At 65.9% G+C, this 41,243-nt stretch carries 37 protein-coding genes; 18 read left to right on the plus strand and 19 right to left on the minus strand.

What is annotated here, in order from left to right; all coding sequences use genetic code 11:
* Positions 1–82: 82 nt before the first annotated feature.
* On the minus strand, positions 83–877 hold the full coding sequence (locus CH339_RS18135) for an SDR family NAD(P)-dependent oxidoreductase (protein ID WP_111435794.1): 795 nt from the start codon (positions 875–877) through the stop codon (positions 83–85).
* A 272-nt stretch (positions 878–1,149) separates the two neighbouring features.
* Between CH339_RS18135 and CH339_RS18140 the strand changes: the two genes are divergently transcribed.
* From CH339_RS18140 to CH339_RS18155, 5 genes are all read left to right on the plus strand, one after another.
* On the plus strand, positions 1,150–2,523 hold the full coding sequence (locus tag CH339_RS18140) for a capsule polysaccharide biogenesis protein (RefSeq protein WP_111435795.1): 1,374 nt from the start codon (positions 1,150–1,152) through the stop codon (positions 2,521–2,523).
* A 5-nt stretch (positions 2,524–2,528) separates the two neighbouring features.
* Positions 2,529–3,818 carry a capsule polysaccharide biogenesis protein gene (locus CH339_RS18145; RefSeq protein WP_111435796.1) on the plus strand — a complete coding sequence of 430 codons (1,290 nt, stop codon included), beginning with the start codon at positions 2,529–2,531 and terminating at the stop codon, positions 3,816–3,818.
* Between the two features lie 57 nt (positions 3,819–3,875).
* On the plus strand, positions 3,876–5,540 hold the full coding sequence (locus CH339_RS18150) for a capsular polysaccharide export protein, LipB/KpsS family (RefSeq protein ID WP_111435797.1): 1,665 nt from the start codon (positions 3,876–3,878) through the stop codon (positions 5,538–5,540).
* Positions 5,537–5,737 (plus strand): hypothetical protein, encoded by a 201-nt coding sequence (locus CH339_RS24420; protein ID WP_146610234.1) that lies wholly within the window; start codon positions 5,537–5,539, stop codon positions 5,735–5,737. The genes CH339_RS18150 and CH339_RS24420 overlap by 4 nt, the downstream gene beginning before the upstream one ends.
* A 186-nt stretch (positions 5,738–5,923) precedes the next feature.
* Complete coding sequence (locus CH339_RS18155) at positions 5,924–6,469, plus strand: hypothetical protein (RefSeq protein WP_146610235.1); 546 nt, start codon at positions 5,924–5,926, stop codon at positions 6,467–6,469.
* A gap of 136 nt (positions 6,470–6,605) precedes the next feature.
* Here the strand turns inward: CH339_RS18155 and CH339_RS18160 are convergent, their stop codons facing one another.
* Positions 6,606–7,220 (minus strand): cupin domain-containing protein, encoded by a 615-nt coding sequence (locus CH339_RS18160; protein ID WP_111435799.1) that lies wholly within the window; start codon positions 7,218–7,220, stop codon positions 6,606–6,608.
* A 317-nt stretch (positions 7,221–7,537) separates the two neighbouring features.
* Between CH339_RS18160 and CH339_RS18165 the strand changes: the two genes are divergently transcribed.
* The 3 genes from CH339_RS18165 to sseA are packed head-to-tail and all read left to right on the plus strand — an operon-like array spanning position 7,538 to position 10,256.
* Positions 7,538–8,599, plus strand: coding sequence for a cysteine synthase A (locus CH339_RS18165; protein WP_111435800.1), 1,062 nt, complete (start codon positions 7,538–7,540; stop codon positions 8,597–8,599).
* Positions 8,600–8,601: 2 nt separating this feature from the next.
* Entirely contained in the window at positions 8,602–9,330 is a 729-nt protein-coding gene (locus CH339_RS18170; protein WP_111435801.1) for an alanyl-tRNA editing protein, read from the plus strand.
* Positions 9,331–9,371: 41 nt separating this feature from the next.
* Positions 9,372–10,256, plus strand: a complete 885-nt coding sequence (gene sseA, locus CH339_RS18175) for a 3-mercaptopyruvate sulfurtransferase (RefSeq protein WP_306461184.1) — start codon at positions 9,372–9,374, stop codon at positions 10,254–10,256.
* Positions 10,257–10,300: 44 nt separating this feature from the next.
* Here sseA and CH339_RS18180 read toward each other — a convergent pair whose 3' ends face one another.
* From CH339_RS18180 to CH339_RS18200, 5 genes are all read right to left on the minus strand, one after another.
* The gene (locus tag CH339_RS18180) at positions 10,301–10,741 is read right to left on the minus strand and encodes a hypothetical protein (protein WP_111435803.1); all 441 of its coding nucleotides are present in this window, start codon (positions 10,739–10,741) and stop codon (positions 10,301–10,303) included.
* A 147-nt stretch (positions 10,742–10,888) separates the two neighbouring features.
* Positions 10,889–11,683: an amino acid ABC transporter ATP-binding protein gene (locus CH339_RS18185; protein WP_111435804.1), complete on the minus strand. Its 795-nt coding sequence runs from the start codon at positions 11,681–11,683 to the stop codon at positions 10,889–10,891.
* Positions 11,684–11,876: 193 nt separating this feature from the next.
* Positions 11,877–13,223, minus strand: a complete 1,347-nt coding sequence (locus tag CH339_RS18190; RefSeq protein WP_111435827.1) for an amino acid ABC transporter permease — start codon at positions 13,221–13,223, stop codon at positions 11,877–11,879.
* Positions 13,224–13,232: 9 nt separating this feature from the next.
* Entirely contained in the window at positions 13,233–14,447 is a 1,215-nt protein-coding gene (locus CH339_RS18195; RefSeq protein ID WP_111435805.1) for an amino acid ABC transporter permease, read from the minus strand.
* Between the two features lie 173 nt (positions 14,448–14,620).
* Positions 14,621–15,637, minus strand: coding sequence for an amino acid ABC transporter substrate-binding protein (locus CH339_RS18200; protein ID WP_111435828.1), 1,017 nt, complete (start codon positions 15,635–15,637; stop codon positions 14,621–14,623).
* Between the two features lie 271 nt (positions 15,638–15,908).
* Here CH339_RS18200 and metC point away from each other — a divergent pair, with 271 nt between their 5' ends.
* Positions 15,909–17,090: a cystathionine beta-lyase gene (gene metC, locus CH339_RS18205; RefSeq protein ID WP_111435806.1), complete on the plus strand. Its 1,182-nt coding sequence runs from the start codon at positions 15,909–15,911 to the stop codon at positions 17,088–17,090.
* Between the two features lie 214 nt (positions 17,091–17,304).
* Here metC and CH339_RS18210 read toward each other — a convergent pair whose 3' ends face one another.
* The 7 genes from CH339_RS18210 to CH339_RS18240 all read right to left on the minus strand — a co-directional run bounded on the left by CH339_RS18210 (position 17,305) and on the right by CH339_RS18240 (position 25,468).
* On the minus strand, positions 17,305–17,826 hold the full coding sequence (locus tag CH339_RS18210) for a hypothetical protein (protein WP_111435807.1): 522 nt from the start codon (positions 17,824–17,826) through the stop codon (positions 17,305–17,307).
* 145 nt (positions 17,827–17,971) lie between these two features.
* Positions 17,972–18,445, minus strand: a complete 474-nt coding sequence (locus CH339_RS18215; protein WP_111435808.1) for an ArsR/SmtB family transcription factor — start codon at positions 18,443–18,445, stop codon at positions 17,972–17,974.
* 240 nt (positions 18,446–18,685) lie between these two features.
* Positions 18,686–19,531, minus strand: coding sequence for a 3-keto-5-aminohexanoate cleavage protein (locus CH339_RS18220; RefSeq protein WP_111435809.1), 846 nt, complete (start codon positions 19,529–19,531; stop codon positions 18,686–18,688).
* The gene (locus tag CH339_RS18225) at positions 19,528–20,871 is read right to left on the minus strand and encodes an aspartate aminotransferase family protein (RefSeq protein ID WP_111435810.1); all 1,344 of its coding nucleotides are present in this window, start codon (positions 20,869–20,871) and stop codon (positions 19,528–19,530) included. The genes CH339_RS18220 and CH339_RS18225 overlap by 4 nt, the downstream gene beginning before the upstream one ends.
* Before the next feature lie 51 nt (positions 20,872–20,922).
* On the minus strand, positions 20,923–21,354 hold the full coding sequence (locus CH339_RS18230) for a universal stress protein (protein WP_111435811.1): 432 nt from the start codon (positions 21,352–21,354) through the stop codon (positions 20,923–20,925).
* A 276-nt stretch (positions 21,355–21,630) separates the two neighbouring features.
* Positions 21,631–24,267: a TRAP transporter permease gene (locus CH339_RS18235; RefSeq protein ID WP_111435812.1), complete on the minus strand. Its 2,637-nt coding sequence runs from the start codon at positions 24,265–24,267 to the stop codon at positions 21,631–21,633.
* A 220-nt stretch (positions 24,268–24,487) separates the two neighbouring features.
* Positions 24,488–25,468 (minus strand): TAXI family TRAP transporter solute-binding subunit, encoded by a 981-nt coding sequence (locus CH339_RS18240; protein ID WP_420825894.1) that lies wholly within the window; start codon positions 25,466–25,468, stop codon positions 24,488–24,490.
* A 380-nt stretch (positions 25,469–25,848) separates the two neighbouring features.
* Between CH339_RS18240 and CH339_RS18245 the strand changes: the two genes are divergently transcribed.
* Together CH339_RS18245 and CH339_RS18250 are read left to right on the plus strand one after the other, a co-directional pair.
* Positions 25,849–26,916, plus strand: coding sequence for an AbrB family transcriptional regulator (locus CH339_RS18245; protein ID WP_111435814.1), 1,068 nt, complete (start codon positions 25,849–25,851; stop codon positions 26,914–26,916).
* 19 nt (positions 26,917–26,935) lie between these two features.
* Positions 26,936–27,763 (plus strand): class I SAM-dependent DNA methyltransferase, encoded by an 828-nt coding sequence (locus CH339_RS18250; protein ID WP_111435815.1) that lies wholly within the window; start codon positions 26,936–26,938, stop codon positions 27,761–27,763.
* Positions 27,764–27,780: 17 nt separating this feature from the next.
* On the opposite strand, the gene CH339_RS18255 is transcribed toward CH339_RS18250, so the two are convergent.
* The 3 genes from CH339_RS18255 to CH339_RS18265 all read right to left on the minus strand — a co-directional run bounded on the left by CH339_RS18255 (position 27,781) and on the right by CH339_RS18265 (position 30,032).
* Positions 27,781–28,029 carry a cysteine-rich CWC family protein gene (locus CH339_RS18255; RefSeq protein ID WP_111435816.1) on the minus strand — a complete coding sequence of 83 codons (249 nt, stop codon included), beginning with the start codon at positions 28,027–28,029 and terminating at the stop codon, positions 27,781–27,783.
* Between the two features lie 30 nt (positions 28,030–28,059).
* Positions 28,060–28,761 carry a metal-dependent hydrolase gene (locus CH339_RS18260; RefSeq protein WP_111435817.1) on the minus strand — a complete coding sequence of 234 codons (702 nt, stop codon included), beginning with the start codon at positions 28,759–28,761 and terminating at the stop codon, positions 28,060–28,062.
* A gap of 110 nt (positions 28,762–28,871) precedes the next feature.
* A complete protein-coding gene (locus CH339_RS18265; RefSeq protein WP_170138574.1) occupies positions 28,872–30,032 on the minus strand; it encodes a serine hydrolase domain-containing protein in 1,161 nt (386 codons plus the stop codon).
* Positions 30,033–30,195: 163 nt separating this feature from the next.
* Here CH339_RS18265 and ruvX point away from each other — a divergent pair, with 163 nt between their 5' ends.
* Both ruvX and CH339_RS18275 read left to right on the plus strand, forming a co-directional pair.
* A complete protein-coding gene (ruvX, locus tag CH339_RS18270) occupies positions 30,196–30,687 on the plus strand; it encodes a Holliday junction resolvase RuvX (RefSeq protein WP_111435829.1) in 492 nt (163 codons plus the stop codon).
* Complete coding sequence (locus CH339_RS18275) at positions 30,684–31,619, plus strand: AEC family transporter (protein ID WP_111435819.1); 936 nt, start codon at positions 30,684–30,686, stop codon at positions 31,617–31,619. Before ruvX ends, CH339_RS18275 begins: the two co-directional genes overlap by 4 nt.
* A 10-nt stretch (positions 31,620–31,629) precedes the next feature.
* Here CH339_RS18275 and CH339_RS18280 read toward each other — a convergent pair whose 3' ends face one another.
* Positions 31,630–33,273 carry an acyl-CoA dehydrogenase family protein gene (locus CH339_RS18280; protein ID WP_111435820.1) on the minus strand — a complete coding sequence of 548 codons (1,644 nt, stop codon included), beginning with the start codon at positions 33,271–33,273 and terminating at the stop codon, positions 31,630–31,632.
* 349 nt (positions 33,274–33,622) lie between these two features.
* On the opposite strand from CH339_RS18280, the gene CH339_RS18285 reads away from it, so the two are divergent.
* The 4 genes from CH339_RS18285 to dprA are packed head-to-tail and all read left to right on the plus strand — an operon-like array spanning position 33,623 to position 37,706.
* Positions 33,623–34,579 carry an aspartate carbamoyltransferase catalytic subunit gene (locus tag CH339_RS18285; protein WP_111435821.1) on the plus strand — a complete coding sequence of 319 codons (957 nt, stop codon included), beginning with the start codon at positions 33,623–33,625 and terminating at the stop codon, positions 34,577–34,579.
* 14 nt (positions 34,580–34,593) lie between these two features.
* Positions 34,594–35,901, plus strand: coding sequence for a dihydroorotase (locus CH339_RS18290; RefSeq protein WP_111435822.1), 1,308 nt, complete (start codon positions 34,594–34,596; stop codon positions 35,899–35,901).
* A gap of 20 nt (positions 35,902–35,921) precedes the next feature.
* Positions 35,922–36,536 carry a glycerol-3-phosphate 1-O-acyltransferase PlsY gene (gene plsY / locus CH339_RS18295; RefSeq protein ID WP_111435823.1) on the plus strand — a complete coding sequence of 205 codons (615 nt, stop codon included), beginning with the start codon at positions 35,922–35,924 and terminating at the stop codon, positions 36,534–36,536.
* An 18-nt stretch (positions 36,537–36,554) separates the two neighbouring features.
* Complete coding sequence (gene dprA, locus CH339_RS18300; RefSeq protein ID WP_111435824.1) at positions 36,555–37,706, plus strand: DNA-processing protein DprA; 1,152 nt, start codon at positions 36,555–36,557, stop codon at positions 37,704–37,706.
* A gap of 104 nt (positions 37,707–37,810) precedes the next feature.
* Here dprA and CH339_RS18305 read toward each other — a convergent pair whose 3' ends face one another.
* Entirely contained in the window at positions 37,811–38,005 is a 195-nt protein-coding gene (locus tag CH339_RS18305; protein WP_111435825.1) for a hypothetical protein, read from the minus strand.
* A gap of 341 nt (positions 38,006–38,346) precedes the next feature.
* Here CH339_RS18305 and topA point away from each other — a divergent pair, with 341 nt between their 5' ends.
* Positions 38,347–40,992: a type I DNA topoisomerase gene (topA, locus tag CH339_RS18310; RefSeq protein WP_111435826.1), complete on the plus strand. Its 2,646-nt coding sequence runs from the start codon at positions 38,347–38,349 to the stop codon at positions 40,990–40,992.
* The last annotated feature ends 251 nt before the right edge of the window (positions 40,993–41,243 follow it).

Raw genomic sequence — 41,243 nt, forward strand, 5'->3', positions numbered from 1 at the left:
CATCTGCGACCTCTTCGACCCCGAAGAATGCTTCAACTTCCTCAAAGCGTCAGGATATGTCGCAGATTAAACGCAAAGCGCTCTAGTCCTTTCTTCCGTCCGGCTCGATCTCGGCCGAAAATCCGCCCATGAAAAGGTCGCCGATCTTCCTCGGCAGCATCCTGTTGAGGGTGATGCCGACGACCAGCGGCAGCGGGAAGGCGACCATCGCGCGCCGCGCCCGCACGCCCCTCTGAATAATCGTCGCCGCCTTTTCCGCAGAGATTTCAAAGGGTTTCGCCCCCTGGTGCCGCGCCGACATCGCCGAGGTGACGAAGCCCGGGCAGATGATCGTCACATGGATGCCGAACGGCTTCAGCCAGCCGCGCAAGGAATCCCCATAGGCAACGACGGCCGCCTTGCTGGCGCTGTAGGACGGCATGTCCGGCAGCGCCATGATCCCGGCGAGCGACGAGACCAGCGCGATCTGGCCGCGCCCGCGCGTCCGCATCGGCTCGACGATGCCCGAGACCGTGTTGACGACGCCCTTGTAGTTGATCTCCGCCTGGCGCTCCGCATCGGCATCGCTCTCCCGGCTCCGGCCCGGCCCGAGCCCGCCCGTCACCCCGGCATTGGCGATGGCCAGATCGACCGGATGCCGCGCGTCGAGGCCGGCGAGCCAGTCGTGCAGGGCCGCGCGGTCGCGGATGTCGACCTTGGCAGCAACGACGGTCGCGCCCTTCTCCCGGCACTCGCCCGAAATCGCCTCAAGCTTTGCCCCGTCGCGGCCGGTCAGGCCGAGCACGATCCCCGGGCCGGCATAGGCCCGCGCCAGCGCCATTCCGATGCCACCGGTGGCACCGGTGATCAGGATCGATTTCGGGTCGGGTCGAGGCATGCTTTTCGTGTCCTTTCAAGGATATAATAGCCACTAGGGCCGGGCCATCGAGTAGCAGCGGAATCCGGCGCTGTCGAGGCACCCGGACTCCCGCCGGCATTTGCAAGTGAGTTGAATTTGCGCGACTTTTTGCGGGTAAGGAAACTGAATGGCGGCAGCCGGGTGCCATTTCTTGACACCCCCCGGCGCGGATGCTACCCGAGCCTCAATTCTCCCTTCGCCGTGTCCATTGCTCCGGAAAACCGGCGAGCGTTCCGGTTTGGTAATTGGGTATGACAGCGAAACGCCGCCGCGTCTTTCTTTTCCTTCAGGGTCCCCCGTCCAGCTTCGCCAAGCTCTTGAGCGACGAGCTCGACCGCCGCGGCCAGCGCACGATCCGGGTGAACCTGTGCGCGGGCGACCGCATCAACTGGCGCAAGAAGGGGGCCGTCAACTTCCGCGGCAAGTTCGAGGAATGGGCTGATTTCGTCGAGGAGCTGATGCTCCGCGAGGAGGTCACCGACGTCGTCTACTACGCCGACCGCCTGCCCTATCACAAGGTCGCGGCCGCCGTCGCCAGGAAGCACGGCATCGTCCCGACGACCTATGAATTCGGCTATCTGAGGCCCGACTGGATCACCCTGGAACGCGGCGGCATGTCCGCCTATTCCCATTTCCCGAACGATCCGGACACAATCCGCGAACTGGCGGCGAAGGTGCCGGAGCTCGACGGCGAGACCAAGTATCCCTACAAGTTCCGCCACGAGGCCAGCCACGAGGTCGTCTTCAACCTCTCGCAGGTGTTCTTTCCGTTCCTGTATCCGAACTACGATGCGGACAAGTATTATCACCCCCTGGTCGACTATCTGAGCTATATTCCCGGCCTGATGTCGAGCTATGTGAACCACCGGCTCGCCAAGCTGGTGACCCAGAAGGTGAAGCGCCAGAAATTCCCGTTCTTCTTGCTTCCGATGCAGATGCAGAGCGACTACCAGGTGCGCGCCAACTCGCCGTTCACGCACCTTTCCGAAGTCATCGACCTGACGATCCGCTCCTTCGCCGCCCACGCGCCGAAGAACGCGCGGCTGATCTTCAAGGTCCATCCGCTCGACAACGGCCTTGAGGGCTGGGCCCGCATCGTCCGGCGCATCTCCCGCGACGCCGGCGTCTGGAAGCGCGTCTACCTGATCAATGGCGGCAAGCTCAACGTCATGCTGAACCGGGTGCGCGGCACCATCCTCATCAACTCCACGGTCGGTCTGCACGCCATGCGCGCCAACTGCCCGATCAAGGTGCTGGGCGCCGCCGTCTTCGACATCCCCGGCCTCACCTTCCAGGGATCGCTCGACGAGTTCTGGACCAAGTCCGAGCCGCCCGATCCGGAATTGCGCGATGCCTTCGTGCGCGCCGTCGGCGCCACCATCCAGGTCAAAGGCAATTTCTACACGAAGGAAGGCCGTGCCGTCGCCATTCCGGAAATGGCGAGGCGGCTGATCGAAGGCACGGTCAACGAGCCGGACGCCTTCATCGATCCGCCGCCGCGCCTCGAAGCGGCAAAGGTCGCCGGCGTGCCGGTCGTCGACGACGAGACGATGCTCGCCTCCTTCAAGCCCAAGCAACGGCGCAACCAGCCCAGCGAGCCGGCCCAAGCGGGCCCGGCGGGATAGGCGCCATGCCGATCGCGGCGCGGCATCGCACGTTCCTCATCCTGCAAGGCCCGCTGTCGCCGCTCTATGCGCGCCTCGCCGATGCCCTTGAGGGCGCCGGCAGCACCGTCCACCGCATCAATCTCTGCTTCGGCGATTGGCTGCACTGGCGCCGCCCCGGCGCCGTCGCCTACCGCGGCCGGGTCCGCGACTGGCCGGACTTCGTCGACCGCTTCATGGCCGACAACGGCATTACCGACCTCATCCTGCACGGCGACCGGCGCATCTACCACCGGCTGGCCGCCGATTGCGCGCGCCGCCGCAGCATCAGGGTGATCGCCACGGAACTCGGCTATCTCCGGCCCGACTGGATGACCATCGAGCGCGACGCCACGTCGACGGGCTCCCACTTCCCGGACGATCCGGATGCGATCCGCGCGATTGCCGAGAAGGTGCCGGAGCCGGACCTGACGCCGATCTACCGCGGCAGCTTCTTCAAGGTCGCGTTCCCGGACGTCGTCTACAATCTCTCCAACGTCCTGTTCACGCCGCTATGGCCCCACTACCGGCGCCACACGATCTACCATCCGGTGCCGGAATACCTTGCCTGGATCGCGCGGCTGACGGGCGAGAAGCGCCGCAACCGCGAGGCGGGCGACGTCGTGGAGCGCCTGAAGCGGAGCGCCATCCCGTTCTTCGTCTTTCCCATGCAGCTTGAGGGCGACTTCCAGATCCGCGACCACTCGCCCTTTGACGGCATGGCCGATGCGCTGCGGCCGGTGATCGCCTCCTTCGCGGCCAATGCTTCGGAAGAGGCCCATCTCCTGATCAAAGGCCACCCGCTCGACAACGGGCTGGAAAACTGGCCGAAAACCATCGGCGCCATCGTCTCGGCCTACGACCTCGACGATCGCATCCACTATCTCGACGGCGGCCGGCTCGACGAGATGCTGCCCTTCGCCACCGGCATGGTCACCGTCAACAGCACCGCCGGCATCGAGGCCCTGATGCATGGCTGCCCGACGAAAACCCTGACGCCGGCGATCTACGACATCGAGGGCCTGACCGACCGGCGCGAACTCTACGATTTCTGGTCGGCGCCGGAGCCGCCCGACGAGGAGCTGCTTGCCGCCTTCATCCGCGCGCTGACCGGAACGGTGCAGGTGCGCGGCTCGATCTACAATGACGACGGCCTCAAGGCGGCGGTGGAAAACATGGCCGAGCGGATCCTGTCGCGCCGCCTCAACATGCCCGACGCCTATGTGGATCCGCCTCCCCGGCTTGACCGCGCCCGCGCCCTCGGGGCACCTCTATGACCGCCCCGATCGTCGCCCCGGCGCGATCCCTCGTCAGTTCGCAAGGCTGATCCGCCGATGTCCCGCCCGAAAATCCTCCTTTCGCCGGCAATAGGCCGCTGGCGCCACGAGCTCGAAGCGCTCCTCGGCGTCTCCGGAGTGCCGATGTGGATGCCGGCGCGCCTGGCGAGCATCGACCGCGTCATCTGCAGCGCCGCGCCCGGCGACATCAGGCGGGCGGCGCGCATGGCCGAAAGGGCGAAGGTGCCGCTCACCGTCCTCGGGCGCGGCCCGGTCGGCCCGCTTGAGCCGACCCGTTCCGCCGATGCCTGCCCGCTCTCCTTCTGGCGCCTCGATCTTGGCGCAGGCGCCCCGCTGCCGGACCATCCGCGCCGCGCCGCCATCGAGGCAGCGCTCGGCAATGCCGACGCGGCACGCGGAGAAAAACTGCTCGCACTTTGGCAGGACGGCGGTTTTTCGGGCGACGCCCCCGATGGCCTGCCGGAGGCGATCCGCACCGATCTCGATCCCGTGCCGAGCGAGACCGTCTTCGCCGATGCCGTCCTTGCCGGCAGCCTCCTTTATCGCGATCCCTACGACGGTGGCGCCCTCGATCCCGAAGAGGCGCTCGACCTCTATGCCTTCCTTCGCCAGCGCATCCGGGAAAACGACCGCCGCGCCTTTTGCGTCGGTGTCAAATGGTGGAACCACAAGGGCGTCGCCGCGCTGCTCGCAGGACCGACCGGGCCGGCCGTCTTCACCGACGATTTCGACGCGGCCCTTGCCCGGGCAAAGGATGAGAGCGGCCGGCTGATCGCCTGGTCGGCAAGCGCGACGCCGGAACGGGAGGCTGCCTGTGCCGCTGCCGGCGTTCCGTTCTCGCGTATGGAGGACGGGTTCCTGCGCTCCGTCGGCCTCGGGGCGGCGCTTGCCCGCGGCGCATCGGCCGCCTTCGATGCGACCGGCATCTATTTCGATGCCACGCGCCCGAGCGATCTGGAGACCCTGCTTGAGACCCGCGAGCTGACGGACGCCGAAATTGCCCGCGGCCGGCACCTGAAGGAGGCGGTCGTTGCCGCGCGGCTCACCAAATACAATGTCGGGCGGCGGGCGGCGGAAAACGTCTTCCCGAAGGATCACCCCGGCATTCTCGTCCCCGGCCAGGTCGCCGACGACGCCGGTATCCTGAAGACGCTGTCGACGACCGTCGACTGCAGCGGCGCCAGCAACGTCAACGAGTCCCTGCTGAAGGCCGCGCGCGCCCGCAACCCGGACGCCTTCATCGTCTACAAGCCCCATCCGGACGTGGAAGCCGATCTGCGCAAGGGCAAGGTGCCGGAGGACGTGGCACGGCGCTACGCCGATGCGATCGTGCGCGACGTCGACATCCTCGACCTCATCGACGGCTGCGACCGCATCGAGACCGTCTCGTCCCTTGCCGGCTTCGAGGCGCTGATGCGCGGCAAGGCCGTGACGGTTCACGGCATGCCCTTCTACGCCGGCTGGGGCCTCACCGAGGACCTCGCCTCCACGCCGCGGCGCACCCGAAAACGCAGCATCGACGAACTCGTCTTTTGCGCCATGATCGCCTATTGCCGCTACATCGACCCGGAAACCATGCTGCATTGCCGGCCGGAGCGGCTGATCGGCAACCTGTCGCGCCTGCGCGCCGACCGGCGGCACCATCTGCGTTACGCCGCCATCAAGTTCGTGTCCTGGTTCGGCCGCAAGATCGGGCTTTGAGGGACGCCCCGGCGCGCGCGGCCATCGATTTTGCGAACCCGAGACGCGCCAAAACGCACCCAAATCGCACCCTCGGCGATCACACATCCGTGAAAATAATATTTTTCGGTGATTTTTTGCGCCTGCGGATGCTGCGCCGCGAATGCCAGGCCGGTTTTGAGCAAGATATGGAAAAACCCGCAGTTTTCGGCGCCTGACAAGGCGTTCGCGCGACGGCAATTCGCAAGCGCGAAGAGCCGATCACGCAAAACGTTACCGGTCCCGGGCCCCCACATTCTTTAAACGCAAATTCGCCGACACCATCTGTTGTCATGGAACAGAATTGAACCGAGCGTCGTTTACCTGACAGTCAATCGGTCAATTCAATGCCAAGGAGGCATACCATGACTCGTCTGTCGAAGATCGCTGTAGTTGGGATTGCACTGGGCATCGCCGCGACGACTGTCCCCGCATCCGCTGAAACCTTCAAGACGGACAAGTTCACTGTTTCCATTGCCGATGAAGCCGTGACCGGCGACGACGCCCGCTACCAGGGCCTGTGGGTCGGCGACGTCACCCGGGACGGCAAGACCGAAACCTGGCTGCAGCTTTCCGACCGCTATGGCGAGGTCGTCTACGAGGCCGCCATCCACGCCAATGAGAGCCATGTCTTGCCGGGCGGCTATGCGATCGTCGTTCGCGGCAACACCCCGGCCCTGACGGCCAGCAACAAGACCTATACGGATCGCGTTGCCCCCGATGCCACCCAGGTGGCAACCACCCGCATCGTTCGTGAGCCGAACAACGTCGAGAAAGCCGCTGCTACGACCAAGCGCGACATCCGCGCGGCCCACGAGACGGCCATTCGCGGCGCCAAGGTGGCAAACGCCGAGGACACCATCCGCCGCATGAAGGAAGCCTTCGGCACCATGCGCGTTGCTGGCCTCTGATCCGAATCCAAGGCGCCCGACCGAGGCGAAATCACCAGAAGACCTCCACCCCCCGCGTTACAGACGACGCCCGGCAGTCCCCGCTGCCGGGCGTTTTCTTATCGTCGTACGGGAAGGCGGACGGATTGCGCCGGAATCAGATCTCGTCGATGAATTTCAGCGTCCCGACGGTGACGGCGAAGCACAGGCACTCGCCGTCGAAATCCACCTGCTGGCGGTGGACGATCCCGGCACCGGCGATCGACAGGTCGCCGCGAAGATACTGCCGCTGTTCGTCCGTCAGCCCGCCGTCCAGGATCAGGGCGGTCTCGATCCCCTCGTGGTCGTGGGCCGGAATGACGAGCCCGGGCGCCAGCCGGACGATGCGTGCCGCAATCCCGTCATAGGTCCCGATCTCGTGGGAAAGGATGCCCGGCATCATCTCGATCCATTCGATCTGGTCGAGATCGCGGCCGACGAAGCGCCTCAGCGCACCGGGAACGGGCCCGTCCGGTCGCAAGGCGGGAGCCGGCGGAGCGTCGTCCCGGGGAACGGCGAACACGTTTTCCAGCATTGCATCCCGGGCGCTCACCGTGACCGGCGGAAGATCGTCGAGAAGATGGCCCGAGGCGGCCTCCAGGCCGTGCGTGAACGTCCGCGCGTCCGGTGACAATTCCAGGTAGCTGCGTGCCAATACGTCGAGCGGCAGCGCAAGCGAGCCCGCCACATGGGCCGAGAGCAGATCGTCGATGGCGTCAGCGTATTCGGACATGAATCGAGGCTTGTCGCCCGGCTCCCCGTCTGGCCTGCGTTTCTAGAGAACACATATTCCAAGTCTGGCTACGCAAAATACTGCAAATTGGATCAGCGAATAGCCCCCAAAATAGCAAGTCGTTGCCAAGTCGGGCGGTATACACTGGAAAATCCCGGGGGAAATCGACGCAGGCGCCGGATATCCGGCGCCGCGCCCTTATCGCCCGCCCCGCCTGGCCACCGCGCTTGCCCGCCGCCGGCAATTGCCTCTAAATTCGGACCCGTCCAGGGAGCCCCCGCCACGGCAGACCGCCCGGCGGCAACCGAACGAGCAGCATGGCCATCGAAACGCCCGACATCGCCCCGTCCGTCATCGACAGCATCGGCAACACGCCGCTGATCCGCCTCAACCGCGCCTCCGAGGAGACCGGCTGCGAGATTCTCGGCAAGGCCGAATTCCTCAATCCCGGTCAGTCGGTGAAGGACCGCGCGGCACTCTCCATCGTGCGCGATGCCATCGCCAAGGGCCTTTTGAAACCCGGCGGCGTAATCGTGGAAGGCACGGCCGGCAACACCGGCATCGGCCTGACGCTGGTCGCCAACGCCCTGGGCTTTCGCTCCGTCATCGTCATTCCCGAGACCCAGACGGCGGAGAAGAAGGACACGCTGAGGATGTACGGCGCCGAGCTGATCGAGGTGCCTGCCGTCCCCTACAGGAACCCCAACAACTACGTGAAGATTTCCGGCCGCATCGCCGAAAAGCTGGCGGCGTCCGATCCGAATAGCGCGATCTGGGCCAACCAGTTCGACAATGTCGCCAACCGGCAGGCCCATATCGATACCACCGGGCCGGAAATCTGGCGGCAGACGGCAGGCCGCGTCGACGGCTTCATCTGCGCCGTCGGCACCGGCGGCACGCTTGCCGGCGTCTCCATGGCGCTGAAGGAGCGCAACAACGATATCACCATCGGCGTCGCCGACCCGATGGGCTCTGCCATCTATTCCTTCTTCAAGACCGGCGAGTTCCGGGCCGAGGGCTCCTCGATCACCGAGGGCATCGGCCAGGGCCGCGAGACGGAAAACCTGAAGGGCGCACCGGTCGACACCGCGTTCCGGATCGACGACACCGAGGCGCTGACCGTCGTCTACGACCTCCTCAGGAACGAGGGGCTCTGCCTCGGCGGATCGTCCGGCGTCAACGTCGCCGGCGCCATCCGGCTGGCGCGCGAACTCGGCCCCGGCCATACCATCGTGACGGTGCTGTGCGACTACGGCACCCGCTATGCCTCCAAGATGTTCAACCCGGATTTCCTGCGCTCCAAGGACCTGCCGGTGCCGGACTGGCTGGAGCGCGCGCCGAGCGTCGACGTCCCGTTCGAAAAGGTCGAGGAGGCCTGACAATGGCGTATGAGACCGAACCGCTGTTTCGCGAGGACGCGTACCTTGCGACCTGCGAGGCGACGGTCGTGGCCGTCAACGACCGCGGCGGCATCATCCTCGACCGCACCATCTTCTATCCCACCGGCGGCGGCCAGCCCGGCGACAGCGGCCGGCTGGAGCGGCAGGACGGATCGACGATCGCGATTGCCACCACCGTCTATGGCGACGACAAGAGCGAGATCGTCCACGTCCCCGCCGAAGCGGATACCCTGCCCGATCCGGGCGAGAAGGTCGTCTGCCACATCGACTGGGAGCGGCGCTACCGGCACATGCGCATCCATTCCGCGCTGCACCTGCTCTCTGCCGTGCTGCCCTATCCCGTCACCGGCGGCTCGATCGGCGCCGATGACGGCCGGCTCGATTTCGACATTCCGGAAGCCGGCCTCGACAAGGACGAGATCACGGCCGAACTCAACCGTCTCGTTGCGCTCGACGAGCCGCTCGCCACCGAATGGATCACCGACGAGGAGCTGGACGCCAATCCGGGCCTCGTCAAGACGATGGCCGTCAAGCCGCCCACCGGTTCCGGCCGCGTGCGCCTGGTGCGCATCGGCGAGGCGACCGACCTGCAGCCCTGCGGCGGTACCCATGTCGCCTCGAGCGGCGAGATCGGCGACGTGGTCGTCGCCAAGATCGAAAAGAAGGGCAAACAGAACCGCCGCGTGCGCATCCGCTTTGCCGACGCCTGACGCCGAAGAGAGAAAATCACCTTAAAGGGAAGGAAGACCTCGTGAGCGCCTCCATGATCGACGCCCGGTCCCGCTGGATCGTATCGACCGACTGGCTCGCCGGGCACCTTGACGCCCCCGACGTCGTTATCGTCGACGCCTCCTGGTACCTGCCGACCAGCGGCCGCGACGCCGCCGCCGAATACCGCGTCGAGCATATCCCTGGCGCCGTCTTTTTCGACATCGACGCCATCGCCGACACGACCTCGTCCCTGCCCCACATGCTGCCGCGGCCGGAGGCGTTTTCCTCCACCATGCGAAAGATGGGCATCGGCGACGGCCAGAGGATCGTCGTCTACGACGCCGTCGGCATGTTCTCCGCGGCACGGGTGTGGTGGACGTTCCGGCTGATGGGCGTCGAGGACGTCGTCGTCCTCGACGGCGGCCTTGCCGCCTGGCGCGCCGAGGAGCGTCCGCTGACCGACGACATCCCCGACCGCCCCGAGCGCCACTTCACGGCTCGCTTCGACCACGGCGCCGTGCGTGACTTCGCCGAGGTGCGGCACGCCCTTGCCGGAAATACCGCACAGGTCGTCGACCTGCGGCCGCAAGCGCGCTTCAACGGCACGGAACCCGAGCCCCGCGAGGGCCTGCCCTCCGGCCACATGCCCGGCGGCATCTCCCTGCCGATGGCCGAACTGCTGGTCGCCGACGGCAGCCGCATGAAGGAAGCCGACGGCATCCGCGCGGCGCTGACCGGCGCCGGCATCGATCTGCACCGGCCGATCGTTTCGTCCTGCGGATCCGGCGTCAACGGCGCCGTCCTCAACCTTGCGCTGGAAGTGATCGGCCATCCCCACCACGCGCTCTTTGACGGCTCGTGGACCGAATGGGCGAGCGCCGGCGGCGAGATCGAAGACAAGGGGCCAGTGCGCGGTGCCGCCTAGGCGGCTAGCGTCATCCCTACGAGCAAAAAAAGCGGGGAGGCGGGTCAGTCCGTCAGGACGCCTTCGATCTTGCTCGGCGGGGCACCGTTAAGGATCAGCCAGATGCGCCAGATGCGCTGCACGTAGTTGCGCACAACGGGCGGTCCCAGATCGTCGACATCGTCGGCCGGCGCATGCTCGGAGCGGCGCTGCAGCACGACCTCGAAATTGCCGCGAGCGACAGCCGGTCCGTCCGGCGACTCGATTTCCGCCTCCAGAAGCCACGCATAGGGGTCGGCGACCCGCTTGGTGATCTTCGTGGTGGCCGGGTTCGACAGCACGAGCCTGAGGCTTCCGCCGACATCGATCTCGGCCCGTTCGATGACTTCCGGATAGGTGCCGATGAGATCGGTCACGGCGGCGGCATCCGCAACGCCGGTGTCGATGTCGATATCGGCGCCGAAACGGGCGCCCGAGGTGACTTGAAGATCGAGCGTGCGGCCCACGCTCGAGACGTTTCCTGACAGGTGAAAGCTTTGTGGCATTTGGGGGGTTTGAACGCCGGGCATGCCCGACGCCGCATTCCGTCCTTTCCTGTTTGGCGCTTGAGCCGGCGGCAGGGCGGACCCGCGCCGCCCTGCCAGGCCGCGGCGCTAGTGGAGAATCTGGCTGAGGAACAGCTTGGTGCGGTCGTGTTGCGGGTTGTCGAAGAACAGTTCCGGCTCGTTCTGCTCGATGATCTGGCCGTAGTCCATGAAGATGACGCGGTTGGCCACCTGCCGGGCAAAGCCCATCTCGTGGGTGACGCACAGCATCGTCATGCCCTCTTCGGCGAGGCCCACCATCACGTCGAGCACTTCCTTGATCATTTCCGGATCGAGCGCCGAGGTCGGCTCGTCGAACAGCATGATGCGCGGGTTCATGCAAAGGGAGCGTGCGATCGCCACGCGCTGCTGCTGGCCGCCGGAGAGCTGGCCCGGATATTTCAGCGCCTGCTCGGGGATCTTGACGCGCTCCAGATAGTGCATCGCGATATCCTCGGCTTCCTTCTTGGGCATCTTGCGCACCCAGATCGGCGCCAGCGTGCAGTTCTCCAGGATCGTCAGATGCGGGAACAGGTTGAAGTGCTGGAACACCATGCCGACCTCGCGGCGGATCTCGTCGATGCGCTTGAGGTCGTCGGTGAGCTCGATGCCGTCGACGACGATGTTGCCGCGCTGGTGTTCCTCCAGCCGGTTGATGCAGCGGATCATCGTCGACTTGCCGGAACCGGACGGACCGCAGATGACGATGCGCTCGCCGCGTTTGACGGTCAGGTCGATGTCCTTGAGCACGTGGAAGTCGCCGTACCACTTGTTGACGCCGACCATCTCGATGGCGATCTCGTCGGATATCTTGAGCCGGGGGGGCTCGGAAACGGCGGCGGCGGCGCCGGTGGATTCGCTCATGGCATGCTCCTTAGTCTTTCAAATGCGTCAGCGCGCAAAAGGTTCATTTCACCTTGGCCGTTTTCCGTTTTGCCGGCGCATGTCACGGTCGATCTGATCCGCGCAACCAGCCTGTTTGTTATTTTTCTTGGCTTTCGGGCCCGCGACATCGCACATCCGTGGTCGGCACGGGCCCTGATCGCAGAACAACCCTCTAGCGTTTGTGTCCGGTATCGAGGCGGCGCTCCATGTAGATGGAGTATCGGCTCATGCTGAAGCAGAAGACCCAGAAGATCAGTGCGGCGACGAGATAGCCCGTGTGGCTCTGCGTCGGCGACGCCCAGTTCGGGTCGGTGTAGGAGCTCTGGATGATGCCGAGGAGGTCGAACAGGCCGATGATCAGCACCAGGGTCGTGTCCTTGAACAGGCCGATGAAGGTGTTGACGATGCCCGGAATGACCAGCGTCAGCGCCTGCGGCAGGATGATCTTCGACATCATCTGCCAGTACCTGAGGCCGAGCGCCATGGCGCCCTCATATTGCCCCTTTCCGATCGCCTGCAGGCCGCCTCGCACCACCTCCGCCATGTAGGCGGACGCGAACAGCGCCACACCGATCAGTGCCCTGAGCAGCTTGTCGAAGGTGATCCCCTCCGGCAGGAACAGCGGCAGCATCACGCTCGACATGAACAGGACCGTGATCAGCGGCACGCCGCGCCAGAACTCGATGAAGATCACCGAGATCAACCGTACGATCGGCAGATTGGAGCGCCGCCCGAGGGCGAGCGCGATGCCGATCGGCAGCGATGCGGCAATGCCGGTGACCGCGATGACGAGTGTGACGAGCAGGCCGCCCCACAGCGGCGTCTCCACCTCGACCAGCCCGAAATCGATGCTTGCCACGAAGAACAGGGCCGCCAGCACGCCGAACCCGGCAAGGATGCTGAGCGCGGTGCCCTTGGCGTTGCCGCCGGCCTCGCGCGTCAAAAGGTAGATGCCGCCGGTAACCGCGGCAGCAACCAGGAGAAATTCGATCCAGAACCGCAGTTCGCCCTCCGGCATCGGCAGGAAGAAGCCGGCATAGGTGAAATCGCCGCCGGTGAGCAGGATCAGCGCGGCGACCGGGAAGAACGCCAGCATGTAGATCAGGCCCTCGCGCTTGAAGGGCATCTGCGGCACCAGCAGCGGTACCAGGCCAATCGCGAACAGGAAGAACGTCAGATTGACCCGCCAGCGCTCCGGATCGGGATAACGGCCATAGATGAAAGTCCAGAAATAGGCCTCCACATAGGGCCAGCAGGCACCATGGGCCTGGGCGCAGGCCGTCCGGTCCTCACCCTCCCAGACCGCATTCACCAGAGTGAACTCGATGAGCGGCGGCACCACCAGGTAGACGATATAGATACCAAGCAGCGTCAGGATCGTGTTGGGAATGCTGGAGAAGAGGTTGGCCCGCATCCAGCCGATGGCGCCGACGCTGCTGGACGGCGGCGCCGCATCCTCAACCATACGGTCGCGGACATAGGCCTCGCTGGTGGACTCGTCGGCGTGCGTCATGGTCATGTCCGTCACCTACCGTTCCACCAACGCCATGCGTTTGTTGTACCAGTTCATGAACGCCGAGGTCAGCAGCGATATGCTGAGATAGACCAGCATCCAGATGGCGATGATCTCGATCGCCTGACCGGTCTGGTTGAGCACCGTGCCGCCGACCGAGACGAGATCCGGATAGGCGATGGCGACGGCGAGCGAGGAATTCTTCGTCAGGTTCAGGTACTGGCTGGTCAGCGGCGGGATGATCACGCGCATCGCCTGGGGGATGATCACCAGGCGCAGCGTCGATCCCGGCCTCAGGCCGAGCGCATAGGACGCTTCGGTCTGGCCGTGGCTGACGGCAAGGATGCCGGCCCGGACGATCTCGGCGATGAAGGTCGCCGTATAGAGCGAGAGCGCCAGAAGCAGCGACAGGAATTCCGGGATCAGCACAAAGCCTGTGCCCTCCTGGAAACCGCGCATCAGCATCGGCCCGGTATCCCTGAATTCCGGATAGGAAATGCTGATCGGCATGCCGGTGGCGAGAAAGACGATCAGCGGCAACACGACGATAAGCCCGATCGCCGTCCACAGCACCGGAAACCGCTGGCCGGTCGCGGCCTGGCGCTTCGCCGACCACCCTTTGATCACGAATGAGATGACGATGGCGAGGATTAGCGCGATCACCGTCGGCGTCGAGCCCTCCTCAAACACCGGTGCCGGGGCGCGCAGGCCGGCGATGTTGAGGTGCACGCCGGGAACGATGGTGCCCATTTCCCGCTTGCCGGGAACGGCGCGCAGCACCGCGAAATACCAGAAGAAGATCTGCAGCAGGAGCGGGATGTTGCGCAGCACTTCGATATAGACATAGGCGATGCGCGAGATCACCCAGTTCTTCGACAGGCGGGCGATGCCGACGATGAAGCCGATGACGGTGGCGAGGAAAACGCCGATGCCGGCAACCAGCAGCGTGTTGAGAAACCCGACGAAAAGCGCCCGGCCGTAGTTGGAGATTTCCGAATACTGGATCAGATTCAGGATGATACCGAAACCGGCGGTCTCGTCGAGAAACCCCCAGCCGGTCGCCATGTTGCGCTGTTCGAGGTTGGTCCTGGTGTTGTCGATGATTTCCCAGATCAACCAGGCGAGCGCCAGAACCAGCAGGATCTGGTAGAAGGCGCCGCGGACCTTGGGATCGTTGATCCAGGATGCGCGATCGGTTGCCCGCTCAGGACGGGCGTCTTCAACGGCCATAGGCCATAGTCCCCTCTTTGCCTCGTCACGCAGACGCGGCACTCCCGTCGCCCCGACGGGGCACCCCATGTGCAATTGAGCTCGCTGCGGCGGTTGGAAGGATTTTTTTTAAAGTCCGTCCGCAGCGCGGGCGCCCCGGCCGCAAGGGCCGGGACGCAAGCTTTTGAGGGTCCTTAGCGGACCGGCGGTGCGTATTGCAGGCCGCCCTTCGACCACAGGGCATTGAGGCCACGGGCGATGCCGAGCTGGGTCGACGGACCGACATTGCGCTCGAACATCTCGCCGTAGTTGCCCACGTGCTTGATGACGTTGTAGGCCCAGTCGTTGGACAGGCCGATGGCCTTGCCGTATTCGCCTTCCGTGCCGAGCAGGCGCTTGACGGACGGGGTCTCGCTGTTCTTCATCTCGTCGACATTGGCGCTGGTGACGCCCAGTTCCTCGGCGTTGATGGCGGCGAAATGCACCCACTTGGCGAGGTTGAACCACTCGTCGTCACCCTGGCGCACGACCGGGCCGAGCGGCTCCTTGGAGATGATCTCCGGCAGCACCATGTGCTCGTCCGGATTGGTCAGCTTCAGGCGTTGGGCATAGAGGCCCGAGGCGTCCGTGGTGTAGACGTCGCAACGGCCGGCGTCATAGGCCTGCACGACCTCGTCGGCCTTCTCGAAGGCGACGATCTGGTAGGGCATGTCCTTGGAGCGGAAGTAGTCGGCGACGTTGAGCTCGGTGGTGGTGCCGGTGTTGGTGCACACATTGGCGCCCGACAGCTCCAGTGCGGAGGCAACGCCGAGCGACTTGCGGACCATGAAGCCCTGGCCGTCATAGTAGTTGACGCCGACGAAGTTGAGGCCGAGGGCCGTGTCGCGGCTCATCGTCCAGGTCGTGTTGCGCGGCAGCACGTCGATCTCGCCGGACTGCAAGGCCGTGAAGCGCTCCTTGGCCGACAGCGGGGAGAACTTCACCTTGGACGGATCGTTGAAGATCGCCGCGGCCAGCGCCCGGCAGTAGTCGACGTCGAGGCCGGTCCAGTTGCCCTGATCGTCCGGATTGGAAAAGCCCGGCAGGCCCTGGCTGACGCCGCATTGCACGAAGCCCTTTGCCTTGACGTCGTCAAGCGTGCCGGCATTGGCGGCGGTCGCGGCCAGCGCGACGGCGGCACCCAATACCAAAGGCATAATTTTCATTGTCATGATCACTCGCAGCCTTTTCTGTTACCCTCGTTTATGATTTTTCACGGATGGCGAATTACCCCGCCACGCGGCTGTCCGACGGCGCATCGGGAAAACATAAGTATAACTCCCCCTCACACCGGCGGAACCGCCGTCCGTCGGTTGCCATCACAGGGCATTTAGCACCCCGGGTCAAGGGGTTGCACGCACAAAGCAAAAATGCTTCATCGATCCCTCCCCCACCGGCCCGGCCCGGATTTCCGCGCCGCAGCAAGCTCAAGACCTAACAACTATGCCCGATCGTAAAACGACCCATGCCCGCCGTCCCGCCACCGTGCTCGCCCACAGCGGTCGCAACCACGGTGAAAACCGTTACTTCGTCAATCCGCCGGTTATCCATGCATCGACCGTGCTTTACGACTCCGTCGAGGCGATGCAGGTGCGGACCCAGCCCTACACCTACGGGCGCCAGGGCACGCCGACCTCCGAGGCGCTGGAGACGGCGCTAAACGATCTGGAGGGCGCGGCCGGCACCTGCCTCGCCCCGTCCGGCCTTGCCGCGATCTCCGTGGCGCTGCTGTCGATGCTCGGCGCCGGCGATCACCTTTTGATGATCGACACGGTCTACGCCCCGACCCGCAATGTCTGCGAGACGGTGCTGAAGCGCATGGGCGTGGAGACGACCTATTTCGATCCGGCGATCGGCTCCGGCATCGCCGACCTCATTCGCGACAACACCAGGCTGATCTTCCTGGAGGCGCCCGGCTCCCTCACCTTCGAGATGGTCGACATCCCGGCCTTCGTCGACGTCGCCAAGGCACGCGGCATCCGCACCGCCATCGACAACACCTGGGCAACGCCCCTCTTCTACCGGCCGCTGGAAAACGGCATCGACCTCTCCATCCAGGCCGGCACCAAATACATCGTCGGCCATTCCGACGTCATGCTCGGCACCGTCTCGGCCAACGAGGCGACCTTCCCGGACCTGAAGGCGACCCATCGCGCGCTCGGCCAGCATGTCGGCCCGGACGACGTCTACTTGGCGCTGAGGGGCCTCAGGACCATGGCTGTGCGGCTGGAAAGGCACATGGAGAGCGCCCTGAAGGTCGCGCGCTGGCTGCAGGGGCGCCCAGAGGTCGTCACCGTGCGCCATCCAGGGCTCGAAACCGATCCCGGCCATGCCATCTGGAAGCGCGATTTCTCCGGCGCCTGCGGGCTCTTTGCCTTCGAGCTGCAGCCGTCGGTGCCGGCCACGGCCGTCGCCGCGTTCCTGGACACCCTGGAGCTCTTCGGCCTCGGCTATTCCTGGGGCGGCTTTGAAAGCCTTGCCATCCTCGCCAAGCCCGGCCCGAACCGCACGGCGACCCGATATGACGACACCAATCCGCTGATCCGCGTCCACATCGGCCTGGAAGACCCTCAGGACCTCATCGAGGATCTGGAAACGGGTTTTGCCGCGATGGCGTCGGCCTGAGCGGCGTAACGTCTACGCCCGAAAAATGCCGCCCTGGATTGCTTCGCTGCGCTCGCAATGACGATTTCGTAATGATTTCAGCGTCATTGCGAGGGTCCGGAGGACGGGGAGCGGCCCGCGACGCGAGCCTGGGGAGGCCGACCCGGCAATCCATAGGGCGGTTCGACTTCGATCCGACGACCGTAGCCGTGCACCTATCGGCAGTTTCTGAAAGTTACTCCACCGCCAGCCAGGGTTTTGGGATCAGCACCCAGTGGCCGTTGACGTGGATCAGCCCGTCGAAGGCCATGCCGATGGTCTCGCCCGGCTCCACGAACTTGAACCGGACGATGGCGTTGCCGGGCTTCAGGTGCGGCAGCACCGCCTTGTAGCCGCCGGGAAACTCGGCAAGCACCGGTTCGCCGGCAATGAGCTGGTCGGTCGTCGCGAAGGTAACGAGCAATTCGGTCTGGCCGGGCTTCGGCCCGATGGCAACACCGGTACCCCAAAGGTTCGCGTAGATCTGCTCAAGCCGCGTCGCCATCGGCTCCTTGTAGGCCGCCGTGTAGTCCTCGGTGAACGGTTGCAGTTCGCCGGTCAGCGCCGCCCGGTCGGCGGCCGGATCGAGAAAGCGGGTGAGCAGCGCCCGTGCGTCCGCCTCCGTTCCCTCGTCAGCCCTGGCGCTGACGGCGGCGACCGCCAGCCAGGCGAGGACGGCGACAAAGGCGATCAGCTTGGCGCGGCAGAAACAGTGCATCCTTCCCTCCCCCGAAACGGCGTACGGCGCCCGCACAGGACAGCGGGCCCGAACCGCATGGTAGGAGGGAAGACCGCAGCGCGTCCAGAGCGGCAACGCGCCCTGCGACCCTGAAACCCCGGGCCCCGGGGTCAGGCCCCGGAGATCAGGCGTCGGCGTCGTGGCGCACCCGCTGCATGGCGCAGTTGGTCTCGCGGCAGCCGTCCTGGCAGAACATCTTGTAGACGACGTCGAGGACGGACCGTGCCTGGCCGCTGGTCAGCGTGTAGTAGATCGACTTGCCCTCGCGCCGGGTCGTGACGATGCGCTCGGCACGCAGATAGGCGAGCTGCTGGGAGAGCGCCGGCTGGCGGATGCCGAGCAGCGATTCCATCTCGTGCACGGCCTTTTCGCCCTCGGCCAGAAGGGCAAGGATCTGCAGCCGCGTCTCGTTGGAGAACAGCTTCAGGAACTGGCAGGCCGCCGAGGACGAGCCGATCAGGGTCGAGGTCTCCAGCGAGGTCGCCACCGCGCGGCGCGCCCGCGCTGCGGCCTGGCGCCGTCCGACCGCTTCGCGCGCGGCATCGCGCCGGGCAACCTTGGTCCGGGGGTCTGTGGCATTCACGGTGGCTTGCGTCATCGCTCTGTCTTCCTGTGGTTGTCGCGCCATCGGCAACGGGAGGGCGCACCGGGGGCGGCGGCACCGCGGCTGCGGTTCAGCCGGGTCACATGCCCGTTTCTGCACCAATTGCGAATGATTTGCAATAGCGTTCTCAAAAATCGGCACAATGCCGCAGGAAGCCGCGCCGCGGCACACTGCAGGAACCAACGGCATCCCTTTGTTTCTCCGGGGCTTTACGATGGATCGAAGTAATTGAGATCAGCCGGCTGAAACCGTTGCCGCGCCAAGCATTGCGGCCGTTTGCGAGCGGCTCGCCCGGCCGCGGCAGAGCGCCGTGACCATATCCGCGATTCCGCCGACCCGGTCGGCATTGTCGATGGCCGTCGAGCCGTCGGCATGGACGAGGCTGTTTTCAAAGCCGACGCGGGCATGGCCGCCGAGCGCCAAAGCCGCGGTCAGCGCCGCCGTCTCGCCGCGCCCGAAGGCGCAGACCATCCAGTCGGTCCGGTCCGTCAGCTCCACGGCGTCGAGCGCCGCAAGGAATCCGACGAGGCTCGTCGGATCGCATTCAAGGCTGGCGCTGTAACGCCCGAGCACGAAGAGCAGCGCGTGACGCGAAGCCGACGGAACGATACCCCTGGCAACGCAATCGGAAAACGCCCTCACCTCACCCGGCTCATAGACGATGTGCTGGACGCCGATCCCGGCCTCCGCCGCAAAGGCATAGAAAGCCCGCGCCTCGGCGTCGTCGGCAAGCGCCATTTCACGAAGCGCGACCGAGACGAGATCGGGCATCGTCTCGCGCACGACCGCCGCCTGTTCGTCCGGCCGGTAGCGGCCGATGGCCTCCGTGGTGATCTGGATCGCCATCTGGCCGCCGGTCAGCCGGGTGATCTCGGCGATCGCCTCGCGATAGAGCCCGGCATCGAGCACATGGCCGCCGGCAGCATCGCGCACATGGCAATGGATCGCCTGGGCGCCGGCGGCAAGTGATGCCCGCGCGCTCGCCGCCGTCTCGGCAATCGTCACCGGCAGCGCCGGATGGTCGGACTTCAGGCGCCGGGCGCCGTTCGGCGCCACCATGACGACGGCCGGACCGCTCATGCAGCCACCTGCTCGAAGGCGACGTCGAGCGCCCGGTCGAGCTTGTCGACGATCTCGCCCACATGCTCTTCGGTGATCGTATAGGGCGGCGCCAACAGGATGTGGTCGCCGCGCAGGCCGTCGACGGTGCCACCCATCGGGTAGCACATCAGACCCTCGGCCATCGCCGCCTTCTTGATCCGGGCGTGCAGGTTGAGGCTCGGGTCGAACGGCGTCTTGGTCATCCGGTTGTCGACCAGTTCCAGGCCGAGGAAGAGCCCGCGCCCGCGGATGTCGCCGACATGGGAGCGGTTGCCGAAGCGGCCGATCAGCGCCGTCATCAGCCGGTTGCCCATCTCCCGGACGTTAGACAGGAGATCGTGCTTCTCGAACTCGTCGAGGACGGCGAGCCCGGCGCGCGTTGCCACCGGATGGCCGATATAGGTGTGGCCGTGCTGGAAAAAGCCGGACCCGGCTTCCACGGCGGCGAAGATCCTGTCGGAACAGAGCATGGCGCCGAGCGGCTGGATGCCCGCGCCGATGCCCTTGGCGATGCACACCATGTCCGGGAAGATGCCCTCCTGCTCGGAGGCAAAGAGGGTGCCGGTGCGCCCGGTGCCGCACATCACCTCATCGAGGATGAGGAGCACGCCATACCGGTCGCAGATTTCGCGGATGCGCTGGAAATAGCCCGGCACGGCCGGAACCGCGCCCATGGTCGCCCCAACCACCGGCTCGGCGATGAAGGCGGCGACCGTTTCCGGCCCGAGCGCCAGGATCTTGTCCTCAAGCTGGTTGGCGACCCGGAGCCCGTATTCCTCCGGGCCCTCGCCCTCCTCGGCAAAGCGCCAGTAGTGGCAGGCATCGATATGGTGCATGGCGCCCGACAGGAGCGGCTCGAACTGGCCGCGCCGCCAGCGGTTGCCGCCGGCCGAAAGGGCCCCCAGCGTGTTGCCGTGGTAGCTCTGCCAGCGGGCGATGATGTGCCGGCGCTCCGGCTGGCTGGTCTCCAGGAAATACTGCCGCGCCAGCTTCATCGCGGCTTCGGTCGCCTCCGAGCCGCCGGAGACGAAATAGACCCGTTCGATACCCTGCGGCGCCAGCGCGATCAGCCGGTCGGCGAGTTCCTCGGCCGGCTCGGAGGTAAAGAAGCTGGTATGGGCGTAGGCCATCCGGTCGAGCTGGTCCTTCGCCGCCTCGGTCACCGGATTCCGCCCGTGGCCGAGGCAGGAGACGGCGGCCCCGCCGCAGGCATCGAGATAGCGCCGGCCCTCGGCGTCGATGAGATAGGGACCCTCGCCGGCGACGGCGACGGGAAGATCGGCCCTGGTGTGCCGGCCGAACAGGTGGCGCGAGCGCATCGAACAACGCCCTTTCTGCGGATGTGGGATCTCGGGGACCTGGAAAGGGCTCTAGTTGCGCACCACGAACACGGACTGCCCGGCGTGGCGTACGACGCGCGCCGCGTTCGGGCCGAGAAGATAGTCCTTCAGTTCCGGACGGTGGCTGGAAATGACGATGAGATCGCAGCCAAGGTCGTCGGCGACCTGGATGATCTCCTGGTAGATGGTGCCGTGTGCGACATGGCCCTTGACCTTGACGCTGTCGCGCTTGCACTCGGCCTCCAGGAGCTTCTTCAGGTGCTCCTTGGCGTCGGCCATCGCCTGCTTCTCATAGCCTTGCGGGAAGTAGGAGCCGACGACCGACATGTTGAAGGTCGGGATGACGGCAAGGACGTTGAGTTCGGCGCCGTAGTCGGCGGCCAGCAGCTCGGCCACCGGCAGCGCCTTTTGCCAGGAACTCTCCTCATCGAGGTCGATCGGCAGGAGGATCTTGTCGAACATGTCATTCTTTCTTTGATGAGCGTGGTCGCGAAATGCGCAGACGGTTCTGGGCGGAAGCGCATTTGGCCGCTTCCCGGAAGGCGGGGCGAACGTCCCGCAGAAGATGCCTCAACCGACGTACGCAGCGGCCAAATCCGCATCGTCTCGTTCACTCCGGCGGCCGGGCGCCGCTTTCACCCGGACGCCTCCGGCCAGCCGTCACTGGCGGCACGCGGTCACTGAAACGCACACCTATCAATGCCGCGCAAACCTTAACCGAACCCTGCCGGCTTTTCCTCAGAACGCCGGCTGGGTCTGGCGCCGGCGCTGCAGCAGGATGACGCCGATGAGCAGAAGCACGGCCGGAATGTAGAAGATCTCCTTCGGCATGCGTTCGGCCTCCAGCTGCACCTCGGCGATCTCGACCGGGTTGTCCCCGTAGAAATCGAACATCTGGAACTTGGTGAAGAACGAGGTGCCGGCCATCGGTTCGTCCAGCTTGGCCTTGCCGCCCTCCTCCAATACCGTCAATCCGGCATTATTGAGGCGGCTGACGCCGTCGCCCGCCGGTCCGAGATCGGCAAGGATGGTGAGCTCGCTGGTCTTGTCCGGTTTGTCGAAATCGGGCCCGCGCACCAGCAACCTGACATGCGCGCCCGGCGGCAGCTTCTCCACGATCTGCTCGACGTCGCTGCCCGGCCGGATGTCGTAGGGCGGCTGCACGAAATCGAGCCAGAAGGCCGGCCGCAGGAGCGTGAAGGCGATGACCAGCAGGATCGCCGATTCCCAGATCCGGCTGCGGGCGAAGAAATAGCCCTGTGTCGCCGCGGCAAACAGCATCATGGCCGCGACCGCGATGACGAAGACGAACACCGCCTTGGCGATGGTCACATCGATCAACAGGATCTCGGTGTTGAAGATGAACATGAACGGCAACAGCGCGGTGCGGATGTCGTAGGCAAAGCCCTGCAGGCCGGTCTTGATCGGATCGCCGCCGGAGATCGCCGCCGCCGCGAACGCCGCAAGTCCCACCGGTGGCGTATCGTCGGCAAGGATGCCGAAATAGAACACGAACATGTGGCAGGCGATCAGCGGCACGACGAGGCCGGACTGGGCGCCGACCGAGACGATCACCGGCGCCATCAGCGAGGAGACGACGATGTAGTTCGCCGTCGTCGGCAGGCCCATGCCGAGCACCAGGCTCATCACGGCGACGAGGATCAGCATCACCATCAGGTTGCCGCCGGAGACGAACTCCACGAACTCGCCGACGATCTGGTGCAGGCCGGTCAGCGACACCGTGCCGATGATGACGCCGGCAACGCCGGTGGCCACCCCGATCGGCACCATGTTGCGGGCACCCGCGATCATGCCGGTGACGAAATCGCCGACCCCCTGGGCAAGCCCGGTGGCGATCGCCGCCTCGCCGCGGAAGATCGACTTCAGCGCGTGCTGGGTCAGCACGATGGAGACCATCGCCACAGTCGCCCAGAACGCCGAAAGCGCCGGCGACAACCGCTCGATCAGGATGCACCACAACAGCACGACGATCGGCAACAGATAGTGGAGGCCCGTCAGCGCCACCTCGTTGGCCCGCGGCAGCACCGCGAGCGGCGCGTCCGGATCGTCGACTTCCAGGTCCGGCCGCTTTGCGGCGATGAAGACGAGGATCAGATAGGCGGCGGCGAACAGCAGCGTCGAGGCCCACACGGTCATGTTGGGGAACGCGACCTTGATCCAGCCAAGGCCATAATAGACGGCAAGCCCGAGCGCCGCGATGCCGATGAAGCCGGTGAGGAAGCCGATCAGCTTCTGGATCAGGGTGAGATGCGCCGGCGGCTTTTCCATGCCCTTCAGGTTCAGCTTCAGGGCTTCCAGGTGAACGATGTAGACGAGCGCGATGTAGGAGACGAGCGCCGGCACCAGGGCGTGCTTGATGATCTCGGTATAGGAGATGCCCGTGAATTCGGAGATCAGGAAGGCCGCGGCACCCATCACCGGCGGCGTGAGCTGGCCGTTGGTCGACGAGGCGACTTCCACGGCGCCGGCCTTTTCCGGCGCGAACCCGGTGCGCTTCATCAGCGGAATGGTGAAGGTGCCGGTGGTCACCGTGTTGGCGATCGAGGAGCCGGAATAAAGCCCGCTCATCGCCGAGGCGACGACGGCGGCCTTGGCCGGTCCGCCGCGCAAGTGCCCGAGAAGGGCAAAGGCGAGCTTGATGAAGTAGTTGCCGGCACCGGCCTTTTCCAGGAGCGCGCCGAACAGCACGAACAGGAAGATCATCGACGCCGAGACCCCGAGTGCGACGCCGAAGACGCCCTCGAGCTGCATCCAGTAGTGCCACATCGCCTTGCCGAAGGACGCGCCCTTCCACTGGATCGCGTCGGGCCAGAAGCTGAGGTGGCCGAAGAAGACGTAGAAGACGAAGACGCCGGCGACGATCAGCATCGGCAGGCCGAGCGTGCGGTAGACGGCGAGCGCCAGCGACAGCATGCCGATGGTCGAGGCGATCAGATCCGCCGTCGTCGGCAGGCCGGCCCGGTTGGCGATCGCCTCCTTGTTGATGATGAGGTAGAGGCAGGCGCCGGCGCCGAGGATGGCCAGCACCCAGTCGTACCAGGGCACCGAATGGCGCGAGCTCGTCCGGAACAGCGGATAGGCGAGCGAGGCGAGCGCGATCGCAAAGGCGAGATGGATGATGCGCGCTTCGGAATTGTTGAAGACAACGTTGAGGCCGGTCACCTCATTCAGCCAGAACGGCACCCCGGAGGCGATATAGAGCTGGAACGTCGACCAGATGAAGGCCAGCGCCACGACGAAGAGGCCGACGGCGCCGGTCGGCGCACGCGCTCCGCTGTCAACCTGGGCAACAAGTTCGTCGACGTCGATTTCGGGCCGTTTGCTGGCCGTGCCAGAGCCGTTGCTGTCCGACATGGAATACCCCCTCCGTCGCCGAAGTCGTGCCGTGACCTCCGATCTTGGCGTCGGTCGGCCGGGCCTTGCGGCGCGCCGGGCGGATGCCGCGATCGGCGGCCCGGCGAGAAAAAACTGAACTGATGACCGGAGCGCCCCCTTGCTGGCTCCCCTTTGAGGGCGCTCCCGCGGGATCGAAAAAGGGGCGGCCCGTCAGGACCGCCCCTTCTGGCAGACCGGATTACATCCAGCCGCGTTCCTTGTAGTACTTCACTGCGCCCGGATGCAGCGGCGCGGAGAGACCGTCCTTGATCATCTCCTCTTCCTTCAGATTGGCGAAGGCCGGGTGAAGCTTCTTGAAGTCCTCGAAGTTGTCGAAGACGGCCTTGACGACCACATAGACCACATCGTCCGACACGTCGGCCGACGAGATGAAGGTGGCGCCGACACCGAAGGTGTGGGTGTCTTCGTCGGTGCCGCGATACATGCCGCCCGGGATCACCGCGGTACGGTAGTACGGGTTGTCCGCGACCAGCTTGTCGATCGGATCACCGGCCACGTCCACCAGCTTGACGTCACAGGTGGTGGTGGCCTCGGTGATCGCCGCGGCCGGGTGGCCAATGGTGTAGATCATGGCATCGATCTTGCCGTCGCACAGCGCCTGGGCCATCTCCGAGCCCTTCAGTTCGGCGGCAACCGCGAAATCGTCCATGGTCATGCCGAAGGCGTCCATGACGACTTCCATGGTGGCGCGCTGGCCGGAACCGGGGTTGCCGACATTGACGCGCTTGCCCTTCAGGTCCTCGAACTTCGCAACGTCCACGTCGGAGCGCACCAGCAGCGTGAACGGCTCCGGATGGACGGAAAACACCGCCCGCTCTTTCTCGAACGGACCCTGGTCCTCGAACTTCGAGGTGCCCTTGTAGGCGTGGTACTGCCAGTCCGACTGGGCGACGCCGAATTCCAGCTCGCCGGCACGCACGGTGTTGATGTTGTAGACGGACCCGCCCGTCGATTCGACCGAGCACCGGATGCCGTGCTCCTTGCGGGATTTGTTGACGAGGCGGCAGATCGCGCCGCCGGTCGGATAGTAGACGCCGGTGACGCCGCCCGTGCCGATCGAGATGAACTGCTGTTCGGCGGCGGACGCCGGCAGGGCCATACCGATCGCGACAAGGGCCGACAGGCCGATCTTGCGGATCATCACGTTACTCCTCCTGATTGTGTCAGTCTGTTTCATGTCCTGTCTGTCCGGGGCGGCTGTGCCTTGCCCCTCCATTCGGCCAGCGCAACCAGGGGAAAACCCGTATGCGCCCACCACATGCGGCCTCAGGGTAACTGCGTAGCCGGTTTTTGCAAGCCCCGCCAATAGCATCGTGATCGCCGCCAACCGCTTTTTCGGCGCCCCCCGTGCCAATTGGCGAAAAATGCGATATGAGAGGCCTTCGCCAAGCCTCGACCGGCCGGAAAACAGGTCGCTCCACCAGACGGATAGACGGCGTTTCGTGAAGGCCCTTCAAGGCCGCGCCGCATGCAGCATGGCTGCGTCATGTCCCGTTTTCCCGCCCGCGTCGACCGGCCCCGCCACCTTTGAGCACACGGATGACACGACCCGGCTTTTCCTTCCGCCCCGGCGGCTTCGGCAAGATCGCCCAGACGCTGGCCATCGGCGCCGCCGGCGGCGGCGTCCTGACGCTCCTCAACGTGCCGGCGTCCTGGCTCTGCGGGTCGATGGTCGCGGTCTCCTTCGCCTCGCTGACGGGCGTCAGCGGCCCGATCCCGCGCTGGCTGCGCGCGATCGCCTTCCTGCTGCTCGGCGTCTCCATGGGCGCCAGCGTCACTCCCGACATCGTCGAGAACGTCAGCAAGTGGCCGGTCTCCATCGCCGCCCTCATCCTGATCCAGCCCGTCGTCATCGGCCTCGTCTGGCTCTACCTCCACCGCATCGTCGGCTGGACGTCCTCGACCGCGCTGTTTTCCGCGATCCCGGGGGCGCTGTCCTATGTGGTCGCCGTCGCCGACCAGTCCGATGCCGACATGCAGAAGGTCACGGTCGCCCAGTCGATCCGGGTCTTCATCCTGGTCATCTCGCTGCCCGCCATCGTCACGCTGATCGGCTCGGGCGGCGATGCCGGCGGCGGCCTGCCGCTGAAGGCAGCATCCGGCCTCGACCAGGCGGCGATCCAGCTTGCCGCCGGCAGCGTCGGTGCCGCCCTCTTCTTCTGGCTGAGGGTTCCGGCCGGCATCCTGCTCGGCGCCTTTGCCGGCAGCGCCGTGCTGCACGGCATGGGCATCGCCGAGGGCCGCCTGCCGTCCTATTTCCTGGTGCCCGGCCTCGTCATCATGGGCAGCGTGATCGGCGGACGCTTCGTCGGCGCGACCTTTTCCAGCGTCGCTGCCGTCTTGCGGCCGGCGACCATCGCCTTTGCCATCGCCATGGCCGTCAACACGGTCCTTGCCTTCGGCATCGCAGAAATGCTGAACGCGCCGTTCGCCAAGACGCTGCTGGCCTTCGCGCCCGGCGGCCTCGATGCCATGACGGTGCTGGCCTTCGCGCTCGCCCTCGACCCGGCCTTCGTCGCCGCCCACCACACCTCGCGGTTCCTGATGATGATCGTGGTGCTGCCGATCCTTGCCCGGCGTATGCTGAAGAAAGGTCCGGGAGCCTGACCCGTTGTGAAGATTTGAAATGACCGAGCCCGAGACGGACACCGACGACGCCCTTGCCGAGGCCTACAACGCCGCGCTGGACCTGGAAAAGGCCGGCGACCTGGAGGCGGCCGTCGTCGCCTATCAGAAGGTCCTGGAGCTCGACCCGGCCGACCATGGCGGCGTTGCCGTGCGCCTTGCCGCCATCGGCCGCGGCGAGACCCCAGCAAAGGCGCCCGACGCCTACGTCGCCACGCTCTTCGACCAGCATGCCGACGTCTTCGACATGATCCTCGTCGACCAGCTCGGCTATTGCGTCCCGCTCCTGGTCGAGGACCGGCTGAAGGAGCTGGCGCCGGGTCCCTATCCGCGCCTGCTCGATCTCGGCTGCGGCACCGGCCTTTCCGGCGAGGCCCTGGAGGAGCGCACCAGCTTCCGGGTCGGCGTCGACATTTCGGAGGGCATGATCGAGGTCGCCCACGAGCGCGAGGTCTATGACGAGCTCTACGTCGCCGAGGCCGGGACGTTCCTTGAGACGGCGAAGGACGGAACGCCCTTCGACCTCATCGTCGCCACGGACGTGCTGCCCTATCTCGGTGATCTGGAAGGCTTCTTTGCCGGCGTCGCAGCGAACCTTGCAGCAAACGGCGTGTTCGGCTTTTCGTCGGAATCCCTTCCCGACGATGTGCTTGCCGGCCGGCCCTATATGGTCGGGCCGAACCAGCGCTTCGCCCATGCCGGCAGCTATATCGAGCGCACGCTGACGGCCGCTGGCCTTGCGCGCTTCCACACCGAGCCGATCACCGTCCGCCACCAGGAGGGCGTCCCGGTGCCGGGCGATCTGGTTCTGGCGCGCAAGCCCGCCTGACTGCGGGCGCCGAAAGGCTACGGCCGCTTCACCTTGAACGCCTCAAGCTCGGCTGCAACCTTCTCGCCCGCCACCTCTTTCAGGCATTTCGGGCAGTAGCAGGCCGGCTCGGCGGACTCCGGCATCGGCAGCTTGTAGTCCGGCTTCATGCACCAGCAGTCGCCGCTCTCCATCTCGCAGTCGAAGATGGTGCCGCAGCGCGGGCATTTGGTCGGCGTTGCGGCCTTGACGCCGCCGCCGAAGGGCGGGGTCTTGGATCCTGGCATGGGTCTCGGTCCTCTTGTGTAGGAAAGAAATTAAAGGGACATCGGCTTGCCGACCTGCGGCACCGCCACCTTGTCGCCGTCAGGACCCAGTTCGGAGACGAACTTTTCCGCGTCCTGGTCGATGATCGGGAAGGTGCCGTAGTGGCAGGGAACGATGGTCTCGAAATTGAAGAAGCGGGTGCAGGCCATCGCCGCGGTCCTGGCCCCCATAGTGAAGCGGTCGCCGATCGGGACGATCCCGACCTTCGGGGCATAGATCTCGTCGATCAGCGCCATGTCGGAAAAGATGTCCGTGTCGCCCATGTGGAACAGCACCGGCTCGCCCGGCGCCGTCACCACGATGCCGTGGGGATTGCCGAGATAGACCGGCGGCTGGCCCTCCGACTGGGTCGAAGAGGAATGGTGCGCCACCGTCAGGCTGACCTTGAACGGCCCGACATCGACGGTGCCGCCGGTATTCATCGGATTGACGTTCTCGATGCCCTTGGAGGCGATCCACATGCAGATCTCGAAATTGCCGGTGAGCTGCGCGCCCGTCGCCTTGCAGATGTCGATGGCGTCCCCGAGATGGTCGTCGTGGCCGTGGGTCAGGAGCACATGGGTAACGCCGTCGGACGCCGCCTCCACCGTGCCCTCATAGGACGGGTTCCCGGACAGGAACGGGTCGATCAGGATCGACGCGCCGTCGATATCGATGCGAAAGGCTGAATGTCCGAACCAGGTAAGCTGCATGTCGACCTCCGAAGATAGCTTATGTGCGGTGGCCTGAATGTGCCACCGGTCTCAATCAGGAATGTGGCGCTACCTTGGAGGATTCCAAAGGGGTCGAGCAAGAAAATGTGCTACGATGTATTGCCGAAGCGGCCGTAGACGGCCCGCTCAAAGCGTTGAAAAACATCCATGAATCGCGGATCGGCAAAGGGCAGCGCCTGCGTCATCAGGACCGCGGCAATCCCCGTTGCCGGATCGATCCAGTAATGGGTGTTGAAGATGCCGGCCCAGCCGAGGCTGCCGGCAGCGCGCATCCCCGGCACGTCCTCTTCCAAGCGCACGAAGCCGAATGTGTGGGTCTTTTGGGCGCCCGGGAAAAGGTCGACGTCGGCGGAAAGCCGCGGCATCGCCGAGACCATCGGCGTCACCCGGAGATCGCCGATCTGATTCGTCGCCATGACCTCGAAGCTTTCCGGCCCGATCAGCCGCCCGCCGGCATGTTTCCCGCCGTTGAGGAAGAGCTGCAGGAATTTGAGATAATCCGGCGCGGTGGAAAACAGCGCATGGCCCATGCCGTAGAATTCCGGCTCCGAGGGCGGCGTCATGCCGAAGGGCGCATGGGTTCCGTCGCGGCCGCGCGACATGCCGGCGGCGAGCCGCCCCGCGTCTCCTTCGCCGGCTTCGAACCCCGTATCGGTCATGCCGAGCGGGGCAAAGATCTCGTCCTGACAGAATTTGTCGATGCGGCGCCCGTCGACGGCCTCTACGACACGTCCGAGCCAGTCGATGCCGATGCCGTAGCCCCAGCGCGTTCCCGGATCGAAGGCGAGCGGATAGGCGAGCCCGGCGGCACGCCCTGAGATCACCGACGGACGGCCGGTGCGTTCCAGATAGGCGGCAAGGTCCGCGTTCCAGTACTCGTAGACGAGGCCGGAGGTGTGCGTCGCCAGGTGCCGGATCGTCGCCCGCGTCTTCGGCGGCCTCAGCACCGGCTCCTCGCCGTCGAAGCCATCCAGGACCTTCAGCTCGGCGAATTGCGGCAGCACCTCGTCGACCGGCTGGTCGAGGCCGAGTTGGCCGCGCTCCACCAGCAGCATCGCCGCCAGCGAGCCGACCGCCTTGGTCATGGAATAGATGCGAAAGACGGTGTCGGTCGCCGCCGCCCTGCCGGGCGCCGCCTCGCCGGCGCTGCCGGACCACAACACCCTCTGCCGGTCGGCGACCATCGCCACCAGATACGGCGCATCGCCGGCGGCGACGGCATCGCCAAGGATCCCCTCCAGATCGCGCACCCTGCCCTCCCTCTTTTTGTTGGGCGCCATGCTACGCACAAACCCGGAGCGGTCAAACAGTCTCGCTGCGCGGCGAAACTGCGCGGGGCGCCGATTTGGCGAACGTCCCGACAACGCCCGATTGCCTGTGTGATTTTGCCCGTTGCGTGCTAGAGGGTTCGACATGGCCAACGACCCGACCCTTTCCTTCGACGATTTCGCCGAACGGCTCAGCCCCAGCGCGCGCCTGTTCGGCCTCGACCTCGGCACCAAGACGATCGGCATCGCGGTCTCGGACGGCGGCCGCCAGATCGCAACGCCGCTGATGACGATCCGACGGGTCAAGTTCGGCAAGGACGCCGCAGCGCTGCTGGAGCTGGCCGACAAGAACGAGATTTCCGGCCTCGTCCTCGGCCTGCCCCTCAACATGGACGGTTCCGAAGGCCCGCGCGTCCAGGCGACCCGCGCCTTCGTCCGCAACCTCTCCGCTCTGACCGAGCTTCCCATCGCCTATTGGGACGAGCGGCTGTCGACCGTCGCCGCGGAGCGGGCTATGCTGGAAGCGGACCTGTCGCGCAAGAAACGGGCGGCCAAGATCGACGCCGCGGCGGCCGCCTTCATCCTGCAAGGGTTCCTCGACCGGCTGGCGAACCGGCGCGGGGCGATGGCCCCATGATCTCCTTTGCCGACGCCCTCAACGCGCTGCTTCCGGTCATCATCATGACCGCGACCGGCTGGACGCTCGCCCACTACAACATCGTCCGCGACGAGGGCTGGCGCGGCCTGGAAACCCTTGCCTACAACGTTTTCTTTCCGGCGATCATCATCTACACGCTGATGCGGGCCGACTTCGACACCCTGCCCTTCGGCTCGCTCGGCCTTGCTCTTTTCCTGACCGTCGCCACCATGGCCGCGATCCTCATCGCCGTCCGGCCGCTGATCGCCGGGCCGCTGAAGCTGACCGGTCCGCGCTTCACCTCCGTGCTGCAGGGCTCGATCCGCTGGAACACCTTCATCGGCCTTGCCCTTGGCGCCAACCTGTTCGGCGATGCCGGCCTTGCGCTGATGGCGGTCGCGGTGGTCTCCATGATCCCGCTCCTCAACCTCATCGTCGTCAGCGCGCTGACCGTCTATGTGGACGGCCCGGCGCCGACCGTGCGCGGCTTCGTCCTCAACCTGGCGCGCAACCCGTTCATCATCTCCTGCGCCATCGGCATTTTCCTGAACCTCTTGGATCTGGAACTGCCGGTGGTCGCCATGACGACCCTGGAAACCCTCGGGAGGTCGGCCCTTGCCGCCAGCATCCTATCGATAGGTGCCGGCCTCGACCTCTCCGTGCTGCGCCGGCCGACCGGCGCCCTCGGCCTCGGCGTCGCCGCCCGGCTCATCGGCATGCCGCTGATTGCGGCGCTCTATTGCACCTTGATCGGGGTGACGGGCATGGCCCTGGCGGTCGCCATCATCGCGACGTCCGTGCCGGCGGCGTCCTCGTCCTACGTGCTGGCCCGCAAGATGGGCGGCGATGACAAGCTGATGGCGGAGATCCTGACCTTCCAGACCGTCGTCGCGGCGGTCACCCTGCCGATCGCGCTCCTGATCCTGGTCTGACGAAACTCATTCAAACATCCGGAAAAGCGTAGTCGACGATCGCCTGGGCGTCGAAGCGCGCGTCGAGCATGCCGTAGGTGGCGCGCCACTGGCTGCCGAGGCGCGAGTGCAGGAAGGCATCCGCGATCAGCCGCGGCGCATAGCGCCGGGCCGCGGCGGCGGCCGCCGTCAGCGCGAGTTGTTCGGTGAGAATCCGTGCCGAGCCCACATCGTTGATGCAGGCGCGAGCGGCCGCGCGTAGCACATCGATGGAGACGAGAGACGTGTCGCCGAGCGCCGCCTTGATGTCGGAAAGCACCGCATCGAGCGCCTCGCCGTCGGCTTCCAGCACCCGCAGCACCTCAAGGCACATGACGTTGCCGCCGCCTTCCCAGAGCGCGTTGAACGGCGCCTCGCGGTAGATGCGGGCAAGGTCGAAGTCCTCCACATAGCCGTTGCCGCCGAAGCATTCGAGCGCTTCCGTGATCAGCGGCGGCGCGGCCTTGGTGATCCAGTATTTCGCCGCCGGCGTCATGATCCGCGCATAGGCGGCCTCGGCCGGATCGCTGTCCCGGTTGTCGTAGGCGCGCGCCAGCCGGAAGGCGAGCGCGGTCGCCGCGGCGACGTCCAGCGTCATGTCAGCGAGCGAGCGCGCCATCAGCGGCTGCTCGATAAGTTCGGAGCCGAAGACGAACCGGTGGCGGGCGTTGTGGACGGCCTGCGCCGCCGCGCTGCGCATCAGGGCCGCGGACCCCACACAGCAGTCGAGGCGGATATGGTCGGCCATCTCCGCGATGGTCTCAAAGCCGTTGCCGGGCGCGCCGAGGAGATGGGCAGTGGCATGGGCGAACTCCGCCTCGCCCGTGGCGTTGGAACGGTTACCGAGCTTGTCCTTCAGGCGCTGGAAGCGGATGGCGTTGACGCTGCCGTCGGCCAGGATGCGCGGCACCAGGAACGCGCTCAGCCCACCCTCGGCCTGGGCCAGCACCACGAAGCCGTCGCTCATCGGACCGGCGACGAACCATTTGTGCCCGGTGAGCCTATAGCTGCCGCCGTCGGCCCTGACGGCCCGCGTCGCCGTTGCTGTCAGGTCGGTGCCGCCCTGCTTTTCCGCAACGCCCATGCCGATGGAGGCGCCGAGCTTCTTGTCCACCGTTAGGAACCGGTGGTCGTAGCGCCGCGAGACCAGCTTCTCGCGCCAGTGGCCGAGCTCCGCTGCCCGCCCGACCGCCCCGATGGCCGCGCTTGTCGTGACGATCGGCGCCAGATGCCCGCTTTCGGCCTGGGCGGCCAGGAACATCCGCGCCGCCCGGAGCTGGTAGCGTCGTCCGGTCTCTGCGCCGCCCTCCTGCCACAGCGAGGCGGCAAGGCCGGCCTCGAAGGCCCTGCGCATGAAGGCGTGGTAGGATGGATGGAATTCCACCGTGTCGAGCCGGTTGCCCCAGGCATCGTGGGTGCGCAGCTTCGGGCCTTGCGTATTGGCGAGCCGGGCAAACTCGTTCGCCTCCCGCGAGCCGTAGAAGGCGCCGAGCTTCACCAGCTCGGCCTCGATCGGCGGGTCGATGACGGACTCAAGAACGCCGATCAGCAGCGAATCGCTCTCATAGATGTTGCGTCCGGCAAAGGGCGGCGCCTGGTTCGTCACCTCGTGCGTCGCGTCGTTCCGTTCATTCATGACCGCGGCTGTCCCCTTGCGATTCGATTAGCTGTGGATGACTTAAACACGTAGGCACCGGATCGTTCCACGCCGCAAAGGCGGCAAAGCATCGCCGGCACCGATCCGGAGGCGCCGGCAAGGAGAGGTATTAGAGTACGATCCGGCCCGCAAAGTGGCGTAAATCCGCCCTTTGCCGACCCGGCCGTTGCCATGCGGGAAGGCTCGCGAGAGACCGGCACGGGCGAAAGGCCTCGCGCGAAGCGCGCCATGCCTTCCAGCTATACGCGAACCCCCGCAATTCCGGGGGGCCGGCGGGCCCGCCCCACGCTTGCCGCACCCCGTGATTCCTCCTATACGCATTGCTTTAATGAGCGCTGAAAGTTCCAAACAAGCCGCGATTTATTCGCACCGCCATCTCCTCGGCATCGAGCGATTGACGCCTGAGGAGATCGTCACCCTTCTCGACCTCGCCGATGAGGCGGTCGGCGTCAGCCGGCAGGTGGAAAAGAAGAAGGCGGTGTTGCGCGGGCGCACCCAGATCAACCTGTTCTTCGAGGCCTCGACCCGGACCCAGTCGTCCTTCGAGATTGCGGGAAAGCGTCTCGGCGCCGACGTCATGAACATGTCGGTCGCTTCCTCCTCGGTGAAGAAGGGCGAGACCCTGATCGACACCGCGGCGACGCTGAACGCCATGCATCCGGACCTTCTGGTCGTGCGCCACCACGCCGCCGGTGCGGTCGCACTGCTGGCCAGGAAGACCGAATGCTCGGTCGTCAATGCCGGCGACGGCGCCCACGAGCATCCGACCCAGGCGCTGCTCGATGCGCTGACCATCCGCCGCAACCTCGGCCGGATAGAGGGCCTCACGGTGGCGATCTGCGGCGACATCCTGCATTCCCGCGTCGCGCGCTCCAACATCCTCCTGTTGTCCGCCCTCAACGCCCGGGTCCGTGTGGTGGCGCCGCCGACGCTGCTGCCGGTCGGCATCGAGAACATGGTGCCGGAAGTCTTCACCTCCATGAAGGAGGGCCTGAAGGATGCCGACGTCGTCATGATGCTGCGCCTGCAGCGCGAGCGCATGAGCGGCTCCTTCATCCCGTCGGTGCGCGAGTATTTCCGCTACTACGGGCTCGACCAGGAAAAGCTCGACTACGCCAAGCCGGGCGCCCTTGTCATGCATCCGGGGCCGATGAACCGCGGCGTGGAAATCGACCCGGCGATCGCCGACGGACCGCAGAGCGTCATCAACGAGCAGGTCGAGATGGGCGTTGCCGTGCGCATGGCCGTCCTGGAGGCCCTCGCCGCCCACCTGCCGAACCGCTGACCCCAGCGAGGACAATGATGGCCGATAGCAACAAGCCGACGGTTCTGAAGGGTGGGCGCATCGTCGATCCGGCGCGCAATGTCGACGCCGTCGGCGACCTCATCATCATCGACGGGCGCATCGCCGCGACCGAGATTGGCGGCAACGAAAGCTATCCGGGCACCTTCGAGACCATCGACTGCCGGGGCGCCGTCGTCGCGCCGGGCCTCGTCGACATGCGCGTCTTCGTCGGCGAGCCGGGCTTCGAGCACCGCGAGACGCTCGCCTCGGCGAGCCAGGCGGCCGCGGCCGGCGGCATCACCACCATCGTCACCATGCCGGACACCGAGCCGCCCATCGACGAGCCGGCCCTCGTCGACTTCGTCCACCGGCGCGCCCGCGACACCGCCATCGTCAACGTCCACCCGATGGCGGCCCTGACCAAGGGCCTCGCCGGCGTGGAGATGGCCGAACTCGGCCTGTTGCGCGAGGCCGGCGCGGTCGCCTTCACCGACGGGCGCCACACCGTCACCAATGCCAGCGTGATGCGCCGCATCCTGACCTATGCGCAGAGCGTCGACGGCCTCATCGTCCACCACACCGAGGATCCGGACCTTGCCCGCGCCGGCGTCATGAACGAGGGCGAGACGGCGACCCGGCTCGGCCTCGGCGGTGTGCCGCGCGAGGCGGAGATCATCGTCGTCGAACGCGACCTCAGGCTCGTGGCGCTGACCGGCGGGCGCTACCACGCCGCCCAGATCTCCTGCGCCGACTCGGCTGCCGCCATCGCCGCGGCCAAGGGACGCGGGCTCGGGGTCACCGCCGGCGTCTCGATCAACCATCTCACCCTTAATGAGAACGACATCGGCGCCTACCGCACCTTCTTCAAGATGTCGCCGCCGCTGCGCTCCGAGGACGACCGCATGGCAATGGTCGCGGCCCTTGCAGACGGCACCATCGACGTCGTCGTCTCCAGCCACGATCCCCAGGACGTGGAGACCAAGCGCCACCCCTTCGCCGAGGCCGCCGACGGCGCCATCGGCCTGGAAACCCTGCTTCCGGCGATCCTGCGCCTCGTCCATTCCGGCGACATCGAGCTTTCGACGGCGATCCGCGCCCTGTCGACGCGGCCGGCCGAGATCCTCGGCATCGAAGCCGGCACGCTGCGCACCGGCGCGCGCGCCGACGTCGTCGTCTTTGCCCCCGACACGCCCTGGATCCTCGACGAGACGAAGATGCGGTCGAGGGCCAAGAACACGCCCTTCGAGGGCGCCCGCTTCCAGGGCCGGGTGCTGCGCACGATGGTTGCAGGGCAAACCAGATATACCTACTCTGACACGTAACAGTCCTTAGGGGTCCGGCCATGACCGACATCCTCTCCTGGTCCCTTCCCTGGCCGCACATGGCGATCGCCCTTGTCTTTGGTTATCTCCTGGGCTCGATCCCCTTCGGCCTGATCTTCACCCGGCTGTTCGGCCTCGGCGACATCCGCGCCATCGGCTCCGGCAATATCGGCGCCACCAACGTGCTGAGGACCGGCAACAAGGGCGTTGCATTCCTGACGCTCCTTGGCGACGTGCTGAAGGGAACGGTGGCCGCGGCCATCGCCGCCGAATGGTCGTTCGAGGCGGCCATGGTCGCCGGCCTCGGCGCCTTTCTGGGGCACCTCTACCCGGTCTGGCTGGGATTCCGCGGCGGCAAGGGGATCGCCACCTTCATCGGCGTGCTCCTCGGCCTTTCCTGGCCGATAGCCGTCGCCTTTTGCGCCATCTGGCTGGTGGTCGCACTGATCACGCGGTTCTCCTCGCTGTCGGCGCTCGTCGCCAGCGCGCTGACCCCGGTGGTGGCCCTGGGGTTCAACCAGCCGAAACTGGCCGTCTTCACGGTGGTCCTAGCCCTTCTTGCCTGGTTCAAGCACCGGACCAACATCGCCCGGCTGGTGTCCGGCACCGAGCCCAAGATCGGTGCCCGGTCGTAACCCCCATGGGATGAGCGCATGAGCGAGGACGGGCCGGACAGAAAGCAGAGTTCCATCCGGCTCACCGATGCCCAGCGGCTCGCCTGGCTGCGGCTCATCCGCTCGGAGAACATCGGCCCGGCAACGTTCCGCAGCCTCGTCAACCACTACGGCTCGGCGACCGAGGCTTTGGAGGCCCTGCCGGAGCTCTCCCGCCGGGGCGGCGCCAAGCGGCGCATCCGGATCTGCTCGCAGATCGATGCGGAGGACGAGCTGGACCGCTGCAACGCCCTCGGCGCCCGCTTCGTCGCCCTCGGCGAGCCGGACTATCCCCGCCTCCTGCGCTTCATCGACGCGCCGCCGCCGCTCCTTGCCGTCATCGGCGATGCGACACCGCTCGCCGGCAACGCGGTCGCCATCGTCGGTGCCCGCAACGCTTCCATCGCCGGCTGCAAGATCGCGGCAAAGCTGGCCGGCGAACTCGCCGCCGCCGACCTCGTCATCGTCTCCGGGCTCGCCCGCGGCATCGACACCGCCGCCCACAAGGCGAGCATCGAGACCGGCACGGTCGCCGTGCTCGCCGGTGGCCTCGACCACATCTACCCGCCGGAGAACGAGGACCTCTATCGCGCCATCGTCAACGCCGGCGGCGCCATCGTCAGCGAGATGCCCTTCGGCTGGGCGCCGCGCGCCCGCGACTTCCCGCGCCGCAACCGTCTGATTTCAGGGCTCTCCTATGGCGTCGTCGTCGTCGAGGCCTCACGCCGGTCGGGCGCGCTCCACACCGCCCGCTTCGCCCTGGAACAGGGCCGCGAAGTGTTCGCCGCTCCGGGCTCGATGCTCGATCCGCGCACGGAAGGCTGCAACCGGCTGATCAAGGACGGCGCCACCATGGTGCTTTCCGTCGGCGACATCCTCACAGCCCTGTCGCCGGTGATCGATTCGGGTGGCCCGGCCTTCGATACGTCGGTGGAAGAGCCGGGGTCCGACACCCCCTTCCCGATCTCCGAGCCGGACGACGCGACGCGGCAACAGATCGTCGATGCGCTGGGTACGACGCCCGTCACCGTCGACGACATCGTCCGCCACACCGGCCTGTCCGTTGCCGCCGTGCGGATCGTGCTGATCGAACTGGAGGTCGCCGGCCGGCTGGAGCGCCACGGCGCGCAGAAAGTGTCGCTGGTCTACTGAGCGGAGCACCGGGAGGAGAATCGGGACCCTGCCGCACCCGGGCCGGGACAGCCCGGTTGTACTACCTGAACATTGTATTTCGATTTTTGTACAACCAACCGCAATCAGGAGGCAGTGTTGGAGGCCTTCGGCATCGGCCGGATGGAGATGGTCTGCGCCGCCGCCTCTTCTCGGGCGATGTCGAGCAGATAGGCGAGCATGTTGAGGTCGGCAGTCGCCGCCATGTTGCGCAGCTCCGCGCACATGTTTTCAATGTAAAGGGCGGTATCCGCCTGCGAGGCTTCGATACGGGCACTCATGAACCGTGTTGCATCTCCGTTGCGGGGATGGCAGACGAACGCCACGCCCTTAGATACCGGCCCAAGCGCACAACCTGACGTCACGGGTGCCGGATGCAACGAATTGTATCCGAAGGGATGCATTTTATCAAATTAAACGTATTGGTTGTATCGAGGCGAGGAAACGGCACCCGACCTCCCCGGCTATTGCGCGCCGCTTTCGGTTTCCTATTTGACTTCGTGACGGTGATTCACGATTTTTCTGGACGAGGTCGGGGGTTCGTCTCTACACACGGGCACCCTCGGGCAGGCCTCCAATCACCGGCCCGACCCCTTATAACGCCCTGTTTTTGCGGAAATCCATGCGCGTCGTCATCGTCGAATCGCCCGCCAAGGCGAAAACGATCAACAAATATCTCGGCTCCGATTATCAGGTCATGGCCTCCTTCGGCCATGTCCGGGACCTGCCGGCAAAGGACGGATCCGTCGATCCGGACAACGACTTTTCCATGACCTGGGAAGTCGACGGCAAGGCCAACAAGAGGTTGAGCGAGATTGCAAAGGCGGTCAAATCGTCCGACGGCCTGATCCTCGCAACCGACCCGGATCGCGAGGGCGAGGCGATCTCCTGGCATGTGTTGCAGGTGCTGAAGGCCAAGAAGGTGCTGAAGGACCAGCCGGTCGAGCGCGTCGTCTTCAACGCCGTGACGAAATCGGCGATCACCGATGCGATGGCAAAGCCCCGTGCGATCGACGTACCCCTGGTCGATGCCTATCTGGCGCGCCGGGCGCTGGACTACCTCGTCGGCTTCACCCTGTCGCCGGTGCTCTGGCGCAAGCTGCCGGGCGCGCGATCCGCCGGCCGCGTCCAGTCCGTGGCGCTGCGCCTCGTCTGCGACCGCGAGCGCGAGATCGAGTCCTTCGTTGCCCAGGAATACTGGAGCCTCATCGCCCATCTGAAAAGCGTGGCCGGAGACGCTTTCGAGGCGCGCATCGTCGGCGCCGACGGCAAGAAGATCACCCGTCTCGACATCGGCTCGGAAGCCCAGGCGATGGACCTGAAGGCCCACCTGGAGCGCGCGACCTTCACCGTGCGCTCGGTCGAGGCCAAGCCGACAAAACGCAACCCGCAGCCGCCTTTCACCACCTCGACGCTGCAGCAGGAGGCCTCGCGCAAGCTCGGCTTTGCCGCCCAGCGCACCATGCAGATCGCCCAGCGGCTCTATGAGGGCATCGACATGGGTGGCGAGACCGTCGGCCTCATCACCTATATGCGGACCGACGGCGTGCAGATTGCGCCGGAAGCGATTTCCGGTGCCCGCGGCGTCATCGAGGCCGACTACGGCGCCCGCTACGTGCCCGAAAAGGCGCGCTTTTATTCCACCAAAGCCAAGAACGCCCAGGAGGCCCACGAGGCGATCCGCCCGACAGATCTCCGGCGCCGGCCGAAGGACGTGTCCAGGTTCCTCGATGCCGAACAGGCAAAGCTCTACGACCTCGTCTGGAAGCGCACGGTCGCCAGCCAGATGCAGTCGGCCGAGATCGAGCGCACCACGGTCGACATCGACGCCGTCGACGGCACCCGCGCCGCAATCGTGCGTGCTACCGGCCAGGTCATGCGCTTCGACGGGTTCCTCGCCCTCTACCAGGAAGGCAAGGACGACGAGGAGGACGAGGAGAGCCGCCGGCTGCCGAAGCTCGCCTCGGGCGAAAAACCGAGCCGGGAAAAGATCGTCGCCAGCCAGCACTTCACCGAGCCGCCGCCGCGCTTCACCGAAGCGACCCTCATCAAGAAGATGGAAGAGCTCGGCATCGGCCGGCCGTCGACCTACACCTCCACCCTCACCGTGCTGCGCGACCGGGAATATGTCCGGCTCGACAAGAAGCGCCTGGTGCCGGAGGACAAGGGCCGGCTCGTCACCGCGTTCCTGGAAAGCTTCTTCAAGCGCTATGTCGAGTACGACTTCACGGCGGGCCTTGAGGAAGAGCTCGACCGCATCTCCGCCGACGAACTCGACTGGAAGGAGGTGCTCCGCGATTTCTGGCGCAACTTCTCCGGCGCCGTCGACGAGATCAAGGACCTTCGCGTCTCCGAGGTGCTCGACGCGCTCAACGAGATCCTCGGTCCGCACATTTTCCCGGCAAAGGAAGACGGCACCGACCCGCGCGCCTGTCCGCAATGCGACGACGGCCGCCTCAGCCTGAAGGTCGGCCGCTATGGCGCCTTCATTGGCTGCTCCAACTATCCCGAATGCCGCTTCACCCGCCAGCTCGTGGAAGGAAACGGCGAGGACGGCGCGGCGGCCCAGACCGGCCCGCGCGAACTCGGCACCGATCCCGAAACCGGCGAGATGGTGACGCTCCGCGACGGCCGCTTCGGCCCCTACATCCAGCTCGGCGAGGGCGACAAGCCGAAACGCGCGACCATCCCGAAAGGCTGGGACGTCGCCGCCATGGATCTGGAAAAAGCGCTGCGGCTGCTGCGCCTGCCGCGCGAGGTCGGACCGCATCCGGAAACCGGCCAGATGATCAGCGCCGGCATCGGCCGCTACGGCCCCTTCGTCCAGCACGAACGCACCTACGCCAACCTGGACAATGTCGACGAGGTGTTCACCGTCGGCCTCAACCGCGCCGTCTCCCTGATCGCGGAAAAGCAGGCCAAGGGCGGGCGCGGCAGAGGCGCCGCCGTTCTGAAGGAACTCGGCGAGCACCCCGACGCCGGCGGCCCGATCACCGTGCGCGACGGCCGCTATGGGCCTTACGTCAACCACGGCAAGGTCAACGCCACCCTGCCGAAGGACGCAAAGCCGGAGGACGTCACCCTGGAACAGGCCGTTGAGATGATCACGGCCAAGGCCGGCAAGGCACCGGCAAAGAAGAAGCCGGCCGCAAAAAAATCGGCGGCCAAGAAGGCGGCCACGAAGAAGGCCGCCGCCAAGAAGCCGACGGCCAAGAAATCGACCGCCAAGAAAAAGGCCGCGGACGAGGACGAAACCGCGCCCTTCTGAGGCTTCCGGCAGCGTGATTGACCGTCTTTTGGCGCTTTACCGCGCCCCGGGGCTTGTCTGCGAACGGCCGGGGCGCCACATTTCCGGTAACCCCGCCCCCTGAACGGCGAAAGCACCGGTCCGCCCGGCGCCCGTCCGCCGGGCTCATATTTGTTTTCGACCGGAACCCCCGATGCCACGCCCCAAGAAGACGGCAGCGCGAAAGACCGCCGCCACCCTGCCCTCCCGCGAGGACGTCCTCGCCTTCCTCG

The organism is Rhodobium orientis, assembly GCF_003258835.1.
GTDB classification, from domain to species: Bacteria; Pseudomonadota; Alphaproteobacteria; order Rhizobiales; family Rhodobiaceae; genus Rhodobium; species Rhodobium orientis.

What these genes read in the sequence shown, in the direction of transcription:
- dprA (WP_111435824.1), top strand. Translation starts at nt 36,555, where the DNA reads ATGAGCGAGGACGGGCCGGACAGAAAGCAGAGTTCCATCCGGCTCACC.
- CH339_RS18280 (WP_111435820.1), bottom strand. Translation starts at nt 33,273, where the DNA reads ATGAATGAACGGAACGACGCGACGCACGAGGTGACGAACCAGGCGCCG.
- CH339_RS18290 (WP_111435822.1), top strand. Translation starts at nt 34,594, where the DNA reads ATGATGGCCGATAGCAACAAGCCGACGGTTCTGAAGGGTGGGCGCATC.
- CH339_RS18190 (WP_111435827.1), bottom strand. Translation starts at nt 13,223, where the DNA reads ATGACCATGACGCACGCCGACGAGTCCACCAGCGAGGCCTATGTCCGC.
- topA (WP_111435826.1), top strand. Translation starts at nt 38,347, where the DNA reads ATGCGCGTCGTCATCGTCGAATCGCCCGCCAAGGCGAAAACGATCAAC.
- CH339_RS18255 (WP_111435816.1), bottom strand. Translation starts at nt 28,029, where the DNA reads ATGCCAGGATCCAAGACCCCGCCCTTCGGCGGCGGCGTCAAGGCCGCA.
- plsY (WP_111435823.1), top strand. Translation starts at nt 35,922, where the DNA reads ATGACCGACATCCTCTCCTGGTCCCTTCCCTGGCCGCACATGGCGATC.
- CH339_RS18165 (WP_111435800.1), top strand. Translation starts at nt 7,538, where the DNA reads ATGGCCATCGAAACGCCCGACATCGCCCCGTCCGTCATCGACAGCATC.
- CH339_RS18150 (WP_111435797.1), top strand. Translation starts at nt 3,876, where the DNA reads ATGTCCCGCCCGAAAATCCTCCTTTCGCCGGCAATAGGCCGCTGGCGC.
- CH339_RS18195 (WP_111435805.1), bottom strand. Translation starts at nt 14,447, where the DNA reads ATGGCCGTTGAAGACGCCCGTCCTGAGCGGGCAACCGATCGCGCATCC.
- CH339_RS18225 (WP_111435810.1), bottom strand. Translation starts at nt 20,871, where the DNA reads ATGCGCTCGCGCCACCTGTTCGGCCGGCACACCAGGGCCGATCTTCCC.
- CH339_RS18160 (WP_111435799.1), bottom strand. Translation starts at nt 7,220, where the DNA reads ATGTCCGAATACGCTGACGCCATCGACGATCTGCTCTCGGCCCATGTG.
- CH339_RS18200 (WP_111435828.1), bottom strand. Translation starts at nt 15,637, where the DNA reads ATGACAATGAAAATTATGCCTTTGGTATTGGGTGCCGCCGTCGCGCTG.
- CH339_RS18245 (WP_111435814.1), top strand. Translation starts at nt 25,849, where the DNA reads ATGACACGACCCGGCTTTTCCTTCCGCCCCGGCGGCTTCGGCAAGATC.
- CH339_RS18145 (WP_111435796.1), top strand. Translation starts at nt 2,529, where the DNA reads ATGCCGATCGCGGCGCGGCATCGCACGTTCCTCATCCTGCAAGGCCCG.
- ruvX (WP_111435829.1), top strand. Translation starts at nt 30,196, where the DNA reads ATGGCCAACGACCCGACCCTTTCCTTCGACGATTTCGCCGAACGGCTC.
- CH339_RS18210 (WP_111435807.1), bottom strand. Translation starts at nt 17,826, where the DNA reads ATGCACTGTTTCTGCCGCGCCAAGCTGATCGCCTTTGTCGCCGTCCTC.
- CH339_RS18170 (WP_111435801.1), top strand. Translation starts at nt 8,602, where the DNA reads ATGGCGTATGAGACCGAACCGCTGTTTCGCGAGGACGCGTACCTTGCG.
- CH339_RS18250 (WP_111435815.1), top strand. Translation starts at nt 26,936, where the DNA reads ATGACCGAGCCCGAGACGGACACCGACGACGCCCTTGCCGAGGCCTAC.
- CH339_RS18155 (WP_146610235.1), top strand. Translation starts at nt 5,924, where the DNA reads ATGACTCGTCTGTCGAAGATCGCTGTAGTTGGGATTGCACTGGGCATC.
- metC (WP_111435806.1), top strand. Translation starts at nt 15,909, where the DNA reads ATGCCCGATCGTAAAACGACCCATGCCCGCCGTCCCGCCACCGTGCTC.
- CH339_RS18220 (WP_111435809.1), bottom strand. Translation starts at nt 19,531, where the DNA reads ATGAGCGGTCCGGCCGTCGTCATGGTGGCGCCGAACGGCGCCCGGCGC.
- CH339_RS18275 (WP_111435819.1), top strand. Translation starts at nt 30,684, where the DNA reads ATGATCTCCTTTGCCGACGCCCTCAACGCGCTGCTTCCGGTCATCATC.
- CH339_RS18185 (WP_111435804.1), bottom strand. Translation starts at nt 11,683, where the DNA reads ATGAGCGAATCCACCGGCGCCGCCGCCGCCGTTTCCGAGCCCCCCCGG.
- CH339_RS18135 (WP_111435794.1), bottom strand. Translation starts at nt 877, where the DNA reads ATGCCTCGACCCGACCCGAAATCGATCCTGATCACCGGTGCCACCGGT.
- CH339_RS18285 (WP_111435821.1), top strand. Translation starts at nt 33,623, where the DNA reads ATGAGCGCTGAAAGTTCCAAACAAGCCGCGATTTATTCGCACCGCCAT.
- CH339_RS18260 (WP_111435817.1), bottom strand. Translation starts at nt 28,761, where the DNA reads ATGCAGCTTACCTGGTTCGGACATTCAGCCTTTCGCATCGATATCGAC.
- CH339_RS18140 (WP_111435795.1), top strand. Translation starts at nt 1,150, where the DNA reads ATGACAGCGAAACGCCGCCGCGTCTTTCTTTTCCTTCAGGGTCCCCCG.
- CH339_RS18305 (WP_111435825.1), bottom strand. Translation starts at nt 38,005, where the DNA reads ATGAGTGCCCGTATCGAAGCCTCGCAGGCGGATACCGCCCTTTACATT.
- CH339_RS18215 (WP_111435808.1), bottom strand. Translation starts at nt 18,445, where the DNA reads ATGACGCAAGCCACCGTGAATGCCACAGACCCCCGGACCAAGGTTGCC.
- CH339_RS18235 (WP_111435812.1), bottom strand. Translation starts at nt 24,267, where the DNA reads ATGTCGGACAGCAACGGCTCTGGCACGGCCAGCAAACGGCCCGAAATC.
- CH339_RS18230 (WP_111435811.1), bottom strand. Translation starts at nt 21,354, where the DNA reads ATGTTCGACAAGATCCTCCTGCCGATCGACCTCGATGAGGAGAGTTCC.